Annotated in this window: 43 protein-coding genes, 2 tRNA genes and 1 other RNA gene; 18 read left to right on the top strand and 28 right to left on the bottom strand. The window is 57.8% G+C overall.

The window, feature by feature from the left end:
• Positions 1-228 precede the first annotated feature (228 nt).
• From KL786_RS24195 to rlmE, 16 genes are all read right to left on the bottom strand, one after another.
• A complete protein-coding gene (locus KL786_RS24195; protein WP_032862919.1) occupies positions 229-576 on the bottom strand; it encodes a BON domain-containing protein in 348 nt (115 codons plus the stop codon).
• A gap of 297 nt (positions 577-873) precedes the next feature.
• Positions 874-2,979, bottom strand: coding sequence for a polyribonucleotide nucleotidyltransferase (pnp, locus tag KL786_RS24190; RefSeq protein ID WP_032862917.1), 2,106 nt, complete (start codon positions 2,977-2,979; stop codon positions 874-876).
• Between the two features lie 195 nt (positions 2,980-3,174).
• Positions 3,175-3,444, bottom strand: coding sequence for a 30S ribosomal protein S15 (gene rpsO / locus KL786_RS24185; RefSeq protein WP_003177875.1), 270 nt, complete (start codon positions 3,442-3,444; stop codon positions 3,175-3,177).
• Positions 3,445-3,559: 115 nt separating this feature from the next.
• On the bottom strand, positions 3,560-4,477 hold the full coding sequence (gene truB, locus KL786_RS24180) for a tRNA pseudouridine(55) synthase TruB (protein WP_003176136.1): 918 nt from the start codon (positions 4,475-4,477) through the stop codon (positions 3,560-3,562).
• A 3-nt stretch (positions 4,478-4,480) separates the two neighbouring features.
• Entirely contained in the window at positions 4,481-4,876 is a 396-nt protein-coding gene (gene rbfA, locus KL786_RS24175) for a 30S ribosome-binding factor RbfA (RefSeq protein WP_215519215.1), read from the bottom strand.
• A gap of 159 nt (positions 4,877-5,035) precedes the next feature.
• Complete coding sequence (infB, locus tag KL786_RS24170) at positions 5,036-7,558, bottom strand: translation initiation factor IF-2 (RefSeq protein WP_032862915.1); 2,523 nt, start codon at positions 7,556-7,558, stop codon at positions 5,036-5,038.
• 27 nt (positions 7,559-7,585) lie between these two features.
• Positions 7,586-9,067: a transcription termination factor NusA gene (nusA, locus tag KL786_RS24165; protein ID WP_029298976.1), complete on the bottom strand. Its 1,482-nt coding sequence runs from the start codon at positions 9,065-9,067 to the stop codon at positions 7,586-7,588.
• Between the two features lie 59 nt (positions 9,068-9,126).
• Positions 9,127-9,585, bottom strand: a complete 459-nt coding sequence (gene rimP / locus KL786_RS24160) for a ribosome maturation factor RimP (protein WP_032862957.1) — start codon at positions 9,583-9,585, stop codon at positions 9,127-9,129.
• A 140-nt stretch (positions 9,586-9,725) separates the two neighbouring features.
• Positions 9,726-9,802: transfer RNA gene (locus KL786_RS24155), tRNA-Met, on the bottom strand.
• A 96-nt stretch (positions 9,803-9,898) separates the two neighbouring features.
• Positions 9,899-9,984, bottom strand: a tRNA-Leu gene (locus KL786_RS24150).
• 22 nt (positions 9,985-10,006) lie between these two features.
• A complete protein-coding gene (gene secG / locus KL786_RS24145) occupies positions 10,007-10,390 on the bottom strand; it encodes a preprotein translocase subunit SecG (protein ID WP_032862914.1) in 384 nt (127 codons plus the stop codon).
• Positions 10,391-10,394: 4 nt separating this feature from the next.
• Positions 10,395-11,150 carry a triose-phosphate isomerase gene (tpiA, locus tag KL786_RS24140; protein WP_032862913.1) on the bottom strand — a complete coding sequence of 252 codons (756 nt, stop codon included), beginning with the start codon at positions 11,148-11,150 and terminating at the stop codon, positions 10,395-10,397.
• 66 nt (positions 11,151-11,216) lie between these two features.
• Positions 11,217-12,554, bottom strand: coding sequence for a phosphoglucosamine mutase (gene glmM / locus KL786_RS24135; RefSeq protein WP_090292965.1), 1,338 nt, complete (start codon positions 12,552-12,554; stop codon positions 11,217-11,219).
• 16 nt (positions 12,555-12,570) lie between these two features.
• Entirely contained in the window at positions 12,571-13,422 is an 852-nt protein-coding gene (folP, locus tag KL786_RS24130; protein WP_215519214.1) for a dihydropteroate synthase, read from the bottom strand.
• Positions 13,423-13,430: 8 nt separating this feature from the next.
• Positions 13,431-15,341: an ATP-dependent zinc metalloprotease FtsH gene (gene ftsH, locus KL786_RS24125; protein WP_032862907.1), complete on the bottom strand. Its 1,911-nt coding sequence runs from the start codon at positions 15,339-15,341 to the stop codon at positions 13,431-13,433.
• A 200-nt stretch (positions 15,342-15,541) separates the two neighbouring features.
• Complete coding sequence (rlmE, locus tag KL786_RS24120) at positions 15,542-16,192, bottom strand: 23S rRNA (uridine(2552)-2'-O)-methyltransferase RlmE (RefSeq protein WP_032862906.1); 651 nt, start codon at positions 16,190-16,192, stop codon at positions 15,542-15,544.
• Between the two features lie 105 nt (positions 16,193-16,297).
• Here rlmE and KL786_RS24115 point away from each other — a divergent pair, with 105 nt between their 5' ends.
• Complete coding sequence (locus tag KL786_RS24115; RefSeq protein ID WP_029298992.1) at positions 16,298-16,606, top strand: YhbY family RNA-binding protein; 309 nt, start codon at positions 16,298-16,300, stop codon at positions 16,604-16,606.
• 8 nt (positions 16,607-16,614) lie between these two features.
• On the opposite strand, the gene KL786_RS24110 is transcribed toward KL786_RS24115, so the two are convergent.
• The 8 genes from KL786_RS24110 to grpE all read right to left on the bottom strand — a co-directional run bounded on the left by KL786_RS24110 (position 16,615) and on the right by grpE (position 27,095).
• The gene (locus KL786_RS24110) at positions 16,615-17,019 is read right to left on the bottom strand and encodes an MFS transporter (RefSeq protein WP_215519213.1); all 405 of its coding nucleotides are present in this window, start codon (positions 17,017-17,019) and stop codon (positions 16,615-16,617) included.
• Positions 17,020-17,047: 28 nt separating this feature from the next.
• Positions 17,048-17,524 carry a transcription elongation factor GreA gene (gene greA / locus KL786_RS24105; RefSeq protein ID WP_032862903.1) on the bottom strand — a complete coding sequence of 159 codons (477 nt, stop codon included), beginning with the start codon at positions 17,522-17,524 and terminating at the stop codon, positions 17,048-17,050.
• Positions 17,521-20,742 (bottom strand): carbamoyl-phosphate synthase large subunit, encoded by a 3,222-nt coding sequence (gene carB / locus KL786_RS24100; RefSeq protein WP_099584786.1) that lies wholly within the window; start codon positions 20,740-20,742, stop codon positions 17,521-17,523. The genes greA and carB overlap by 4 nt, the downstream gene beginning before the upstream one ends.
• A gap of 105 nt (positions 20,743-20,847) precedes the next feature.
• Positions 20,848-21,984 (bottom strand): glutamine-hydrolyzing carbamoyl-phosphate synthase small subunit, encoded by a 1,137-nt coding sequence (carA, locus tag KL786_RS24095; RefSeq protein ID WP_215519212.1) that lies wholly within the window; start codon positions 21,982-21,984, stop codon positions 20,848-20,850.
• Between the two features lie 259 nt (positions 21,985-22,243).
• The gene (gene dapB, locus KL786_RS24090; RefSeq protein ID WP_215519211.1) at positions 22,244-23,050 is read right to left on the bottom strand and encodes a 4-hydroxy-tetrahydrodipicolinate reductase; all 807 of its coding nucleotides are present in this window, start codon (positions 23,048-23,050) and stop codon (positions 22,244-22,246) included.
• 10 nt (positions 23,051-23,060) lie between these two features.
• A complete protein-coding gene (dnaJ, locus tag KL786_RS24085) occupies positions 23,061-24,185 on the bottom strand; it encodes a molecular chaperone DnaJ (protein WP_032862898.1) in 1,125 nt (374 codons plus the stop codon).
• Positions 24,186-24,501: 316 nt separating this feature from the next.
• Positions 24,502-26,424: a molecular chaperone DnaK gene (dnaK, locus tag KL786_RS24080; protein ID WP_215519210.1), complete on the bottom strand. Its 1,923-nt coding sequence runs from the start codon at positions 26,422-26,424 to the stop codon at positions 24,502-24,504.
• A 101-nt stretch (positions 26,425-26,525) separates the two neighbouring features.
• The gene (grpE, locus tag KL786_RS24075) at positions 26,526-27,095 is read right to left on the bottom strand and encodes a nucleotide exchange factor GrpE (RefSeq protein WP_032862896.1); all 570 of its coding nucleotides are present in this window, start codon (positions 27,093-27,095) and stop codon (positions 26,526-26,528) included.
• 231 nt (positions 27,096-27,326) lie between these two features.
• Between grpE and recN the strand changes: the two genes are divergently transcribed.
• On the top strand, positions 27,327-29,000 hold the full coding sequence (gene recN / locus KL786_RS24070; RefSeq protein WP_215519209.1) for a DNA repair protein RecN: 1,674 nt from the start codon (positions 27,327-27,329) through the stop codon (positions 28,998-29,000).
• Between the two features lie 96 nt (positions 29,001-29,096).
• Here recN and fur read toward each other — a convergent pair whose 3' ends face one another.
• Complete coding sequence (gene fur, locus KL786_RS24065) at positions 29,097-29,501, bottom strand: ferric iron uptake transcriptional regulator (RefSeq protein WP_003194220.1); 405 nt, start codon at positions 29,499-29,501, stop codon at positions 29,097-29,099.
• A 98-nt stretch (positions 29,502-29,599) separates the two neighbouring features.
• On the opposite strand from fur, the gene KL786_RS24060 reads away from it, so the two are divergent.
• Positions 29,600-30,127, top strand: a complete 528-nt coding sequence (locus KL786_RS24060; RefSeq protein ID WP_032862893.1) for an outer membrane protein assembly factor BamE — start codon at positions 29,600-29,602, stop codon at positions 30,125-30,127.
• Positions 30,128-30,188: 61 nt separating this feature from the next.
• On the opposite strand, the gene KL786_RS24055 is transcribed toward KL786_RS24060, so the two are convergent.
• Together KL786_RS24055 and KL786_RS24050 are read right to left on the bottom strand one after the other, a co-directional pair.
• Entirely contained in the window at positions 30,189-30,503 is a 315-nt protein-coding gene (locus KL786_RS24055) for an RnfH family protein (RefSeq protein ID WP_215519208.1), read from the bottom strand.
• The gene (locus KL786_RS24050; protein WP_032862891.1) at positions 30,496-30,930 is read right to left on the bottom strand and encodes a type II toxin-antitoxin system RatA family toxin; all 435 of its coding nucleotides are present in this window, start codon (positions 30,928-30,930) and stop codon (positions 30,496-30,498) included. The genes KL786_RS24055 and KL786_RS24050 overlap by 8 nt, the downstream gene beginning before the upstream one ends.
• A gap of 168 nt (positions 30,931-31,098) precedes the next feature.
• Here KL786_RS24050 and smpB point away from each other — a divergent pair, with 168 nt between their 5' ends.
• A complete protein-coding gene (smpB, locus tag KL786_RS24045; protein WP_029299012.1) occupies positions 31,099-31,581 on the top strand; it encodes an SsrA-binding protein SmpB in 483 nt (160 codons plus the stop codon).
• Between the two features lie 65 nt (positions 31,582-31,646).
• Here smpB and KL786_RS24040 read toward each other — a convergent pair whose 3' ends face one another.
• Positions 31,647-32,414: an FCD domain-containing protein gene (locus KL786_RS24040; protein ID WP_032862889.1), complete on the bottom strand. Its 768-nt coding sequence runs from the start codon at positions 32,412-32,414 to the stop codon at positions 31,647-31,649.
• Between the two features lie 260 nt (positions 32,415-32,674).
• Between KL786_RS24040 and KL786_RS24035 the strand changes: the two genes are divergently transcribed.
• From KL786_RS24035 to KL786_RS23965, 14 genes are all read left to right on the top strand, one after another.
• The gene (locus KL786_RS24035; protein ID WP_215519207.1) at positions 32,675-34,369 is read left to right on the top strand and encodes a lactate permease LctP family transporter; all 1,695 of its coding nucleotides are present in this window, start codon (positions 32,675-32,677) and stop codon (positions 34,367-34,369) included.
• Positions 34,370-34,495: 126 nt separating this feature from the next.
• Positions 34,496-37,306, top strand: a complete 2,811-nt coding sequence (locus KL786_RS24030; protein ID WP_215519206.1) for an FAD-binding and (Fe-S)-binding domain-containing protein — start codon at positions 34,496-34,498, stop codon at positions 37,304-37,306.
• 220 nt (positions 37,307-37,526) lie between these two features.
• Positions 37,527-37,811: a PA2433 domain-containing protein gene (locus tag KL786_RS24025; RefSeq protein ID WP_032862884.1), complete on the top strand. Its 285-nt coding sequence runs from the start codon at positions 37,527-37,529 to the stop codon at positions 37,809-37,811.
• A gap of 102 nt (positions 37,812-37,913) precedes the next feature.
• Positions 37,914-38,307: a transfer-messenger RNA gene (ssrA, locus tag KL786_RS24020) on the top strand.
• Between the two features lie 187 nt (positions 38,308-38,494).
• Entirely contained in the window at positions 38,495-39,751 is a 1,257-nt protein-coding gene (locus KL786_RS24015; RefSeq protein WP_032895260.1) for an integrase domain-containing protein, read from the top strand.
• Positions 39,752-40,705: 954 nt separating this feature from the next.
• A complete protein-coding gene (locus KL786_RS24010) occupies positions 40,706-41,686 on the top strand; it encodes an integrase domain-containing protein (RefSeq protein WP_060765272.1) in 981 nt (326 codons plus the stop codon).
• On the top strand, positions 41,683-41,958 hold the full coding sequence (locus tag KL786_RS24005; protein ID WP_081095874.1) for a hypothetical protein: 276 nt from the start codon (positions 41,683-41,685) through the stop codon (positions 41,956-41,958). Before KL786_RS24010 ends, KL786_RS24005 begins: the two co-directional genes overlap by 4 nt.
• A gap of 289 nt (positions 41,959-42,247) precedes the next feature.
• Positions 42,248-45,712 carry a type I restriction-modification system endonuclease gene (gene hsdR, locus KL786_RS24000; RefSeq protein ID WP_060765271.1) on the top strand — a complete coding sequence of 1,155 codons (3,465 nt, stop codon included), beginning with the start codon at positions 42,248-42,250 and terminating at the stop codon, positions 45,710-45,712.
• A gap of 94 nt (positions 45,713-45,806) precedes the next feature.
• Positions 45,807-47,318 carry an RNA/DNA-binding domain-containing protein gene (locus KL786_RS23995; protein WP_060764090.1) on the top strand — a complete coding sequence of 504 codons (1,512 nt, stop codon included), beginning with the start codon at positions 45,807-45,809 and terminating at the stop codon, positions 47,316-47,318.
• A gap of 66 nt (positions 47,319-47,384) precedes the next feature.
• Entirely contained in the window at positions 47,385-48,941 is a 1,557-nt protein-coding gene (locus KL786_RS23985) for a class I SAM-dependent DNA methyltransferase (RefSeq protein ID WP_060764091.1), read from the top strand.
• Positions 48,938-50,302: a restriction endonuclease subunit S gene (locus tag KL786_RS29980; protein WP_081095730.1), complete on the top strand. Its 1,365-nt coding sequence runs from the start codon at positions 48,938-48,940 to the stop codon at positions 50,300-50,302. Before KL786_RS23985 ends, KL786_RS29980 begins: the two co-directional genes overlap by 4 nt.
• A 26-nt stretch (positions 50,303-50,328) precedes the next feature.
• On the top strand, positions 50,329-51,264 hold the full coding sequence (locus tag KL786_RS23975; RefSeq protein ID WP_060764093.1) for a restriction endonuclease: 936 nt from the start codon (positions 50,329-50,331) through the stop codon (positions 51,262-51,264).
• Between the two features lie 385 nt (positions 51,265-51,649).
• Positions 51,650-52,450, top strand: coding sequence for a diaminopimelate epimerase (gene dapF / locus KL786_RS23970; RefSeq protein WP_215519205.1), 801 nt, complete (start codon positions 51,650-51,652; stop codon positions 52,448-52,450).
• Between the two features lie 56 nt (positions 52,451-52,506).
• Positions 52,507-53,031: a hypothetical protein gene (locus tag KL786_RS23965; protein WP_215519204.1), complete on the top strand. Its 525-nt coding sequence runs from the start codon at positions 52,507-52,509 to the stop codon at positions 53,029-53,031.
• Positions 53,032-53,074: the final 43 nt, after the last annotated feature.

Below are 53,074 nucleotides of genomic sequence, written 5' to 3'. Positions count from 1 at the left end.
TGCTGCGCGACAGCGCTACGTCGAAGAGGTAGTGGGGACTCCCACATTTGATCTCCATAATCCGCAAATATGTATTCCATACCCACAATAAAACGGGCCCCGACACAAGTGCCGGGGCCCGTAGTGACCACATCCCTGTGGTCGGTCGCATGAACCTGTAAGGTGCATTGAGCGGATATCAGCCTCGCCCGTGGCCGCCTTGCCTAAGTCCAGTCGATCAGTTACGCGTTACTCTGCTTTCAGGCCGTCGGCCGATACAGCTTTAACGCCTTTGATTTTCTTGGTGATAGCTACTGCCATTTCCTTCTGTGCGTCAGTCACAGCAACGGTGGAGGACAGGGAAACCACGCCTTTGTTGGTTTCGACTTTGATGTCGGTGCCAGGAATGCCTTTCTCGGTGACCAGATCAGCTTTGACTTTAGTGGTGATCCAAGTGTCAGAGGTCGCTTCTTTGGCCTTGGTCACTTCACCGGCGGCTACAACCATTGGAGCCTGGGAAGTCTGGGCGAACGCAACGTTAGCCATGGTCAGGGTCAGAGCGGTGGCAGTTGCAGCAGCGATAGCGAACTTCTTCATACGAGTAACTCCTGTTTTTTCGAAGGTCTGCAGCGTTTCAACGTTAATGCTGCAGGGTTACCAGTACTATTGCAGGCGCTGTGCCAAGTCTTCACGAGCAGTAATCGCCTTTAAAATCAACAAGTTAAAATATTTGTCGGTTTTCAAAATCGTGCAACTTGCATGAAGGCTATCGTGCCTGCATGCAACTTGCGGCTTTTGCCTTGGGCTAAACAGCTGATTTACCTTCACTTTCCCACAGCTATAAAAAAAGGACCCCGAAGGGTCCTCTTTTTCAGCGTGAAGCCTGGGGAGTAATTAAACGCCCGAAGCCTTGGCTGCTGCTACGTCCTTGATGGACAGCTTGATACGGCCGCGGTTGTCCACGTCCAGTACCAGCACTTCCACTTCCTGGCCTTCTTTCAGGATGTCGGTCACTTTCTCAACGCGAGCATCGCTCAGCATGGAGATATGAACCAGACCATCCTTGCCCGGCAGGATGTTGACGAATGCGCCGAAGTCGACGATGCGCTCAACCTTACCGACGTAGATCTTGCCGATTTCAGCCTCAGCGGTGATGCCCAGGACGCGCTGGCGTGCAGCTTCAGCAGCTTCCTTGGTTTCGCCGAAGATCTTGATCGAACCGTCGTCTTCGATATCGATCGAAGCCTTGGTTTCTTCACAGATCGCACGGATGGTCGCGCCGCCTTTACCGATGACATCACGGATTTTGTCGGTGTCGATTTTCATCGCGATCATGGTCGGAGCATTTTCCGACAGCTCGGTACGCGACTGACCAATGATCTGGTTCATCTGGCCGAGGATGTTCAGGCGCGCTTCCAGGGCTTGGCCCAGGGCGATTTCCATGATCTCTTCGGTGATGCCCTTGATCTTGATGTCCATCTGCAGCGCGGTCACACCCTTGGCGGTACCGGCTACCTTGAAGTCCATGTCGCCCAGGTGGTCTTCGTCACCCAGGATGTCGGTCAGGACGGCGAACTTCTCGCCTTCCTTAACCAGGCCCATGGCGATACCGGCAACCGGCGCCTTCATCGGCACACCAGCGTCCATCAGGGCCAAGGAAGCACCGCAAACGGAAGCCATGGAGCTGGAACCGTTGGACTCGGTGATTTCCGACACAACACGGATGGTGTACGGGAACACGTCAGCGGCCGGCAGCATGGCCGAAATCGAACGACGGGCCAGGCGGCCGTGACCGATTTCGCGACGACCAGCACCACCCATGCGACCACACTCACCTACCGAGAACGGAGGGAAGTTGTAGTGCAGCATGAACGGGTCTTTTTTCTCGCCTTCCAGGGTGTCCAGCAGTTGTGCGTCACGGGCAGTACCCAGTGTTGCAACAACCAGGGCCTGGGTCTCGCCACGGGTGAACAGGGCCGAACCGTGAGTCTTCGGCAGAACGCCGACTTCGATGTTCAGCGGACGTACGGTGCGGGTGTCGCGACCGTCGATACGTGGCTTGCCGTTGACGATGTTTTCGCGAACGGTGCGGTATTCGATCTCGCCGAAAGCAGCTTTGACTTCGCTGGAAGAAGGCTGGCCTTCTTCACCGGACAGCTTGGCAACAACCTGATCCTTCAGCTCACCCAGGCGAGCGTAACGGTCGGCCTTGATGGTGATGGTGTAGGCTTCGGAGATCGCAGCGCCGAACTCGGAGCGGATAGCGCCCAGCAGTTCGGTGGCTTCTGGCTGAGGAGCCCAGGTCCAGGTTGGCTTGGCAGCTTCAGCGGCCAGTTCTTTAACGGCGTTGATCACAACCTGGAACTCGTCGTGAGCAAACAGTACGGCGCCCAGCATCTGGTCTTCGGTCAGCTCTTTGGCTTCCGATTCAACCATCAACACGGCTTCCGAAGTACCGGCAACGACCATGTCCAGGCTCGAAGCTTTCTGTTGTTCGTAAGTCGGGTTCAGCAGGTAGCCGGTGCTTTCGTGGAACGCAACACGGGCAGCGCCGATCGGGCCATCGAAAGGAATACCGGAGATGGCCAGGGCAGCCGAGGTGCCGATCATCGCAGCGATGTCCGGATCGGTCTTCTTGCTGGTGGAAACGACGGTGCAGACAACCTGCACTTCGTTCATGAAGCCTTCTGGGAACAGCGGACGGATCGGACGGTCGATCAGTCGGGAAGTCAGGGTTTCTTTCTCGGAAGGACGGCCTTCGCGCTTGAAGAAACCGCCAGGGATCTTACCGGCAGCGTAAGTCTTTTCCTGGTAGTGAACAGACAGAGGGAAGAAGCCCTTGCCTGGATCGGCTTGCTTGGCACCAACGACGGTCACCAATACGCTGACGTCATCATCAACGGTGACCAGCACTGCGCCGGAGGCCTGACGGGCGATACGGCCTGTCTCAAGGGTAACGGTCGACTGACCGAACTGGAATTTTTTGATTACCGGGTTCACGGTGTCCTACCTTCTTTGTGGCTCTTGGGGAACTGGTCTTCTTGCGAAATTCTTGGGCAATGTCGGGAATCGGCCCAACCCTTGTCCAGGGGTAAAACGTGTATCCAGATAAAACTTGAGGCTGGGAGCCTGCCATGGGCCAGCGGGAATCCCACTGACACACGACAGACAACCAACCTCTAGCGCAATCGCTGATTAGCGACGCAGACCCAGGCGACCGATCAGAGTCTGATAACGACCCAGATCCTTGCCTTTCAGGTAGTCCAGCAGCTTACGACGCTGGTTTACCATGCGGATCAGACCACGACGGGAGTGGTGATCTTTACCGTTGGCCTTGAAGTGACCTTGCAGCTTGTTGATGTTGTGGGTCAGCAGTGCAACTTGCACTTCTGGCGAACCAGTGTCACCAACAGCTTGCTGATAGTCAGCTACGATTTGTGCTTTTTCTTGAACGTCGAGAGCCATGAGGCAATCCTTTTTTCAGGAAACCACCCAAAGGGCAGTTTCAACAGGCCAGGGACAAATCCCTGTATCTAAAAATGAGTGTTGACCGTGCCTGTTAACAGCCACACTCGTCCGGTCATTCTGACCGAATCAGTCGACGCGGCGCGATGCGCCCGTCTTCGCTCACTTCACCGATACCGATAAAACGACCGTTGTGATCTTGTACCCGCACCATGCCGAATTTCGGGGCATCCGGTGCGCGTACCGGCTGGCCGTTAAGCCAGTAGAACGCGCTGTGCTCCGAGAAGTGCAGCAATGGCCAATCCAGCAAACCGCTGTCCGATGGCATCAGGAAGCGATCAACTGCTTCGTTGCCGCCCTCGGCATGCACGGCTTCCAACTCTTCCAGCGTGACCGTCTGGGCCAGGGTGAAAGGGCCAGCCTGGGTGCGTCGCAACTCAGCAACGTACGCGCCGCAACCGAGCTGTTCACCAATATCTTCCACCAGGGTACGGATATAGGTGCCTTTGCTGCAATCCACCGCCAAACGTGCGGTGTCGCCTTCGCAGGCGAGCAATTCCAAGCGCGCAATAGTAACAGAACGCGGTTCGCGCTCCACTACTTCGCCCGCACGTGCCAGCTTGTAAAGAGGCTGCCCGTCACGCTTGAGAGCCGAGTACATCGGCGGTATCTGACTGATTTGCCCACGAAAAGCGGGTAAGGCAGCCTCAATATCTGCACGACCAACGGTCACGTCGCGAACCTGCAAAACATCACCTTCGGCATCGGCCGTGGTGGTGGTCTTGCCCAGTTGCATCAGGGTTTCGTAACCCTTGTCCGAGTCGAGCAGGTATTGGGAGAACTTGGTGGCCTCGCCAAAGCACAATGGCAAGACGCCAGTGGCCAGGGGATCGAGGCTCCCCGTGTGCCCGGCCTTCTCGGCATTGAGCAGCCAGCGGACCTTCTGCAACGCGGCATTGGAGGTAAAGCCAATGGGTTTGTCGAGCAGGATGATGCCGCTGACGTTACGACGGATACGTTTGACCTGAGCCACCGCTTACTCCTTGGCGTCTTCAGGTGTGGACAGATGCTGATTGTCTTCAGCCACGGCGCGCTCGATCAGGGCCGACAGATGCGCACCACGCACGACACTTTCGTCGTAGTGGAAGTGCAACTGGGGCACGCTGCGCAGCTTCATCTCACGGGCCAACTGCATCCGCAAAAAACCTGCGGCGGAGTTGAGCACCTTGATGCTTTGCGCGATTTCTTCGCTGTTGTCCTGGCCCATCACGGTGATGAAGATCTTCGCGTGACCGACGTCACGGCTCACTTCAACAGCGGTGATGGTGACCAGGCCAACGCGCGGGTCTTTGACTTCGCGACGGATCAGTTGGGCCAGCTCGCGCTGCATCTGATCGCCGATACGTTGGGTACGGCTGTATTCTTTTGCCATGTCTTGTTACCTGTTACTGCCACACGGTGAAACCCGTGGGGTCTGAAAGCGGCAAACGCCCGGCCTGACAAAAGCCAGACCGGGCGTTGCGTTTAGAGTCCGGACACTGCGCGGGGCATTTGCATGCCCACACGCGGCGTGGCTCCTGAAGTGCGCGAGTTAGAGGCTGCGAGCAACCTGGACCTTCTCGTAGACTTCGATCTTGTCGCCAGGCTTGACGTCGTTGTAGCTCTTGACGCCGATACCGCATTCCATGCCAGCACGCACTTCGGAAGCGTCATCCTTGAAGCGGCGCAGGGATTCCAGCTCGCCTTCGAAGATAACAATGTCTTCACGCAGTACACGGATTGGACGGTTACGGTGCACAGTACCTTCGATAACCATGCAACCGGCGATCGCGCCGAACTTCGGCGAACGGAACACGTCACGCACCTCGGCCACACCCAGGATGTTCTCCCGGACGTCGCTGCCAAGCATGCCGGTGAGGGCCTTCTTGACGTCTTCGATGATGTCGTAGATGACGTTGTAGTAACGCATGTCCAGGCCTTCCTGCTCGACGATCTTGCGTGCGCCAGCATCGGCACGCACGTTGAAGCCGAACAGTACAGCGTTGGAAGCCAGTGCCAGGTTGGCGTCGGACTCGGTGATACCACCGACACCACCACCGACAACACGCACTTGCACTTCGTCGTTACCCAGGCCGTTCAAGGCGCCGTTCAACGCTTCGAGGGAACCACGGACGTCAGATTTGAGGACGATGTTAAGCGTCTTCTTCTCTGCCTGGCCCATGTTCTCGAAGATGTTTTCCAGCTTGCCGGCGTGAGCGCGAGCCAGTTTGACTTCGCGGAACTTGCCTTGACGGAACAGAGCCACTTCACGGGCTTTCTTCTCGTCCGACAGCACGCTCATCTCGTCGCCAGCGTCCGGGGTACCGTCCAGGCCGAGGATCTCGACAGGGATGGATGGACCCGCTTCCTTGATTGGCTTGCCGTTCTCGTCGAGCATGGCACGTACACGGCCATAGTTCGAACCGACCAGCACCATGTCGCCTTGGCGCAGGGTACCGTCTTGAACCAGAACGGTAGCAACCGGGCCACGACCTTTGTCGAGACGCGATTCAACCACAACACCACGACCCGGGGCCGATGGCGTTGCTTTGAGTTCCAGGACTTCGGCTTGCAGCAGAACCGCTTCGAGCAGTTCGTCTACGCCAGTACCGACTTTAGCCGAAACCGAAACGAACGGCGTATCACCGCCCCACTCTTCGGAAGTCACACCGTGAACCGACAGTTCGCTACGGATGCGATCAAGATCAGCGCCCGGCTTGTCGATTTTGTTCACGGCAACAACCAGTGGAACACCAGCGGCCTTGGCGTGCTGGACAGCTTCAATGGTCTGCGGCATTACGCCGTCGTCCGCTGCAACTACCAGGATCACGATGTCGGTCGCCTTGGCACCACGGGCACGCATTGCGGTAAACGCGGCGTGACCTGGGGTGTCAAGGAAGGTGACCATGCCGCGCTCGGTTTCAACGTGGTACGCACCGATGTGCTGGGTGATACCACCGGCTTCGCCGGCAGCTACCTTGGCACGACGGATGTAGTCGAGCAGCGAGGTCTTACCGTGGTCAACGTGGCCCATTACGGTCACGACTGGTGCACGGGAGAAGGTCTCGCCTTCAAACTTCAGGGACTCGGCCAGGGAGTCTTCCAGAGCGGTGTCGCTGACCAGGGTCACTTTGTGGCCCAGTTCTTCGGCTACCAGTTGAGCAGTTTCCTGATCAAGCACCTGGTTGATGGTCGCTGGAGTACCTAGTTTGAACATGAACTTGATGATTTCAGCCGCCTTGACCGACATCTGATTGGCGAGATCGCCAACCGTGATGGTCTCGCCGATCTGCACATCACGCACGACAGGGCCGGTTGGGCTCTGGAAACCGTGGGCGTTGCGTTTCTTCAGCTTGGCCTTGCCGCGACCACCACGACGGAAGCCATCGCTTTCTTCGTCGGTAGTGCGTGGCGCAACGCGTGGAGCAGGCGCTTTCTCTTTGACCGAGGCACGATGCGGAGCGTTTTTACGCTCGCCATCGCCACCACCACTGCGACGATTGTTATCGTCGGCACGTGGTTTGTCCGGACGACGAGGTTCGTCGCGCTTGCGAGCGTCAGCAGCAGGTGCTGGAGCAGCGGCAACCGGAGCGGCCTCACGCACAGCTTCAACAGGCGCGCTAGGTGCAGCGACTGCGTCAGTAGCGGATTGCGCAGCAGCAGGCTGGCTACGCGCTTCTTCTTCGGCGCGACGCTTGGCTTCTTCTTCAGCCTTCTGGCGTGCAGCATTTTCTACTGCGCGACGTTCGTCCATCTCGCGTTTGCGCTCGGCTTCGATTTCTTCCGGGCTGCGCTGTACGAAGACTTTCTTCTTACGCACTTCAACGCTGATGCTCTTGCTACCAGCCACCCGCAGGGTGCTGGTTGTTTTGCGCTGCAATGTAATCTTGCGCGGTTCTTCCACTTTCGCCTTGTGGCTGCTTTTCAAGTGAGTCAGCAACGATTGCTTCTCACTGTCGCTCACATGTTCCTCGGCGGCGGTGTGCGGCAGACCTGCCTCACGCATCTGCTGCAACAGGCGCTCTACCGGTGTTTTGACCTCATCGGCCAGTTGTTTCACCGTGACTTGCGTCATGCACTTCTCTCCTCAGGCCGCGCCTAATTACTCGAACCAATGGGCTCGGGCGGCCATGATCAACTTGCCGGCACGATCATCGTCAATGCCGTCGATGTCGAGCAGGTCGTCAATAGACTGCTCGGCCAGGTCTTCGCGGGTAATTACGCCGCGCACCGCCAGTTCCATCGCCAAATCCTTGTCCATACCCTCAAGCGAGAGCAGGTCTTCGGCCGGATGGGCGTCTGCCAGCTTTTCCTCAGTAGCGATGGCTTTAGTCAACAAGCGATCCTTGGCCCGAGCGCGAAGCTCGTTGACGGTGTCTTCGTCAAAGCCGTCGATGTTGAGCATTTCCTCCACCGGTACGTAGGCAATCTCTTCCAGGCTGGTAAAGCCTTCATCTACCAGCACCTGTGCCAGGTCTTCGTCGACTTCCAGCTCGTCGATGAAGTTGCGCAGGATGTCGCCGGTTTCTGCTTGCTGCTTAGCCTGGATGTCCGATTCGGTCATGACGTTCAGGGTCCAGCCAGTCAACTGGCTGGCCAAACGTACGTTCTGACCACCGCGACCGATGGCCTGGGCCAGATTGTCTGCGCCAACGGCGATGTCCATTGCATGGGCATCTTCGTCAACAATAATTGCCGCGACTTCAGCCGGGGACATGGCGTTGATCACGAACTGCGCCGGGTTATCGTCCCACAGCACGATATCCACACGCTCACCGCCCAATTCGCCCGACACTGCCTGGACGCGCGAACCACGCATACCAATGCAAGCGCCCTGCGGGTCGATGCGTTTGTCCTTGGAGCGGACCGCGATCTTGGCGCGCGAACCCGGGTCGCGGGACGCAGCCATGACTTCGATCAGGCCTTCGGCAATTTCCGGCACTTCGATACGGAACAGCTCGATCAACATTTCCGGCGCGGTACGCGACAGGATCAGTTGAGGGCCACGGTTCTCGGTGCGGATTTCCTTGAGCAGCGCACGCAAGCGCACGCCAACACGGAAGGTTTCGCGGGAAATGATGTCTTCACGGGCCAGCAACGCTTCAGCGTTGTTACCCAGGTCGACGATCACGTTGTCGCGGGTCACTTTCTTCACGGTGCCGGAGATGATTTCCCCCAGGCGCTCGCGATAGGCGTCAACGACTTGAGCACGCTCGGCTTCGCGGACCTTTTGCACGATGACTTGCTTGGCAGTCTGTGCAGCGATACGACCGAACTCGATGGACTCGATCTTTTCCTCGACGACGTCACCAACCTGGGCACCAGGATGCGTTAGCGCAACCTTGCTTGGCCAGGTTTCGATGGCCGGATCATCAAGATCGGCTTCTTCGACGACCGTCCAGCGACGGAAAGTCTCATAGGCTCCGGTGTGGCGGTTGATTTCCACACGCAGATCAACTTCGTCTTCAAAACGCTTTTTGGTAGCAGTGGCCAGGGCCAGCTCCAGCGCTTCAAAAATCACGTTTGCCGGTACGCCCTTTTCATTGGATACCGACTCAACAACCAGCAGTACTTCTTTGCTCATCGTACGCCTCGCCTTTCGCAAGCCATTGGATCCGCGGGATCCGCAGTTTCTGGCACGTCTCAGTCAAAACTGGGAATAATGTTGGCCTTGTCGATCATATCGATCGGCAACAGGAACTCGTGGTCTTCTACCTGCACCACTACATCCTGTTCTTCTACACCGCGCAGAAGGCCCTGAAAGTTGCGTCGCCCTTCAAAGGGAGATCGCAGCTTGATCTTCACTTGTTCACCGACATATTTAGCAAACTGCTCAATAGTGAACAGTGGGCGTTCCATGCCTGGCGAGGAAACTTCGAGGGTGTATTCAACGGCGATCGGATCTTCAACATCCAGGACACCGCTGATCTGACGGCTGACAATGGCACAATCGTCCACCAGCACACCGCCCTCTTTATCGATATAAACGCGCAACATTGAGTGGCGACCTTGAGCCGAAAACTCAATACCCCAGCATTCATAGCCTAGGGCCACGACCACCGGGGCCAGCAAGGCCTGCAACTCTTCTAGCTTGCTCGACACCTGAACCCCCTCGTGCATGTATGTGCATGCTGTGCAAAATAAAAAAATGGGCGAAACGCCCATCCTTGAAACGCCGTCGAACAGCGGCGTTGAAAGTGTCCAGCTAACAAAAAGCCCCTTAAAAGGGGCTCCGCTAAAACTGGTTGCGGGGGCCGGATTTGAACCGACGACCTTCGGGTTATGAGCCCGACGAGCTACCAGACTGCTCCACCCCGCGACAAAGCTGGGGCGGAAGTATACGACCGATCCCTTACAGGGTCAATGTAACCTTCCACCTACAAGAAAGCCCGCAATTGCGGGCTCTCCTGATAATTGGTACCGAGAAGGGGACTCGAACCCCTACACCCTATGGGCACAACCACCTCAAGGTTGCGTGTCTACCAATTCCACCACCTCGGCAATACAGCGCTTACAACCCTTCTTACTTTTGCTCTTGAGCTGGAGGTACGTCAGTCGCTGGAGTAGCCGACTTTTGCTCTTGAAGCACCGGGACATCATCAGAAGCCGGTTTTGCTTTTGGAACTTCCAACACCGCTGGATTTGGCAAACCTGCCTGAGTCAGCACTTGAGCTTTCTCTTTAGCAAAGTAACCTAACCCCAAGCTGGTTATGAAGAAACCTGCGGCAAGTATAGCAGTAAACTTACTAAGAAAGGTAGAGGAACCTTGGCTTCCGAACACAGTATTTGAAGCACCTGCCCCGAAAGACGCACCAGCGTCCGCACCCTTGCCCTGTTGCAGCAATACCAGGGCAACAACGCCCAGCGCACCCAACAGATGAAAAACGACTACGACTGTTTCCAGCATTTTCTCAGTTTCCCGCGGCGCGACAAATCGCACCGAACTCATCTGCATTCAGGGAAGCTCCACCAATGAGCCCCCCATCGATATCCGGCATGCCGAACAGTTCGACCGCATTGGCCGCCTTCACGCTGCCGCCGTATAGAAGCCGCACACCTTGTGCGACCTCAGAATTCTCTGCCGCCAACTGCGCGCGGATGGCTGCGTGCACATCCTGCGCCTGTTGCGGTGTAGCAGTCAGCCCGGTACCAATGGCCCAGACCGGCTCGTAAGCAATTACTGCCTTTGCAAATGCACCAACACCCAGCTCCTCGATGATGCTGCCCAACTGACGCGAGACAACTTCAAGAGTCTTGCCGGATTCACGCTGCTCAAGGGTCTCCCCTATGCACAACACGGGAATCAGGCCACAAGCCTGTGCCGCTGCGAACTTGCGATTGAGTGTCCCATCACGCTCGCCCATCATCTGACGGCGCTCGGAGTGCCCAACGAGCACATAGGAACAACCTGCATCAACCAGCTGACTCGATGCAATCTCACCGGTCAACGCACCCTGCATGGCTTCTACCGCGCAATTCTGCCCGCCGACCTGGATCGACTTGCCTTTCAAGCCATCAACCACTTGGTTGATATGCAAGCAAGGCGGGAATACCGCGATATCGACGCCGCTCGGCAGGGCCAAGTGACGAAGGCCATTGACCAGCTCAGCGACACTGGCGCGGGTACCGTGCATCTTCCAGTTACCAGCTACCATAGTGCGACGCATGCTGTACCTCGTCGGTCAAAGTGGGCGCAGATGTTACCCAACCGCATCATCACTGGCAAGCCGAATTCAGGCGCAAACTTCAGTTACCAGTTTTGCCAGCTCTTCGGCATAGCCGCGAACCTGTGTTTCGTCATCGCCTTCGACCATGACACGCACCAAAGGCTCGGTTCCCGACTTGCGCAACAGGACCCGGCCACGGCCAGCCATGGCGACGGTAACGCGCTCACAGGCTTCTTTGATCGCCGGGTGCTCGATAGGGTTTTCGCCCCCCGAGAAACGCACATTGAGCAGCACCTGAGGGCACTTGCGCAAAGCCTGGCGCGCCTGGGCCAGGCTTTCTTCACGGCGACGCAAGGCCAATAGCACTTGCAACGCGGCAATGATCGCATCGCCGGTTGTGGTGTGCTGGAAGCACACAACATGCCCCGAATTCTCGCCACCTATCACCCAGTTACGCTCCAGCAACTCGGCGATCACGTAGCGGTCGCCAACATTGGCCCGCACGAACGGAATCCCCAGGTCGGCCAGGGCCAACTCCAGCCCCAGATTGCTCATCAGGGTACCGACCACACCACCTTGCAGCTTGTTGCGCTCCTGCAGGTCGCGGGCAATGATGAACAGCAGGTCGTCACCATCAACAATGGCGCCGGTATGGTCGACCATCAATACGCGGTCGCCGTCGCCATCAAAGGCAATCCCCAGGTCCGCGTGCTCAGCCAATACTGCAGCCTGCAATTGGCCCATATGGGTCGAACCACAGTTATCGTTGATATTCAGACCGTTAGGCTGGGCCGACAACACGGTGACCTCGGCGCCCAACTCCTTGAACACGCTAGGGGCTACCTTGTAGGTCGCACCATGGGCACAATCGATGACAATCTTGAGCCCGGCAAAATTGGTGCTGGTGGGCACGCTGCTTTTACAAAACTCGATATAACGACCCGAAGCGTCGTTGATCCGCGAAACCTTGCCCAGCTTGCTCGACTCGACGACGGTCATCGGCGCATCCAGCAACTCTTCAATCATGTGCTCAATCTCGTCCGGCAGCTTGGTGCCCTGGCCCGAGAAGAACTTGATGCCGTTGTCATCATGGGGATTGTGCGAAGCGCTGATCACAATCCCGGCTTGCGCGTGAAAGGTACGCGTGAGGTAAGCGATCGCCGGCGTAGGCATCGGCCCCAGCAACATCACGTCAGCCCCGGCAGCGGACAGACCCGCTTCCAGCGCAGATTCGAACATATAGCCGGAAATCCGCGTGTCCTTGCCGACCAGGATGCGACATGCCCCCATGCTGCGGAAGGCCATCCCGGCCGCCCAGCCCAGCTTGAGCATGAAATCCGGAGTGATCGGGAACTCGCCGACCCGACCACGAATACCGTCGGTGCCAAAATATTTTTTAGTCATAAGTGCTCCATCATTCTTATTCGGCTGATTCTACCGCTTCGATCATCCGCACGACGTCAACTGTCTCGGCCACATCATGCACCCGCAGAATGCGCGCGCCCTTGGCCACGGCAAGCGCCGCCAGGGCCAGGCCGCCATGCAGGCGTTCGCCCACCGGGCGATTCAAGGCCATGCCTATCATGCTCTTGCGCGACACCCCAACCAACAGGGGGCGACCAAGGGCGTGCAGGGACTCCATATGCTTGAACAGGCTCAAGTTGTGCTGCAAGGTTTTGGCAAAACCAAACCCCGGATCGAGGATGATCCGCTCTGGCGCAATGCCCGCGACGGCGCATTGGGCAATGCGCTCGACAAGAAATTCCGTCACTTCATCAACAAGATTGTCGTAGTGAGGGGCATCCTGCATCGTCCCGGGCTCGCCGAGCATATGCATCAGGCAGACAGGCAGCCCCGTGGCAGCAGCTGCATCCAGCGCTCCGTCGCGCTGCAGTGAGCGGACGTCGTTGATCAAGCCAGCCCCGAGCCGTGCGGTTTCACGCATGACGGCGGGCGTCGAAGTGTCTACTGAAATGATTACATCCAGCTCGCGGTGGATTCGCTCAACAATCGGCGCAACACGCTCCATCTCCTCCAACGGGGAAACAGCACGTGCGCCAGGCCGGGTTGATTCACCACCGACATCGATAATGGTCGCACCCGCAGCCACCATCGCTTCCGCATGGCGCAATGCCACATCCAGCTGACTGAAGCGACCACCGTCGGAAAAGGAGTCAGGGGTTACATTGAGAATGCCCATGACATGAGTATGGGCCAAATCAAGAACCCGGCTGCCGCAAGGCAACCGGGTGGAGGACAACGCAGAAGTCATTTCAAGCCTTAAAGGTCGGCAGCCGGGCCGCCGATTGGGTTTTCCGGGCGCTCGTTCTGTACCACTGGCGGAGTGCCTGAAGTACCCGAACCACCTTCCCAATCGCGAGGCTCGCGAGGCGCACGACCGGCCATGATGTCGTCGATCTGCTCGGCATCAATGGTCTCGTACTTCATCAAGGCATCAGCCATGGCGTCGAGCTTGTCACGGTTATCGGTAAGGATCTGCTTGGCCGTGCCGTAGCACTGGTCAATGATGCTGCGCACTTCAGAGTCGATCAGCTTGGCAGTCTCGCCGGAGAAGCTGGCACCTTGACCACCGCCGCCACGACCCAGGAACACTTCGCCTTCTTCCTCGGCATACATCAGCGGGCCGAGCTTTTCCGACAGGCCCCACTTGGTAACCATGTTCCGCGCAATCTGGCTGGCACGCATGATGTCGTTGGAAGCGCCGGTGGTTACACCATCGAAGCCCAAGGTCATCTCTTCAGCAATACGACCACCGTACAGCGAGCAGATCTGGCTGATCAGGGCACGCTTGGAAAGGCTGTAGCGATCCTCTTCCGGCAGGAACATGGTGACACCCAGTGCCCGACCACGAGGAATGATCGATACCTTGTAGACCGGGTCATGCTCAGGCACAACGCGACCGACAATGGCGTGACCGGCTTCGTGATAAGCGGTGTTCTGCTTCTCTTTCTCGGACATGACCATGGATTTGCGCTCGGCGCCCATCATGATCTTGTCTTTGGCCAGCTCGAATTCTTTCATCTCGACGATGCGCTTGCCGGTACGGGCAGCGAACAGCGAGGCCTCGTTCACCAGGTTGGCCAGGTCGGCACCGGAGAAACCAGGAGTACCACGGGCAATCACACCTGGAGCCACGTCATCGCCCATTGGCACTTTGCGCATATGGACTTTGAGAATCTGCTCGCGACCACGGATATCCGGCAAGCCAACCACGACCTGACGGTCGAAACGACCCGGACGCAGCAGCGCAGGGTCAAGTACGTCAGGACGGTTGGTGGCGGCAATCACGATGATGCCATCGTTCATTTCGAAGCCGTCCATCTCCACCAGCAACTGGTTGAGGGTCTGCTCACGCTCGTCGTGACCACCGCCCATGCCAGCACCACGATGGCGACCGACAGCGTCGATTTCATCGATGAAGATGATGCATGGCGCGTGTTTCTTGGCCTGCTCGAACATGTCACGCACACGGCTGGCACCCACGCCGACGAACATCTCGACGAAGTCGGAACCGGAAATGGTGAAGAACGGTACCTTGGCTTCGCCGGCAATCGCCTTGGCAAGCAGGGTCTTACCGGTACCCGGAGGACCGACCATCAGTACACCGCGAGGAATACGACCACCCAGGCGCTGGAACTTGCCCGGATCGCGCAGGAACTCGACCAACTCGCCGACTTCTTCCTTGGCTTCGTCACAACCGGCAACGTCAGCCAGGGTAGTTTTTACCTGGTCTTCGGAAAGCAGGCGCGCCTTGCTCTTGCCGAAGCTCATCGGCCCGCCCTTGCCCCCTGCACCGCCTTGCATCTGGCGCATGAAGAACATGAACACCGCGATGATCACCAGGATCGGGAAGCTGGCGACCAAAAGCTGGGTCCAGATACTCTGCTGCTCAGGCTGCTTGCCTTCAACGATGACCTTGTTGTCCACCAGGTCGCCGATCAGGCCATTGTCCTGGATCGCCGGACGGATGGTCTTGAAGCTGTCACCGTCGTTACGTTTGCCGGTGATCACGTAGCCATCAACCGCTACGCGCTCGACCTTGCCATCCTTAACTTGCTGGATGAAGTCGGAATAGTTGAGGGTCTGCGGCTCGTTAGGGCTGGAGAAGTTGTTCATCACCGTCACCAGGACAGCCGCGATGATCAACCACAGGATAAGATTCTTTGCCATATCGTTCAATTAACTACCCTCTGAAGCAAGCTCCGCTACTGGCGCGCGCTTCGCATGATATTCACCGGCCTAACTTACTACATTACCTACAACTCTGGCAGGCGCCGTCTGTAACCCTTTGTGAAACTTTGACTACACAATATTCGTAAAGCTTCGTGACGAAAGCGATATAAAAAAACCTATCGCCTACCTCCAATTCCTCAAAAACGCTCTTCGCTTGCAGCGCCCTCGACACCGCGGAAGCCGCGGCACAACAAATACTGCTCCCTGGATCGGTCCCGGGAAGAGTCAGGCTTGCGCGTCTGCACCTTGTCGAACAACTTGCGAATGTTCTTGTGGTACTCGTCAAAACCCTCGCCCTGGAAGACCTTCACCAGGAAATCTCCACCCGGACGCAAAACCCGACCCGCCAAATCCAGCGCCAACTCACAAAGGAACATCGCGCGCGGCATATCGACGGCCGGTAATCCACTCATATTGGGGGCCATGTCGGAAATCACAAGGTCTACCTGCGAATTTCCCACAGCCTCAAGAATCTGGGCGAGGACGGCGTCCTGGGTGAAGTCACCATGAACAAAGGTCACATCCGGGATGCTGTCCATTTCCAGGATGTCGGATGCAATCAGACGCCCCTGCCCACCAATCAGACGACTGGTCACCTGGGACCAGCCACCCGGGGCGGCACCCAGGTCAATAACGCTCATGCCTGGGCGGATCAACTTGTCCTTGTCCTGGATCTCCAGCAGCTTGTAACTGGCCCGTGAACGGTAGCCGTCCTTCTGCGCCTTTTTGACGTAAGGATCGTTGAAATGCTCTTGCAGCCACTTAAGGCTAGTTTTGGAACGGGCCACGGGCCACCTCGAAAATAAAACGGGTCGTGATTAACTGGGCGGTCCCGGACTCGCTCGGGTAAACTGGCCGCCGCTTTTTACAAGATCAGACGCAGGGGTCAGATTATGCCGCTCACTCAAGAGCAGAAGAAACAGTACAAATCCATTGGCCACCATCTGAAACCAGTTCTGATTGTGGCAGACAACGGTTTGACTGAAGGTGTGTTAGCCGAACTTGAACGCGCATTAGGCGATCACGAGCTGATCAAGATCAAGGTCAACATCCTTGATCGCGAAGCACGCCTGGCCGCCATTGCAGAACTGTGCAAGGTGGGCAAAGCGGACCTGGTTCAGGTCATCGGCAAGATGGCGCTGCTGTATCGCAAGAATTTCAGCGCCAACAAGCAACTGTCGAACGTTCATCGCTTCAAATGATTCAAGGGTCACGGGCGTGCTTCGCGCGCCCTGCCGCTCCACCCCGGTGCAGGCTGTACCACCAGCACCAAGCCAGAAAACCCTAGCACAAGATAGCTGAACAGCTGCCAGCGCAACGCTTCCGGCAGCAACATACGCACCACGCAATACATTGCGCACGCATACAGCGCCATCAACAGCAGTTGCCCACGCATATCCCGCCACAAACTCCCCAAACCCTCGGCCTTGATCAGCACCAGCGCCTGGAGCGTCACGCACGCGGCTGCAAAACCTACCAGCAACGCACTCAATAATCCGCCGATCTCATCAATCAGCAACGGCGCCAGGCCAATCATGCCCAGCACCGGCAATACACCCAGATGTAACAGCCACAGGCCGCCAACCCAGAGCATCTGGGTCAACTGCCAAAGCATGGCGCCCGCTCGAAGCGGGCGCCGCCTTTCAGATGTGACGAACTTCGACAATCTCGTACTCGATCACGCCACCAGGCGTCTTGACGGCCACCACATCACCCTCTTCCTTGGCGATCAAGGCACGGGCCAGCGGCGAACCGACGGAGATCTTGCCGAGTTTGAAGTCAGCCTCATCCTCACCCACGATGTGGTAAGTCACGCTTTCATCAGTCTCGACGTTGGCGATTTCCACCGTCGTGCCGAAAATCACCTTGCCGGTCTTGGGGATGGTCGTGACATCGATGATGACCGCATTCTGCATGCGCCCCTCGATATCACGGATCCGCGCCTCGACCATACCCTGCTGCTCGCGGGCAGCATGGTATTCGGCGTTTTCCTTCAAGTCACCCAGCTCACGGGCCGTACCGATGTCCTGGCTCAGCTTTGGACGTACGACCTTGGTCAGGTGGGCGTGCTCCTCTTCCAGGGCCTTGGCGCCCTGGACAGTCATTGGATATTTGATCATGCCTTCAATCCTGCGTGTAGATCCTGCAAGCGACGTACGGTTTTTTCCGGACCGAACTTGAGCGCCTCACAGATGGCTTCGCCAGCAGCAATGGTGGTGGTGCAATAGATCTTGTGCTGCAAGGCGTTACGACGAATGGAGTAGGAGTCCGCGATCGACTGGCGACCTTCAGTGGTGTTGATGATCAGGGTGACTTCGTCATTCTTGATCATGTCGACCACGTGTGGACGGCCTTCCGTTACCTTGTTCACGCGACGCACTTTCAGGCCGGCCGCTTCAATCAGCTTGGCGGTACCTGCGGTGGCCACGACTTCGAAGCCCAAGTTGATCAGATCACGCGCCACGCCTGCAACCAGTGGCTTGTCATCATCACGCACACTGATAAACGCAGTACCGCCAGTCGGCAGCACTTCGCTGGCGCCCATCTGGGCCTTGGCAAAGGCTTCGCCGAAGGTGTCGCCCACGCCCATCACTTCACCGGTGGACTTCATCTCTGGGCCCAGGATCGGGTCCACACCAGGGAATTTGGCGAATGGGAACACCGCCTCTTTCACGCTGTAGAAGTTCGGAATGATTTCCTTGGTGAAGCCGATTTCCTTCAAGGTCTTACCGGCCATCACACGGGCGGCAATCATCGCCAGGGACACACCGATGCACTTGGAAACAAACGGCACGGTACGCGAAGCACGCGGGTTGACTTCGATGACGTAGATGTCTTCGCCTTGCAGCGCCAACTGTACGTTCATCAGGCCAACCACGCCCAATTCCAGGGCCATTTTCTTGACCTGTTCACGCATCTCGTCCTGGATGTGCAGCGGCAGCGAGTACGGCGGCAGGGAACATGCGGAGTCGCCGGAGTGAACGCCCGCCTGCTCGATGTGCTGCATGATCGCGCCAATCACCACGTCGGTGCCGTCGCAGACTGCATCCACGTCCATTTCGATGGCGCAGTTGAGGAAGTGGTCCAGCAGCACCGGGCTGTCGTTGGACACTTTCACCGCATCACGCAGGTAGCGCTTGAGTTCTTCTTCTTCGTAGACGATTTCCATCGCCCGGCCGCCCAGCACGTAGGACGGACGCACCACCAACGGGTAGCCGATCTTGCTGGCTGCACGAATGGCCTCGTCTTCGCTGCGCACGGTAGCGTTTGGCGGCTGGCGCAGGTTCAGGCGCTCGACCATTTGCTGGAAGCGCTCACGGTCTTCGGCACGGTCGATGGCGTCAGGGCTGGTACCGATGATCGGCACGCCAGCGGCTTCCAGGGCACGCGCCAGTTTCAGCGGGGTTTGCCCGCCGTACTGGACGATCACGCCTTTTGGCTTCTCAACGCGACAGATTTCCAGCACGTCTTCCAGCGTCACCGGCTCGAAGTACAGGCGGTCGGAAGTGTCGTAGTCAGTGGAAACAGTTTCCGGGTTGCAGTTGACCATGATGGTCTCGTACCCGTCTTCGCGCAGGGCGAGGGCGGCGTGTACGCAGCAGTAGTCGAACTCGATGCCCTGGCCGATACGGTTTGGACCACCGCCCAGGATTATGATCTTGTCGCGGCCCGACGGCGCGGCTTCGCACTCTTCCTCATAGGTGGAGTACAGGTACGCGGTATCGGTGGCGAACTCGGCGGCGCAGGTGTCAACGCGCTTGTAGACCGGGAAGATATCCAGCTTGTGGCGATGCGTGCGCAGGTTCTTCTCGGTCACGCCCAGCAGCTTGGCCAGACGCTGGTCAGAGAAGCCTTTGCGCTTGAGGCGGAACATCAGGTCGCGGTCGATAGAGGAAAGACCCAGGGTCTTGACCTTCTCTTCTTCCTTGATCAGATCTTCGATCTGCACCAGGAACCACGGGTCAATCATGTTCATGCCGAAGATGTCTTCGACAGTCATGCCAGCACGGAAGGCGTCAGCCACATACCAGATACGCTCGGCGCCCGGCACGGTCAGCTCGCGCTTGAGGACACTCATGCTTTCCGGGTTGCTCAGGTCGAGCTTCTCGTCCAGGCCGCAAACGCCCACTTCCAGACCACGCAGGGCTTTTTGCAGGGATTCCTGGAACGTCCGGCCGATAGCCATGACCTCACCGACCGACTTCATCTGAGTGGTCAGGCGGGCGTCGGCTTTCGGGAACTTCTCGAAGGCAAAGCGTGGCAGCTTGGTCACAACGTAGTCGATGGACGGTTCGAAGGACGCCGGCGTAGCACCGCCAGTGATTTCGTTTTGCAGCTCGTCCAAGGTGTAACCGATCGCCAGCTTGGCAGCGATGCGCGCAATCGGGAAGCCGGTAGCTTTTGATGCCAGCGCCGAAGAACGCGATACACGCGGGTTCATCTCGATCACGACCATGCGGCCTGTGTCCGGGCAGATGCCGAACTGAACGTTGGAACCGCCGGTTTCAACGCCGATCTCACGCAGTACCGCCAACGAGGCGTTACGCATGATCTGGTATTCCTTGTCCGTCAGGGTCTGTGCCGGAGCAACGGTGATCGAGTCACCGGTGTGCACACCCATCGGGTCGAAGTTTTCGATCGAGCAGACGATGATGCAGTTGTCCTTTTTGTCGCGGACAACTTCCATCTCGTACTCTTTCCAGCCGATCAGGGATTCGTCGATCAGCAGCTCTTTGGTCGGCGACAGGTCCAGGCCACGCGCGCAGATTTCTTCGAACTCTTCACGGTTGTAAGCGATACCGCCACCGGTGCCGCCCATAGTGAAGGACGGACGGATAATGCACGGGAAACCCAGCTTTTCGAGAACCGCGTTGGCCTCTTCCATGCTGTGGGCGATACCCGAGCGCGGGCAATCAAGACCGATGGACTTCATGGCCTTGTCGAAACGCGAACGGTCTTCAGCCTTGTCGATGGTGTCGGCATTGGCGCCAATCATCTCTACGCCGAACTTTTCCAGGACGCCTTCGCGCTCCAGGTCCAGGGCGCAGTTCAGTGCAGTCTGGCCGCCCATGGTCGGCAGCAGCGCGTCCGGACGCTCTTTCTCGATGATCTTGGCAACGGTCTGCCATTTGATCGGTTCGATATAGGTGGCGTCGGCCATGTCCGGGTCGGTCATGATGGTGGCCGGGTTGGAGTTCACCAGGATGACGCGGTAACCCTCTTCGCGCAGGGCCTTGCAGGCCTGGGCGCCGGAGTAGTCGAATTCGCATGCCTGGCCGATAACGATCGGGCCAGCGCCGAGAATCAGGATGCTTTTTATGTCTGTACGTTTTGGCATGGGTTTGTCACTCAAATCCGCAGGTCAGTCGGCAAGCCGTCTTGAACAATCCTTGAAGAGCCTGAGGGGGCCGCCGGTTTTCCGGGCCACCCTCAGGCCACTCATTTAGCGTCGCTTGGCCATCTCATTGATGAAACGGTCGAACAGCGGCGCTACGTCGTTCGGGCCCGGGCTTGCTTCAGGGTGGCCCTGGAAGCTGAACGCGCTCTTGTCGGTGCGCTCGATACCCTGCAGGGAACCGTCGAACAGCGACTTGTGAATGGCGCGCACGTTGGCCGGCAAGGTGGCTTCGTCCACCGCAAAACCGTGGTTCTGGCTAGTGATCATCACGACGCCAGTGTCCAGGTCTTGTACCGGGTGGTTGGCACCATGATGGCCGTGACCCATTTTCAGGGTCTTGGCACCGGAGGCCAGGGCCAGCAGTTGGTGGCCCAGGCAGATACCGAATACCGGGATTTCGGTTTCCAGCACATCCTTGATCGCCTGGATCGCGTAGTCGCAAGGCTCCGGATCACCCGGGCCGTTGGACAGGAACACACCATCCGGTTGCAGGGCCAGTACGTCGGCCGCCGGGGTTTGCGCCGGCACCACGGTCACGCGGCAACCGCGCTCGACCAGCATGCGCAGGATGTTGTACTTGACACCGTAGTCATAAGCGACCACGTGGTAAGGCAGCTCGCTAGCCTCGATGGTTGCGTGGCTGTCAGTCTTCAAGTCCCAGACAGTGGAGCGCCACTCGTACTGTTCTTTGGTGCTGACGACTTTCGCCAGATCCATGCCTTTCAGGCCAGGGAAGCCTTGCGCTGCAGCAATCGCTGCGGCTTCGGAAACATTGTCACCGACCATGATGCAGCCATTCTGCGAGCCTTTTTCACGCAGGATGCGTGTCAGGCGGCGCGTATCGATACCAGCGATCGCCACAACGTTGTTGGCTTTCAGGTAATCGGACAGCGACATCGTGTTACGCCAGTTGCTCGCAACCAGTGGCAGGTCACGAATCACCAGACCGGCCGACCAGACACGATCAGACTCGACGTCTTCCGGTGTAGTACCGGTGTTGCCGATGTGCGGATAGGTCAGGGTGACGATCTGCTGGGCGTAGGAAGGATCGGTAAGGATTTCCTGATAGCCGGTCATGGCGGTGTTGAACACCACCTCTCCAACGGTCTGACCGTCGGCTCCAATGGCTTCGCCGCGAAAAATGCTGCCATCAGCAAGGGCGAGTATGGCTGGCTTAGTCAAGAAGACCTCCCGTAAATAAAGCCTGAAAGGGCGATCGCAGGTTGTAAAAAAGCGGAGTGACGTATGGACACGTCACCCCGCTTCTTCACTGAATTATTCTGCGCGCTTTTAGTGGACACACTAAAGCTGTAGCTTACAGAAAAAGGCTTTTTTGGTCCACCGCTAAAGAGCCTAAAAGGCAGGAGAATGCGACAGGACGTCGCTTAGCGGGTAAAAACGGGGCCCTAGAGTAATACCCGGGGCCCGTTTTTGCTACTGATTAACGCAAATCCAGCACGTCTTGCATGTCATAGAGGCCCGCTTCGCGCCCTTCCAGCCACAATGCCGCACGCACCGCACCCTTGGCGAAGGTCATGCGGCTGGAGGCCTTGTGAGTGATTTCCAGGCGCTCGCCTTCGGCAGCAAACAGCACCGTGTGATCACCCACCACGTCACCACCGCGCACCGTGGCAAAGCCAATGGTTTCACGCTCACGCGCACCGGTATGACCTTCGCGGCCATATACCGCGACTTTCGACAGGTCGCGCCCCAAGGCATCGGCAATCACTTCGCCCATGCGCATGGCAGTACCCGATGGCGCATCCACCTTGTGGCGGTGATGCGCCTCGATGATCTCGATATCCGCATCATCACCCAGTACCCGTGCAGCCATGTCGAGCAACTTCAGCGACAGGTTGACGCCCACACTGAAGTTGGCGGCAAACACGATCGGGATATCCTCGCCCGCCGCGACAAGCAATTGCTTTTGCTCGGCATTCAGGCCAGTGGTACCAATAACCATGGCCTTGCCCGCCTTGCGGCAAAAAGCCAGGTTTTTCAGCATCACTTCAGGCAGGGTGAAATCGATCAACACATCGAATTCATCAGCCACTTGCTCCAGGCTGCCGGACAACGAAACACCGATCCGCCCCAGCGAAGCCAGCTCACCGGCATCGGCACCGATCAGCGTACTGCCCGGACGCACGATTGCCGCCGTCAACCCCGACAGAGGCGAGCGTTGCTGCACCGCCTCCACCAGGTTCTTGCCCATGCGCCCAGCGGCGCCCATCACTGCTATACGTCGCATATCCACGTCCTTACAGGTCGCCGAAGAAGCGCTTCACGCCTTCAAACCAGCCAGCGGTCTTGGGCGAATGGGAGCCATCACCGTCCAGGGAGCTGCGGAACTCTTCGAGCAACTCACGCTGACGACGATCCAGGTTGACCGGAGTCTCGACAGCCACACGGCACATCAAGTCGCCCGCCCCACCGCCACGCACTGGCGCAACGCCTTTGCCACGGATGCGGAACTGCTTACCGGTCTGCGTCCCCTCAGGGATCTTCAGCTTGACGCGACCATCGAGGGTCGGAATCTCCAGCTCGCCACCCAGGGCAGCATCGACAAAGCTGATCGGCACTTCACAGAACAGGTGCTTGCCGTCGCGCTGGAAGATCGAGTGCTCGCGCACATTGATCACCACGTACAGATCGCCTGTCGGACCGCCCTGCGTACCTGCCTCACCTTCACCCGACAAACGGATACGGTCGCCGGTATCGACACCCGCCGGCACTTTCACCGACAGGGTCTTGTACTCTTCGACACGCCCTTCGCCGTGACAGGAGTCGCACGGATCGGAAATGATCTTGCCCTGGCCATGGCAGCGCGGGCAGGTTTGCTGCACAGAGAAAAACCCCTGCTGCATGCGTACCTGGCCAATACCACCACAGGTTGGGCACGTAATCGGCGAAGAGCCTTTCTTGGCACCCGAGCCGTCGCACGGCTTGCAATTGACCAGCGTCGGTACGCGGATGTTGACGCTGGTGCCGCGCACGGCCTCTTCCAGGTTCAGCTCCAGGGTGTAGCGCAAGTCGCTACCACGCTGGGCACCGCCACGCTGACCACCACGACCGCCACCGAAGAAGTCGCTGAACACATCGCCGAAGATATCGGAGAAGTTCTGGCCGCCAAAACCGGCACCGCCGCCGCCCATGCTCGGATCGACACCGGCGTGGCCGTACTGGTCGTAGGCTGCGCGCTTGTTCGGATCACACAGGCATTCGTAGGCCTCATTGGCCTCTTTGAACATTTCTTCGGATTCTTTGTTATCCGGATTACGGTCCGGGTGGTGCTTCATCGCCAGGCGACGGTAGGCCTTCTTCAGGTCCGCCTCGCTGGAGCCGCGCTCCACACCCAACACTTCGTAATAGTCACGCTTTGCCATAAGTCTTTGCACTCTTAAGGACGTTCGGCAAAACCCTCCTGAGCTTGCCAAACTCGTTGAGCCCCAATACAGGCCCGGACCCAACTCACGTCAAATTCAACGATCCTGGTCTTTACTGCTCTCAGCCGAGACCCAGCTAAAAACGCGGTGACTGTCGATCGCAAAGCAGGAGCATTCCCGATCACACCGCCAGCATCCGAACCTTGTCGCATGCTGTAAAAATTCGCGTACCCCAGACACGCCAACGCGGGAGCAAGCTCCCGCGCGGCGACATCCTACCAGTCACCGCTTGATAGCGGTCAACCGGGCGACCAAGTTACTTCTTCTGGTCTTCTTTGACTTCTTCGAACTCGGCATCGACAACGTCGTCGTGCTTGGCTTCTGGCTCTGCCTGTTGCGCAGCACCTTCACCTTGCGGAGCCTGCTCGGCGTACATCTTCTGAGCGACCGGCGCGGAGACTTTCGACAACTCCTCAACCTTGGCTTCGATGGTGGCCTTGTCGTCGCCTTTGACGGCGGCTTCCAGGGCAACCACGGCGGCTTCGATTGCGGTCTTCTCTTCAGCAGTCACTTTGTCGCCAGCATCAACGATCATTTTGCGCGTCGAGTGAACCAGTGCATCACCCTGGTTGCGGGCAGCGGCCAGCTCTTCGAACTTCTTGTCAGCCTCGGCATTGGTTTCAGCATCACGAATCATCTGTTGAATTTCTTCATCAGACAGACCGGAGTTGGCCTTGATCGTGATTTTCTGCTCTTTGCCGGTGGCCTTGTCTTTCGCGCCGACGTGCAAGATGCCGTTGGCATCGATATCGAAGGTCACTTCGATTTGTGGCACGCCACGTGGCGCTGGTGGAATATCCGCCAGGTCGAACTTGCCCAGGGACTTGTTCTGAGCAGCCTGCTTACGCTCACCTTGCAGCACGTGAATGGTCACAGCGCCTTGGTTGTCATCGGCAGTCGAGAACACTTGCGATTTCTTGGTAGGAATCGTGGTGTTTTTCTCGATCAGCGCAGTCATCACGCCACCCATGGTTTCGATACCCAGGGTCAGCGGGCTGACGTCCAGCAGCAACACGTCTTTCACGTCGCCGGCCAGTACAGCACCCTGGATAGCAGCACCCATGGCAACCGCTTCGTCCGGGTTCACGTCTTTACGTGCTTCTTTACCGAAGAACTCGGTCACTTTCTGCTGTACCAACGGCATACGAGTCTGACCACCGACCAGAATCACGTCGTTGATCGCACCCACGTCGATACCGGCATCTTTCAAAGCGGTACGGCAAGGTTCGATGGTGCGCTGAACCAGGTCTTCAACCAGGGATTCAAGCTTGGCGCGCGAGATCTTCACGTTCAAGTGCTTAGGACCGGTGGCATCTGCTGTAATGTACGGCAGGTTCACGTCGGTCGACATGCTCGACGACAGCTCGATCTTCGCTTTTTCAGCCGCTTCTTTCAGGCGCTGCATGGCCAGCGGATCACCCTTGAGGTTCATGCCGCTTTCTTTCTTGAATTCGTCGACGAGGTAGTCGATCAGACGAATGTCAAAGTCTTCACCGCCCAGGAACGTGTCACCGTTGGTGGCCAACACTTCGAACTGGTGCTCACCGTCGACTTCAGCGATTTCGATCACAGAAACGTCGAAGGTACCGCCACCCAGGTCATAAACGATCACAGTGTGATCGCCCTTGGCCTTGTCCATACCGTAGGCCAGAGCGGCTGCGGTTGGTTCGTTGATGATACGTTTTACGTCCAGGCCCGCAATGCGGCCGGCGTCTTTGGTCGCTTGACGCTGGCTGTCGTTGAAGTAGGCAGGAACGGTGATCACCGCTTCAGTCACTGCTTCACCGAGGTAGTCTTCGGCAGTTTTCTTCATCTTTTTCAAGACTTCAGCCGAGATCTGCGGTGCAGACATCTTGTTGCCGTTTACTTCAACCCAGGCGTCACCGTTGTCAGCCTTGGCGATTTTGTAAGGCACCATCTTGATGTCTTTTTGTACGACTTCTTCGTCGAACTTACGACCGATCAGACGTTTCACCGCGTACAGGGTGTTGTGCGGGTTGGTTACAGCCTGACGCTTGGCCGACTGACCAACGAGGATTTCACCGTCGTTGGCGTATGCAATGATCGACGGCGTGGTACGCGCGCCTTCGGCGTTTTCGATAACTTTGGCTTTGCCGTTTTCCATGACGGAGACGCAGGAGTTGGTGGTCCCCAGGTCGATACCGATAATTTTGCCCATGATTTACTCTCCCGAAACTTGAATTTGGTTGCCGCAGCAGTGGTGGCTGACTGCGGCAGACTTAAACACTTGACTTATAAATGGGGTCGTTACGAAGGATTTCAAGCCTGCTCGTCAATCGACGGTGCAACAGGTGCAGGAGCCTTGCTCACCACGACCATCGCAGGGCGCAACAAGCGACCATTGAGCAAGTAACCCTTCTGGAACACTTTCAACACACTATTGGGCTCAAGATCTGCACTTTCCTGCATCGCCATGGCCTGGTGATGTTCAGCGTTGAACGGCTCACCGCCTTGCGGATCGATGGCTTCCAACTGATAACGCTTCAGGGTGTCCTGGAACATTTTCAGGGTCAGTTCGATCCCCTCGCGCATGGCGCGGATGTTTTCGTCGTCCGGGTTGGACAACTCAAGGCCACGCTCCAGGCTGTCGATGATCGGCAACAGATCACCGGCAAACTTTTCCAGTGCGAACTTGTGGGCTTTCTCTACATCCTGCTCAGCGCGGCGGCGGACGTTCTGCAGATCGGCAGCAACACGCAAAGCCTGATCCTGAGCGCCTACCAACTGCTCTTCGAGCACTTGCACACGAGCCGCCAGGTCTTCACCCGCTGCCTGCGAGGCCTGGTTGGCGTCTGGGTTTTGCGTATCCAGCGTCTGTTCGTCAGCCATAGTTCTCTCCTTTCTAAATCCTGCGCGAACTCGACTCGCGCTTCTGTTCCGGTATATGGGGCCACAATTTCCAGGTTCAAGGGCCGACACGCCCTGACTCATACTTTCCACTCATTCCTCATCGCACTAAAAAAAACTACCACCCAAGCAAATTGAGCTAAGCCGCAGGATTGTCAGCTCAGAACAAAACACTGTATAAATAACCAGACCTAAAGCCTGGGAGCAGCCGTCATGCTGGTTCACCTGTCCGTACACAACTACGCCATCGTCGAGCATCTGGATCTTGAACTGGATCGCGGGATGAGCGTAATCACAGGCGAAACCGGCGCCGGCAAGTCGATCATGCTCGACGCACTGGGCCTGACCCTGGGCGATCGCGCCGACAGTGGCGTGGTTCGCCCCGGCGCAGACAAGGCCGATATCCTGGCAACCTTTGATCTGGCCGACATCCCGGAGGCCGGCGCCTGGCTCGCCGAACGCGACCTTGACAGCGATGGCCCGTGCATCCTGCGCCGGGTAATTACCGCCGAAGGCCGCTCCCGCGGCTACATCAATGGCACGCCCTGCCCACTCGGTGACTTGAAAGCCCTTGGCGAACTGCTGATAGATATCCACAGCCAGCACGAACACCAGTCCCTGCTCAAAACCGACACCCATCGGCGGCTGCTGGATGAATACGCCGGCGCAACCGACCTGGCGCGCCAGGTACAACTGGCCGCACAACGCTGGCGCCAGACCCGCCAGGAGCTGGAACGGCTGTCCAATTCCGGCGATGAACAACGTGCTCGCCACCAGCTCCTGAGCTATCAGTTGGAAGAACTGGAAAGCCTGGGCCTGGGCGAAACCGAGCTGGAACAACTGGAGCAGGAGCACAAAAACCTGACCAATGCCGAGACACTGCTGGGCATTTGCCGCCAAGTTGTCGAGCAATGCAGCGAAAGTGACTCCGGCAATGTGCTGAATGCACTGACAGCAAGCCTTAACCGGCTATCGAGCGTGAACAGCGCCTCTGGATCATTGAGTGAAGCCACCACCCTGCTGACCAGCGCACAAATCCAGGTAGAAGAAGCCGTTGGCGAGCTGAACCGCTTCCTCGACCACTTCGATGCCGACCCGGCACGCCTGCAAGAGATCGAAGAACGCCTCGACACTATTTATACCCTGGCACGCAAACATCGAATCCAGCCGACCGAAGTCGCAGCCATGCAGCAAAAACTGCTGGATGAGATCGAAACCCTGAATGCCAATGATGAGTCCATCGAGCGTCTGGGCGACGAACTGGCCTCCTTCGCCCGCCACTATCAGGAAAAGGCCCGGGAGTTGAGCGACCTGCGACATCATGCGGCAACCGGACTGGCCTGCGCCGTGGAACAGGAAATCCAACGCCTGGGCATGCCCGGCGGGCGCTTCACCATCGAGCTGCACGCCAATAGTGGCAATGAGCTGCTACCCAACGGCCTGGAGCAGGTCGAACTGCTGGTGAGCGCCAACCCCGGTCAACCCCTCAAGGCGCTGGCCAAGGTGGCGTCCGGCGGCGAACTGTCACGGATCAGCCTGGCGATTCAGGTCATTACCGCCCAGACCTCACGCGTACCGACATTGGTATTCGACGAAGTAGACGTGGGAATCGGCGGGCCGACCGCAGAAATTGTCGGCCAATTGCTACGCCGCCTCGGCGAGCGCGGGCAAGTCTTGACTGTTACCCACTTGCCACAGGTGGCAGCCCAGGGGCATCAGCATCTGTTCGTGCATAAGGTGCGGGGCAGCGATGCGACGCATACCGCTGTGTCCAAGCTGAACAAGACCGAGCGAGTGGAAGAAGTCGCGCGCATGCTCGGCGGCATCGACCTGACCAAGGAGTCCCTGGCCCATGCGAAGAAAATGGTGGTGACGGCGAAGGCCTGAGCCCTATTTCACCCTGAGTTTCCCCCCGATAGAAAACACGAAGGCGACCCTAGGGTCGCCTTCGATCGTTTCGCAGAGTGAATCTGCGTAGCTTTCTTACTTTTTCTTACGTATGTACAGAACCAGATTGTGGTCAACCAAATCGAATCCGTGCTCCTCAGCAATCTTGTGCTGCAGCGCCTCGATCTCGGGGCTGGTGAACTCGATAACCTCATTGGTATCCAGGTCAACCATGTGGTCGTGATGACCACCGTCAGCCAGTTCAAACACTGCATGACCGCCGTCGAAATTATGACGAACCACCAGCCCTGCGGCTTCAAACTGGGTCAGTACACGGTAAACCGTGGCCAGGCCGACGTCCTCGTTAGACTCCATCAGCGCCTTGTAGACATCCTCGGCACTCATGTGGCGCTGCTCGGCGGAATCGAGCATTTGTAGAATCTTGACTCGTGGCAGAGTCACTTTAAGACCGGCTTTGCGTAGTTCGCTATTTTCAACCATGGTTAGCTTTCTCGCGGATGCTGCTTCGCAGCTTCTCTTAATACGGGTATGATCGGCGTTTACGTTGTCCCAGCCAAGATAGTGGAAGTCGCCCACCGATGCAAAACACCAAGCTCTTGCTAACCAGTTTCACCCTTGTGGGACTGCTCGCACTCGCCGGTTGTTCATTCCCCGGGGTTTACAAAATCGACATCCAGCAGGGCAATGTCGTCACGCAGGACATGATAGACCAGTTACGTCCGGGAATGACCCGACGGCAAGTACGGTTTATCATGGGCAATCCCCTGCTGACCGACACATTCCATGCCGATCGCTGGGATTATCTCTATAGCCTGCAGCCTGGAGGCGGGGAACGCCAACAGGAGCGCGTCAGCGTCATCTTCAATGGCAACGACCAGCTCGTCAGCCTTTCCGGTGACTTCATGCCTGGCGTAAGCCGCGATGAAGCCCTGCTAGGCAAGGATAACGGCACCAACGTCACTGCTCCTGTGCAGAACGGCGAGAAGCCCAAGTCCGAAGTGCCGGCCAAGCCAGGTTCTTTGCTGGATACGATCCAGAAAGACATCGACAGCGTGGAAACCGTTCCGGTGCCAACACCAGAGCCGCTGGATACTGGCCCGCAATAATTTTCATTGCTCAACAAAAAGCCCGGCATGCCGGGCTTTTTGTTGCCTGCTATTTCACAGGTCATGGATTTTGCCGCCGAGCCTCGGCCGCCTTGGCCGCTCGCAAGCGCCTCACCTCTTTGGGATCCGCCAGCAAAGGGCGATAAATTTCGATGCGATCACCGACCTGCACGCTGCGGGTTTGCGCATCCGCCACGACCTTGCCGAAAATCCCCAAAGGGCAATTAGCCACATCCACCTCGGGAAACTGTGTCGCAATGCCTGAGGCCAACACCGCCGCCCGCAGGCTCGTACCCGGCGCAACGGCCAGGTTCAACAACCGTTGGCGGTCTACAGCGGCGTAGACCACTTCAATCTCGATCAGCGGCTCAGCCATGCAGTTGCTTGGCTCGCTGGCAAAACGCATCCACCAGGGTATTCGCCGCCTGGTTGAACAGCGGGCCCAAAGTAGCCCGCACAATGGAGCCTGCATAATCAAACGTCAGGTCCAGGCTGATCTTGCACGCCTTCTCCCCCAATGGCTTGAATACCCAGACACCGTGCAGTTGAGTGAATGGCCCTTCTTCCAGATTCATCTCGATGGACCGGCCAGGAACCAGCACATTGCTGGTCACAAATTTTTGGCCAAGCCCGCCCTTGGACACTTCCAGACTCGCACGCATATGCTCATCGCTGCTCTCCAACACCGTGGACGAGGAGCACCAGGGCAGGAAATCCGGGTAGCTCGCCACGTCGTTGACCAGGTCATAGAGCGCTTGCGCCGGGTAAGGCAACAGGGCCGAGCGTTGAATATGCGTCGTCATGGGAGCGTTATTTCCGAAGCTGAGCGGCAAACATCGCGAAAAGACTGCCCGATTCGCGAGAGAAAGAAATCAGAGAACAGCCTGTATTGTCCGGGATTCATCCAACACGCTCAAGCACGCAGGTTGACCGTAGCCGACACGCTCGCAACTCCCTATAATGCCGCCCCTATGGCTAAACAAAAGAAACACCCAACAGGGACCATCGCGCAGAACAAAAAGGCGCGACACGATTACTTCATCGAACATCGATTCGAGGCTGGTCTGGTCCTGGCCGGCTGGGAAGTAAAAAGTCTGCGCGCCAGCAAGTTGCAACTGGTCGACAGTTACGTGCTGCTCAAGGATGGCGAGGCCTGGCTGCTCGGCAGTCATATCACGCCGCTGATGACCGCCAGTACCCACGTGATTGCCGACCCGGTGCGTACGCGCAAGCTGCTGCTCAATGCCCGCGAACTGGAAAAGCTTGCCGCTGCCGTGCAGCAGAAGGGTTATGCCTGCGTTTGCCTGTCGTGGTACTGGAGCAAGCACCTGGTCAAGTGCGAGATCGCACTGGGCAAGGGCAAGAAGGAATACGACAAGCGCGATACCGAGCGCGAGCGCGACTCCAATCGGGAATTGCAGCGCGCCGTACGCAACAAGGGCAAGGAAGACTGATCTTCCCCGCCCCTTGATGCGAGCCCGCGCGGCGTAGGGACGGCTCCCTGCGCCGCAATGGCCGGCTACATGCCCTTGCGCCGCTCCGCCCGAGCCATGCGCTGCACTTCCTGACGCACCTCCTCCAACACCTCCTGCACATACAGCAGGTGACGTGTTGAAACTTCCCGTGCCTGTTCCGCCCGCCCTTCAATAATCGCCAGGTACAAATCCCGGTGCTGGTTGATCAGCATGTCGCGGGTTTCGGTGCGTTGCTGGTACATGCCGCCGATATTGGTCACCACGTTGCGCTTGAGCAAATCAAACAAGCCACGAATGGTGTGCAGCAATACCGCGTTGTGGCTGGCCTCAGCGATAGCCAAGTGAAACCTGGCATCGGCCGCCCCCTCTTCAATGCGACTCACTTCATCATCACGCGTGTAGCAATCCTGCAACGCGTCAAAAGCTGCGGTCAGCCGTTCCCGGTCCACCTCGGTGGCGCGCAAGGCGGCGTAATACGCACAAGAGGCTTCGAGCGTCTGGCGAAACTCCAACAGATCGCGCTGGGCCTCGGGATTGCTTTCCAACAAATGCAGCAATGGATCGCTGAAGGTTGAACCCAGCGTCTCCACCACATAATTGCCGCCGCCCTGACGACTGACCAGCAACCCCTTGGCCGCCAGCTTCTGGATCGCCTCGCGCAGCGACGGGCGCGACACACCGAACTGTTCAGCCAGTGCGCGCTCGGCTGGCAATCGCTCGCCCGACTTCAACGTGCCCTCAAGGATCATTCCCTCAAGCTGCTCGACAATATCGTCGGACAAACGGCGCTGACGCACCTGATCAAACGCCATAACTGACTCTCCACGATCCCGGCCACTCGCCGGGCCCTCTATTCTGGCCTATTGCCGCGCCGGCGGCACCTATCAGAACCCCTTTGATTACACCGATCAGACCCAGCGCCCGCCGACATGCGACCAAAGTTTCTCAGGCGGCAAATTGACACATCACCCCGAAGGCTCTTACCCTAGCCATCAGCGATTGTAAATTGGTATTACCAATTATCCAAATCAGCTGAGCATGCATGACCAACAACAATTAGGGGCCACCCCATATGCAAACCTGGCAACAGCTCTACAGCCCACTCGGCAGCCTTGGCCTGTCCGCACTGGCCGCCGTCATTCCTATCGTATTTTTCTTCCTGGCCTTGGCGGTATTTCGCCTTAAAGGCCATGTTGCCGGGAGCATCACCCTGGCGCTGTCGATCCTGGTGGCGATCTTCGCCTTCCAGATGCCGGTCGATATGGCACTCGCCGCTGCCGGCTATGGCTTTGCCTACGGCCTGTGGCCAATCGCCTGGATCATCGTCGCCGCGGTATTTCTCTACAAACTGACGGTCAAAAGTGGCCAGTTCGAAGTGATCCGCAGCTCCGTGCTGTCGATTACCGATGACCAGCGCCTGCAAGTGCTGCTGATCGGCTTCTGCTTCGGCGCATTTCTGGAAGGTGCCGCCGGTTTCGGTGCCCCCGTGGCGATTACTGCCGCGTTGCTGGTAGGACTGGGCTTCAACCCACTGTACGCCGCCGGCCTGTGCTTGATTGCCAACACCGCACCCGTGGCGTTCGGCGCCCTGGGGATCCCGATCATCGTAGCCGGCCAGGTCACCGGCATCGACGCCTTCAAGATCGGCGCCATGACCGGTCGCCAGCTGCCACTGCTGTCACTGTTCGTGCCGTTCTGGCTGGTGTTCATGATGGACGGTGTGCGCGGCGTCAAGGAAACCTGGCCTGCTGCACTGGTGGCCGGCTTGAGCTTTGCCATCACTCAGTACTTCACCTCCAACTTCATCGGCCCGGAACTGCCGGATATCACCTCGGCCCTGGCCAGCCTGATTTCCCTGACCCTGTTCCTGAAAGTCTGGCAGCCCAAGCGCACTGCGGGTGCCCAGATTGCTGGCGCCACGTCCAGCGTTTCGGTCACCGGCAGCGTCGGTGGTTTCGGCCAACCACGCACTTCCGTGGCTTCGCCTTACAGCCTGATGGAAATTTTCAAAGCCTGGTCACCGTTCCTGATCCTGACCGTGCTGGTCACCATCTGGACCCTCAAGCCGTTCAAGGCCATGTTCGCCGCCGGCGGATCGATGTACAGCTGGGTGTTCAACTTTGCGATTCCGCACCTGGACCAGATGGTGGTCAAGGTTGCGCCCATCGTCACCAACCCGACGGCCATCCCGGCGGTGTTCAAGCTGGACCCGATTTCCGCCACGGGCACGGCGATTTTCTTCTCCGCATTGCTCTCCATGCTGGTGCTGAAAATCAACGTCAGAACTGGTCTGACCACTTTTAAAGAGACGTTCTACGAGTTGCGCTGGCCGATCCTGTCCATCGGCATGGTGCTGGCGTTCGCATTCGTCACCAACTACTCCGGCATGTCGTCGACCATGGCGCTGGTATTGGCCGGCACCGGCGCGGCATTCCCGTTCTTCTCGCCGTTCCTTGGCTGGCTGGGCGTGTTCCTCACCGGTTCCGATACCTCGTCCAATGCCCTGTTTAGCTCCCTGCAAGCCACCACCGCGCACCAGATCGGCGTCAGCGATACCCTGCTGGTAGCGGCGAACACCAGTGGCGGCGTGACCGGCAAGATGATTTCCCCGCAATCGATCGCCGTGGCCTGCGCCGCGACCGGCCTGGTGGGCAAGGAATCCGACCTGTTCCGCTTTACCCTCAAGCACAGCCTGTTTTTCGCTACGATTGTCGGCCTGATCACCTACGCCCAGGCGTACTGGTTCACCGGCATGCTGGTGCATTAAGACCACAGGCAATACCGTAAGAACCGACGCCGCAGCCGCCTTGCGGCGTCAGCTATTCACAACCCAGTCTGCTGAGCCGTGGCGCCTAGGCTCCTCAGACTGGGTGCTGCTGATCCTGGAGGCACCATGAGCCTGCCCATCGCGTTCCTTGATGCTGTCGCACGACTGATCCCGAAAGATCGGTGCTTCGACGACCCTCTTTCCACCCTGGCCTTCGGTACCGATGCCAGTTTTTACCGACTGATCCCACAACTGGTGATCCGCGTCGAATCGGAAGATGAGGTAGTCGAACTGCTGCAACTGGCGCAACGCGACCGCGTGCCAGTGACCTTTCGCGCAGCCGGTACCAGCCTCTCCGGCCAGGCGATCAGCGATTCAGTGCTGATCGTGCTCGGTGATAACTGGAACGGGCGCGAGATTCGCGGCCAAGGTACGCAGATCCGCCTGCAACCCGGCGTGATCGGGGCCCAGGCCAACGCCTGGCTTGCGCCGTTCGGACGTAAGATCGGTCCGGACCCTGCGTCAATCAACGCCTGCAAAATTGGCGGAATTGTCGCCAACAATGCCAGCGGCATGTGCTGCGGCACCGCGCAAAACACCTATCACACCCTGGCGGGGATTCGCCTGGTACTGACCGACGGTAGTCGCCTGGATACTGAAGATGCCGCCAGCGTCGCAGCGTTTCGCCAGCAACACGGCGCACTGCTTGAACGTTTGGCCACCCTGGGCCGCGAGACCCGGGCCAATGCTGAACTGGCTGCAAAAATCCGCCACAAATACCGTCTGAAAAACACCACCGGCCTGTCACTCAACGCCCTAGTGGATTTCGACGAGCCGCTGGATATCCTCAGCCACTTGCTCGTGGGTTCCGAAGGCACCCTGGGATTCATCAGCGCAGTCACCTACGACACGGTGATCGATCACCCGAACAAGGCTTCGGCCCTGATCGTGTTCCCCGATGTAGAAACCTGCTGCAACGCGGTGACGGTGCTGAAAACCCAGCCCGTCTCAGCGGTCGAGCTGCTGGACCGACGCAGTATGCGTTCGGTGCAGGACAAACCCGGCATGCCCGCTTTCGTACAGCAGCTATCGGAAGGTGCCTGCGCGCTATTGATCGAATCCCGCGCGGCTTCGCCCTCATTGCTGCATGAACAACTGGCGCTGATCATGGCATCGCTGGCCAGTTTCCCAGTCGAGAAGCAAGTCGACTTCACCGAAGACCCGGTGGAAAACGCGCGCCTATGGGCGATCCGCAAGGACACTTTCCCTGCCGTCGGCGCCGTACGCAAAACCGGCACCACGGTGATCATCGAAGACGTGACCTTCCCGGTGGAGCAACTGGCCATTGGTGTGAACCGCTTGATCGAGCTGTTCGACAAACATCACTACGACGAAGCCATCCTTTTCGGACACGCTCTGGAAGGCAATCTGCACTTTGTCTTCACCCAAGGCTTCAACAGCGCGCAAGAAGTCACACGCTACCAGGCGTTCATGGATGACGTAGCACAACTGGTGGCCGTGGAATTCGGCGGTTCGCTGAAGGCCGAGCACGGCACCGGTCGCAATATGGCGCCTTTTGTCGAACTGGAATGGGGCAGCGATGCCTACCAGTTGATGTGGCAGCTCAAGCGCCTGCTCGACCCCAACGGTATTCTCAACCCGGACGTGGTGTTGAGCGAAGACCCGCAAATCCACCTCAAGCACCTCAAGCCACTGCCGGCGGCCGACGAAATTGTGGATAAGTGCATCGAGTGCGGCTTCTGCGAGCCGGTATGCCCATCCAAGGGCCTGACCCTGAGCCCGCGCCAGCGCATCGTGATCTGGCGTGATATCCAGGCGCGCAAACGCGCCGGTATCGATACCACTGAACTGGAAGCGGCCTATCACTACCAAGGCATCGACACCTGTGCCGCAACAGGGTTGTGCGCCCAGCGCTGCCCGGTAGGCATCAATACCGGCGACCTGGTGAAAAAACTGCGCAGCCGCGAAGCGAGTAGTACGAAAACCGCCGAGTGGCTGGCCGGCCATTTCTCCACCGCGCTGCAAGGTGCACGCTTTACCCTGCATGTAGCCAACGGCGCCCGCATGCTGCTCGGCGCGCCCCGCCTGGCGAAACTCTCGGCCACGGTAACCCGCCTGTCCAAGGGGCAAATCCCGCAGTGGAACACCGCCATGCCCCAGCCGGAAAAAGCCATCCGCTTCAGCCCGGCCGTCAATGACGAGCGCCCACGAGTGGTCTACCTCGCGGCCTGTGTATCGCGGGCAATGGGCCCGGCGGCTGGGGATAAAGAGCAGATGTCGCTGTACGACAAAACCCGTGGCCTGCTGGAAAAAGCCGGTTATCAGGTCGTCATCCCGGACAATCCCGACAGCCTGTGCTGCGGCCAGCCCTTCGCCTCCAAAGGCTACGCAGAGCAGGCCGAGCACAAACGCCAGGAACTGATCGGCGCCCTACTCCACGCCAGCCGTGGCGGCCTCGACCCCATCTACTGCGACACCAGCCCATGTACCCTGCGCCTGGTCCAGGACCTTGGGCAAACGCGCCTGGACCTCTACGACCCGGTACGTTTTATTCGCACCCACCTGATGGACCGCCTGGACTTCACCCCCCAGGATGCACCGATTGCAGTACATGTCACCTGTAGCACCCAGCACCTGGGCGAAAGCCAGGCCCTGATCGACCTGGCCCGGCGCTGTAGCAATAACGTAGTGATCCCCGAAGGCATTCACTGTTGTGGGTTTGCTGGCGACAAAGGCTTCACCACCCCGGAACTCAACGCTCACTCACTGCGCTCCCTCAAGGACGCCGTGCAGTACTGTAGCGAAGGCATCTCCACCAGCCGTACCTGTGAAATCGGCCTGACCCAACACGGCGGCATCGATTACCACGGGCTGGTCTACCTGGTGGACCGCGTCACCGAAGCCCGGGCCCACTAACCCCACAAAAGGGCTTGCTCGCGATAGCGGCGTATCAGACAGCACACCAGTCAACGGATACGCCCCATCGCGCTCAAGCCCGTCCATCAATAAAACCGAACCCAAGCCCCCCAGCACAGTCCTCTGCATAAGCCCCGACCCACGAGGCTGATCCACGACCTCGCTGGCTGCCCACAACTACCGCGCAGCATCGAGGCCTCTTTGCACAAGGAGATCTCCCATGAAGCGTTCCGCTCTTGCAGGTTTGCTCATCACCGCTGCAATGCTGGCCCCGCCCGCGTTTGCCGCTGGCAACGACGCAGACCTGTGCCAGATCAACCTGGATAAAATCAACAACGGCAAGGCGCTGCTCGCCACGGATACCAGCGGCAAAAGCGGCGAGATCGACACCGCCGTCTCCCAAGCCAAAGCGGCCCACGCGGCGGGTGATGAGAAGAAGTGTATCGAGATCACATCCAAGGCCCTGCAAGACCTGCAGAACCTGGACAAGGGCGGCAACCCATAACCCGTCAACCGCTCAAGGCCAACCTTTCGGGTTGGCCTTCTGTGACCGTTTGACGTACACTGCACAGGCTTGTCGCTCACGATCACATCGAGCAACAAGCACGGGGCCGTTTAGGATTCGACGCCGGTTGCGAACCTTTAGGTGCATGCCGAGTTGGTAACAGAACTCGTAAATCCACTGTTGCAACTTTCTATAGTTGCCAATGACGAAACCTACGGGGAATACGCTCTCGCTGCGTAAGCAGCCTTAGCCCTTCCCTCCTGGTACCTTCGGGTCCAGCAATCATCAGGGGATGTCTGTAAACCCAAAGTGATTGTCATATAGAACAGAATCGCCGTGCAGTACGTTGTGGACGAAGCGGCTAAAACTTACACAACTCGCCCAAAGCACCCTGCCCTTCGGGTCGCTGAGGGTTAACTTAATAGAAACGGCTACGCATGTAGTACCGACAGCAGAGTACTGGCGGACGGGGGTTCAAATCCCCCCGGCTCCACCATTTCATCATCTAAAGACGTCCACGGACGTCTTTTTTTGTGCCTGGAATCCAGTAAATACGAGGCATCCAGCGCTTTTTCGGTCTTTTGAGAGTTTTTGAGTTCCAGCCATTCGGGTATTCCAGACGGTATTCCAGTCCGTCCGGTGCTAATCTTTGGAATACCGAATTAGTGCCTGAGGACAATCTCATGCCAGCTCAAAACCTCCGCCTCTCCGATCGACAGCTCAAGGGAGTCAAACCGGCGTCCAAGGATTACGTCCTCACAGACGGTGACGGTTTGCAGCTCCGCGTACGCAGCAACGGCTCGTTGCTGTGGAATTTTAACTACCGCGAACCAGTGACCAAAAAGCGCATCAACATCGGCTTCGGGACCTACCCCGAACTGTCGTTGGCGAACGCACGAAAGATGGCAGTCGATGCGCGGGAGCTGCTCGCCCAGGGCATCGATCCGAAGGTGCAGCGTAATACGCTGAATGAAGCCAAGCGCGCAGAAACGGAACACACCTTCGAGAACGTGGCCACCGCTTGGTTCGAACTCAAGAAGGACTCGGTCACCCCTGCCTACGCCGAGGACATTTGGCGGTCGCTCACGCTGCACGTGTTCCCCGATTTGAAGACGACACCACTCACGAAAATCACGGCGCCGATGGTGATCGCATTGCTTCGTCCAATCGAAGCGAAAGGCAGCCTGGAGACTGTCAAACGTCTTAGCCAACGGCTAAACGAGATCATGACCTACGGCGTCAACTCCGGCCTGATCTTCGCAAACCCTCTCACCGGTATAAGGGCGGTGTTCAAAAAGCCCAAGAAAGAAAACATGGCAGCGCTACCGCCCGAAGAGCTCCCCGAGCTCATGCTGGAGATCGCTAACGCCAGCATCAAACGCACAACCCGTTGCCTCATCGAATGGCAGTTGCACACGATGACTCGCCCCGCCGAGGCGGCGACTACTCGCTGGGCAGACATCGACTTTGAAAGGCGTGTCTGGACTATCCCACCGGAGCGGATGAAAAAGCGCCGCCCTCACAGCATTCCGTTGAGTGATCACGCTGTCGCTCTGTTGGAGTCACTGAAAACTCACAGCGGCCATCGCGAATTCGTATTCCCGGCAGACAGAAATCCACGTACCCACGCCAATAGCCAAACCGCCAACATGGCGTTGAAGCGCATGGGGTTCCAGGATCGGTTGGTCAGCCACGGCATGCGCTCGATGGCCAGCACCATCTTAAATGAGCATGGCTGGGACCCGGAGCTGATTGAGGTTGCACTGGCGCATGTCGACAAGGATGAGGTGCGGAGCGCCTACAACCGAGCCGACTACATTGAGCGCCGACGCCCGATGATGGCCTGGTGGAGCGAGTACATCCAAAACGCCGCCACCGGCAGCCTGCTCGCCTCAGCATATGGCCAAGCCAGAGACAGGAACGTGGTGCCGATCCGCTAGCGCTGTACAGGCGCGGTAACGGTGGCGACAGCAACTGAGCGCTCAGGAATCAGGGAAAGCAGCCTCGTTTATCCGCTTGTCAGCGCGGGTCCATCCAAACAGGGCTGCAAAGCCGCCCTGTTTGGATGGACCTTACTTTGAAGAGCTAAAAGCCACGACGTTGTCCAGGATTTACCACGGAATTCCACCGGTGGATAACTGCTCTTGAAGTCCAAAGTGGCGCTGAATTTCGAACCTTGACCAGATTTTTCCACAGGCGTAGAACTGGCCGTGCAACCGCTGTCGATGACAGCAACCCAGGTGGTCCGAACCTTGAAGGCCACGCCGCTCCTGCGGTGGTTCTCCCCCCAAATGGCGATTCGCGTCCGGCAGCTCGCCCGGTCACCTCCCCGGTGATGGATGCCTACTTCAGATCATGGCCCTCGTGCGCCAGACGACACTTCCTACTTCGCTGCCCTGCAGCAACCTATCCGCTTGGCCGAATCTTGCGCCAACCTGTGCCCGTCTCTTTCTTCTGGAAAGAGACGGGCACTTCCACCACTGCTGCAGCCCTGATCGCACATGGCTTTGCGGCATTCCTCCTCGTGACAATCGGCGTGACAAACGCCGATGTCACCAGCAACAGCGATGTAGATGATGGTGCCGCAGACCAAGGAATGGACTGCACCTGACTGACAGTCAGGCATGCCCCGGTCATCGCATTGCTGCTTGCACCTGGCTCAGGATCTCGCGGCACTGGTCTCGTTAGCCAATGCAGCCTCCACCCGCCCACCGGTAACGGTGCTCAGGAGGCCAGATCATGAGATGCCCTTGCTCCTGGTCGTAAGGAGCCGCCAGTCCCGCGTTAGAGGACATCCCCACAGGTCGCAGGGGCCTTGATCCCTGATAACACTCAGCATTCTTGGCGGGATGACGTGGGGCGAGGGTTGGAGATCGGATGATGAGGTGACTGACATGGCATTGGTAGGTAGACGCGATGGCCGCAATTTCGGTTACGGCAGGCAGTTGAGCTATGCGGGTCAGCAGGCGCTGAAAGATATGTTCGGTGGTGGCCATTACGGCACGGTCAAGGCGCACAGCGATCGGTGGCGGGCATTCGTGAAGTGGTGCCGGTCTGAAGCGGGACCCGGGGTCAACGATGCGCGGCAGATTGACCGCGAGGTGTTGTCGAACTATGCCGCATACCTTCGCGGCCTCGTTGAGCACAGCGACCTAGCAATCAGCACTGCCCAAAACCGGCTATCCAGCGTTAACCGAACCATGGCAGCGCTTCGCGGTGATCAATATGTAAAATTGCCAAGTCCGAGCAAGGCCTTGGGTATGCAGCGCACCGGGGTACGTCAATCGGCGCCGCAAGGCCAAGACCGCGAACAGGTACAGCAGATCGTCGAGATGCTTTGTAGCCGTGGTCAGATGCGAGCAGCAGCGATAGTTCAGTTGACGCGAGCCACGGGGATGCGTTTGCGCGAGGCCATCCTGGCTGACCTGCCACGGCTGAGCCGTGAAGCCGCGCTCTACGGCAAAATCAATATTCAGGATGGCACAAAAGGCGGCCGCGCCGGTGCATCTGCCCCCCGCTGGATTAAGGTGGATGACCATATTCGTGGCGCACTTAGATTTGCATTGCAAGTATCCCCCACGGATAGCCGCAACCTGATTGCTCCAAACGAGAGCTATCTGAACGTTCTGCAGGAAATAGCACAGCCAGCGAGAGAGGTCCTGAAAGCACACGACCTCAAAGGCTTTCACGAACTTCGGGCGGCGTTTGCATGTGAGCGCTATGAACAGATCACACATCACCGTGCGCCTGTAAATGGTGGTCAGTGCTACGCCATAGACCGGCGCCTAGATCTTGAGGCTCGCATGCAGATCAGCGATGAGCTGGGGCATGGACGGATTGAAGTGGTCGCTGCCTACATAGGGGGGAGGGTATGACTAAGGCGTTTGATATGGAGTTGTTCTTGAGTGCCGTGCTGACAGGGTCGCATGCGACGCGGCACCGGCATTTGCGGCAGGCGAGAATCATCCAATCTGAAATCGCAAAACGCTGGCAGCGATCAACTCCTTGGGCCTGGCAGCGAAAGCATTTGGTTTGGTTTCTTGAACACTTCCTCACCGGCCGCAGTGAAGCAACACAGTATTACTATTTGCTTACTGTCCAACTGCTCGCACGACGCCTGGAAAGGCCATGGGTTTTTAAGCGTTGAGTGGAGCTCCCGTTCCTACCCATCGGTAATCGCCACCGCCTCGGAAAATCATGGCGTCGACGCGCCTATAAGCAATCTCCTCAGTGCTGAGGAAATCATGACTTTTAAAGGTCAGCCCGATTATGCGCAAGTCGCGCCGCATACAAGCGTAACATCTCGCCCTCGACCAGAAGCTGGTCACGCTGGACCGACGGCATACGATTATACACGCACCCCGCTTCGTCTGGCATTATGCCTTTATAGCGCCACCACTCTCGGGATGGCTGGTGACGAACTCAAGGGATGGAACATGGCAGAGAACAGCAACTTCGCCTTTTTCAAAGAACACGATCCGGTTTTTTTCCAACTTGCCAATGCGGCCGAGCGAGTATTTTCCAGCGACCCCAACACGACGCTGATCAAACTGCGCCAGTTGGGCGAAGCGCTCGCCCAGGATCTGGCGGTAAGAGCAGGCATTGAGTTCGACGCCACTACTTCCCAAGCTGATCTGCTGTTCCGCCTGAGTCGTGAAATCCAGCTCGACGGTAACATCCGTAACCTATTCCATACGCTGCGCATCGAAGGCAATAAGGCTACCCATGAATTCCGCACCCAGCATCGTGAGGCACTGGACGGGCTGAGGGTCGCCCGCGCCTTGGCGATCTGGTATCACCAGTCATTTGGCACGGGCGGCAACACCTTTAAGCCTGGGCCTTTCATGGTTCCGGTCGATCCGAGTGAGCCTCTACGTGAGCTGCAGGGGCAGATCGAAAAACTTCGCGCAGAGCTGGGCGACAGTCGCCAGCAATTGGAGAACAACCACCAATTAGCCGAGCTACTGGCGCAAGAAAAGCATGAGCAAGCCAGTCTTGTTGGGCAGATGAACGAGGAAGCCCGCGTCTACGAGCAGATTGCCCTTGAACGCGAGGCAGAACTATCGAAGGCCCGAGTCGATTTCGAGGCGCGGCTGAAAGTGCTGCAACAACAGCTTGAAGATCAGCCGCAAGCTGCCCAGCAGGTCACGCGTAAAACTCAGCAGGCAAGCAGCCAGTTCGACCTCAATGAAGACCTCACCCGTATTCTCATCGATCAACAGTTGAACGATGCCGGCTGGGAAGCCGATTCGCTCGATCTTACCTACAGCAAGGGCGCTCGGCCCGAAAAGGGCAAGAACAAGGCCATCGCCGAATGGCCAACCAGCAAGCCGAAAGAAAACGCTGATTACGTGCTGTTCGCCGGCCTAATCCCAGTCGCCATCGTCGAAGCTAAGCGCAAGCGTGTCAACATAGCGGACCGCATTCCCCAAGCCGAGCGCTATTCACGCCAACTGATCGTTACTGACAATCTGCAACCGGCCGGGCAGAACACGGGCTGGGCGGATGGCCAGGGCGGCCACTTCAAAGTCCCGTTTGCCTTTGCCTGCAATGGCCGGCCCTTCATTAAGCAGCTCGCTGAGCTGTCTGGCATCTGGTTTCGTGACTTGCGCAGTCCGGCCAACCTGCGCCGGCCGCTGCAGGACTTCCACACGCCGGGCGGTCTACTCGACCTACTCAAACGCAGCCGTGAGGACGCCGAGGCGAAACTACAGCAGGAAGGCTTCGCCTACCTCAAGCTGCGCGACTATCAGGAAAACGCCATCCGCGCCGTCGAGCAGGCGCTGGCCGCCAATCGCCGCCAATGCCTGCTGGCCATGGCCACAGGGACAGGCAAAACGCGTACGATCATTGGCTTGATGTACCGCCTGCTGAAGGCAGAGCGCTTTCGCCGTATTCTTTTCCTGGTTGATCGCAGCGCACTGGGGGAACAAGCCATTGAAGCCTTCAACGAGGCGACGCTGGAACAGAACCACACACTGTCGCAAATTTACGACGTCAAAGAACTCGGTGACATGGCTGCCGAAGCAGAAACACGAGTTCAGGTCGCTACCGTACAGGCCATGGTCAAGCGCATCTTCCAGTCGGATACTCCGCCGCCCATCGATGCCTTCGATTGCATCATCGTCGACGAAGCCCACCGCGGTTACACCCTCGACCAGGAAATGACTGAAGGCGAACTGGCGGTGCGCGACTTCAACCAGTACCTGTCGCAGTATCGGCGCGTCCTTGATTACTTTGACGCCTGCCGCATCGGCCTCACAGCCACGCCAGCCAAGCACACCAGCGAGGTCTTCGGTGCCCCGATATTCACCTATAGCTACCGTGAGGCCGTAGCTGACGACTGGCTGATCGATCATGAACCGCCAATCCGCTACAAGACCCTGCTGAGCGATAATGGCATCCACTTTGGCAAGGGCGAGAGCGTCAGCGTCATCGATACGAGCACCGGCGAGGTGGATGTCGCCGAACTCGAGGACGAACTCGACTTCGAAATCGAGTCTTTCAATCGCCGCGTGATTACGCCCGGTTTCGACAAGGTCATCTGCGAGCAACTGGCACAAGAGCTCGACCCGTTGGGCGACGAAAAAACAATGATCTTCTGCGTCAATCAGGCCCATGCCGAGCGGGTGAAAAACCTCTTGGACGAAGCGTTCAAAGACGTTCACGACGAGGATTACAACCAAGCGGCGGTACAAATCATCACTGGGCAGAGTGACAAGGTTAAACAACTGATCCGCCAGTACAAGAACGAGCGCTACCCCAGCATCGCCATCACGGTCGACCTGCTGACTACTGGTATCGACGTGCCGCGCATCTGCCACTTGGTGTTCATGCGCCGGGTGCGTTCGCGCATCCTCTACGAACAGATGAAGGGCCGCGCGACTCGTCGCTGCGATGATATTGGCAAGACAGTCTTCAAGATCTACGATCCCGTTGATCTGTACGCCGCCCTCGAACCAGTAGATACAATGAAGCCGCTGGTGAAGGATCCGAGCATCAGCCTCGAACAACTGGTCAGCGAGCTAAGCAACCCAGCCAGCCTCGATGCTCCTGGTAACCAGCCAGACACTAGTCATGCCCACGACGTCCTGGACCAGCTCAGCCAGCGGATCATGCGTATTCTGCGCAAGGCCAGCCATAAGGCCGAGCAAAAGCCAACCCTAAAGGCCAAGCTCGCCGAACTGGAGAACACCTGGGGCATAGCCCCGGACAAACTGCATCAGCACCTGCACCAGCTCGGTCCACAGCAAGCTGCGCAGTTCATCCAACAGCATGTCCAACTGCTCAATCAGCTCGCCACGGTTAATGCTTTGCTGGGATCGCTGAATTATCCAGTGATCTCCACCCATTCGGACGAATTGATGGTCCGTGAACAAAGCTACGGAGATTACCACAGGCCTGCCGACTATCTGGAAAGCTTCAACGACTTCATCAAGAACCAGTTGAACCAGTCGGTGGCCCTAGGCGTAGTGGTCAACCGTCCGCAAGACCTGACCCGTGAGCAATTGCGCGAGGTGCGCTTGCTGCTTGATGGTCATGGCTACAGCGAGGTGAACCTGCAAAGCGCCTGGCGCAATCAAACCAACCAGGAGATCGCTGCCAGCATCGTCGGATTCATCCGCCGCGCCGCCCTCGGCGAGGCCCTGCTGCCATTCGAGCAACGCGTAACCAAGGCAATGGAAACGATTTACACCTTGCAGTCTTGGACCCAAGTCCAGCGCAAGTGGCTGGATCGCTTGGCCAAGCAGTTAGTACATGAGGTTGTAATCGACGAGAAGCAGATTGGCGAAGCGTTCCAGAATGATGGCGGCAGCACGCGGCTGAATAAAATGCTCGGCGGCAACTTGACCGTGGTGCTGGATGCCCTGAATGACAATCTGTGGGCACAGACCGGATAAGTCCGCTCACAAACGCTGGGGTTAGCCACCTACTCGTTCATGAGGGATAATGCCCGGCCACTCGACTTATCGACCGCACAGCTAGAGAAGCTTAATGACCCTTGCAGAGCTTCACCAGATCCTTGCCTGTGGTGAGGACAGCCGCCATCAATTCAAGCGAGATTTCAACAATATCGATGCCTTGGCAGCCGAGTTGGTGGCGTTCGCCAATACGTCTGGTGGCCATCTGCTGATTGGCGTAGACGATGGCGGTACCGTAAGCGGGTTGAGTAGTGCCGACGTGGCGCGGCTCAATCAGCTCCTCTCCAATGCGGCTTCGCAGAACGTCCGCCCGGCGATTAATCCGCGGTCCAGCAACATTCAGACCGAACACGGGCTGGTCATGGTGGTGACAGTCGAACAAGGGCTGAATAAACCCTATGTCGACAACCAGGGTCGCATCTGGGTAAAGAACGGCGCCGACAAGCGTCGGGTCACGGCTCGTGAAGAACTGCAGCGTTTGTTCCAGCAGGCCGGGCTGGTGTGTGCTGATGCAGTACCGGTCGCGGGCAGCAGCGTAGCGGATATAGATGCCAAGGCGCTCGGCGAGTACTTTCAAAGACGCTTTCGGCAGAGCCCCGAACAGACAGGTTTGGAAACCATCCGCATCCTGGAAAATCTTGGCCTCGCCAGTGGCGACACACCCAATTTGGCCGGTTTGCTGCTCTTCGGCCAGGCGCCACAACGTCTGTGCCCGGCGTTCGATGTCAAGGCCGTGGCGTTTCCGGGCACGGTTCTGCATGACCGCCACTATCTAGACAGCGAAGATATCGACGGTAATCTGCAGGAACAGTACCGACGCAGCCTTGCCTTCATAAAGCGCAACCTACACCACGTGCAGCGCCAGCAGGGCTTCAATACCCTCGGCCAACTGGAAGTGCCGGAGGAGGTATTTGAAGAACTGCTGGTCAATGCCCTGATCCACCGCGACTACTTTGTCAGCGCCTCCATTCGGATCATGATCTTCGCCGATCGCATCGAACTGATCAGCCCCGGGCACCTGCCTGACGTGCTCGATACCGAGAAAATTCGATTTGGCCTGTCCAACCGTCGTAACCCGACGCTCACCTCCCATGCTGTGCACATTCTCCCCTATCGCGGTTTGGGAACCGGCATCCCGCGCGCTATCGATGCTTGGCCAATGATCCGGCTGGAGGACGACCGGCAGAGTAATCAGTTCAAGGTGGTGATTCAGCGCGCCGTTGAAAAAGGGCCTCTTTCGGGCCCAAGTGGGGACCAAGTAGGGACTAAGTCGGGACCAAGTAGGGACCAAGTAGGGACTGAGTCCGCTGTCGAAGAAGAACAAGCCGAAACTCGCCTGTCTTTGCAGCAAGAGCAGATAACGCTGCTGTGCAAGATGACGGGCGATCACACTGCGCCAGAGCTAATGACCTTCGTCGGGCGCAGCAACCGTAGCAAGTTCCGCGAGCAGGTTTTGGCCCCACTACTGGCGCTTGGCGTGGTCGAGATGACCATTCCAGACAAGCCCAACAGCAGCAAGCAACGCTATCGCCTGACTGCGGCCGGCCGAGCGCTAAAGGCCGAACAACGCTCCTCAGACGACTGAGCCCAGACAACCATTTCTTTGCGCCAGCGCGATCTGGCGCTTTACACACTTCGCCACAGGTACCCCATGACCAACTCCGATATTGTCCAGAAACTCTGGAACCTCTGCGACGTTCTGCGCGACGATGGCATCAACTACAGCGACTACGTCACCGAGCTCGTGCTGCTGCTGTTCATCAAGATGGAATTCGAACAGGTGCAGAACAACGACAGCTTCGGCCATAAGCTGCCCGAAGGCGCGCGCTGGCCAGACCTGGCTGGCAAGTCCGGCGTTAACCTGCTCGATCACTACCGGCAGATGCTGCTGGACCTTGGCAAAAACCCTGACCCTCTGATCGCCGCCATCTATGCCGACGCTCAGACTCGCCTCAAGGAACCGCGCCACCTCGAGCAGTTGATCAAGAGCCTCGACGGCATCGACTGGTTCAGCGCCCGCCAAGACGGCCTCGGCGATCTTTATGAAGGTCTGCTGGAAAAGAACGCCAGCGAGACCAAGTCCGGCGCCGGCCAGTACTTCACCCCGCGCCCGCTGATCGACAGCATCATCCGCTGCATCAAGCCGCAGCCAGGCGAGACCATACAAGACCCGGCCGCCGGTACTGCGGGATTTTTGATCGCTGCTGACGCCTATATCAAAAGTCAAACCGACGATTACTACGACCTCGATGCCAAAGCCCAGGCATTCCAGCGCAATCGCGCCTTTGTTGGCGTAGAACTGGTGCCCGGCACTCGCCGTCTGGCACTAATGAACACACTGCTGCATGGCATGGAAGGCGACGAAGAAGGCGTGGTGCACCTGGGCAACGCCCTAGGTCAGACCGGGGCCAACTTACCCAAGGTCGACCTCATCCTCTCCAACCCACCGTTCGGCACTGCCAAGGGTGGCGGTGGCCCGACTCGTGATGACCTCACCTACCGCACCAGTAACAAGCAGTTGGCCTTTCTCCAACACATCTACCGTGGCCTCAAGCCGGGCGGCCGCGCCGCCGTGGTGCTGCCGGACAACGTGCTGTTCGAAGCCGGCGTCGGCACCGATGTACGCCGCGATCTGATGGACAAGTGCAACCTGCACACCATTCTGCGCCTGCCGACGGGGATCTTTTATGCTCAAGGCGTGAAGACCAATGTGCTGTTTTTCCAGAAAGGCACGATTGAGAACCCACGTCAGGAGCAAGGCTGTACGCAGCGTGTGTGGGTTTACGATTTGCGCAGCAACATGCCAAATTTTGGTAAGCGTACGCCTTTTGGAGCGGCGCATCTCAAGCCTTTCGAAGAAGCGTATGGGGCGGATGCCAATGGCAATACCCCGCGTGCGGAGAATATCGAGGGGATTGGTGAGCTGAGTCGCTTTCGGGTGTTTACGCGCGATTTCATTGAGCAGCGTGGAGATTCGCTGGATATCAGCTGGTTGAAGGATAGAGACAGTCTGGATGCAAATGACTTGCCGGCGCCGGAGGTGTTGGCGGGTGAGGCCATGGCTGAGCTGACTGAGGCGCTGCATGAGTTGGAGGAGCTGATGAGGGCGATGGGTGCTGGGGATGAAGTGGCGGTGCAGAAGCAGTTGATGGCCGAGGTGATGGGATTGGTGGTGGCTGAGGAAACTAGCGCGGAGTTCAAATCGTGAGCTGGCAATCTCCGCAAACTTGGAAAACAGCAACACTTGCAGATATTTGCTATAGGATTGTTGACGGCTCTCATAACCCGCCTACCGGTCAGCCATCGGGAAAGCCGATGTTAAGCGCTAAGAATATTCAGAATGGAAAAATACATTTTGATGGATTGCGCTTATTGAGCACTGACGACTTTGAACTTGAAAACAATAGGACCAATATTTCTGCAGGGGATGTCTTGCTTACTATTGTTGGAGCCATTGGCCGCACCGCTGTAGTTCCAGCGACGGCACCTGAGTTCACACTGCAACGTAGCGTTGCAGTGTTAAAATCAAACCTTATGAACCCGAACTACCTCCGTTACCTTTTGGATTCCCCCGCAGCGCAGTCTTTCTTCTTGAATAATGCAAAAGGGACGGCGCAGAAGGGAATTTATCTGAAAGCCCTAGGCGGAATGCAAATACCCATTGCACCACCCGCGGAACAAGCACGCATCGCCCAAAAACTCGACGAACTACTGGCCCAGGTCGATACCCTTAAATGCCGTGTCGACAGCATCCCCGCGCTGCTCAAGCGCTTCCGCCAATCCGTCCTCGCCGCCGCAGTTTCCGGGCGGTTGACGGAGGATTGGCGTCATGCTCAAGCCGTGGATCCAGAATGGAAAAAAACTGCAATAAAATCAGTATGCAGCGTCGCATTTGACGGCCCGTTTGGCTCCAAGCTCAAGTCGGATGACTATACAAGCGAGGGAGTACGAGTAGTGCGCTTGGAAAACATCGGCCATATGGGGTTCATTTCCGAAAAAGAAACCTTCATAAGCCCTGCAAAGTTTAAAGAGCTTGCTAAGAACAAGCTTGAGCCAGGGGATATTTTGTTTTCGTCATTTGTCGATGAGGAGATCAGGGTTTGCCAATTACCAAAAAGCGAGGAGACTTTCATCAATAAGGCAGATTGCTTCTGTCTTCGAATCGATCAAACAGTTGCGAAACCTAAATTTTTACTATATTCACTGGCAGCTAGGCAAACCTACCGCCAGATCAGAGAAGCAGTCCATGGTGCAACACGGCCTAGGATTAATCTCGGGTTTCTGAAAGTCTTCGAGATCAGTCTTCCTTCCACAACTGAACAAATCGAAATCATTCAGCGTGTCGAACAGCTTTTCGCCTTCGTCAGCCAACTGGAAGTCCGCGTCAAAGTAGCTCAGGCGCGCATTGACGGCCTGACCCAAAGCATCCTTGCGAAGGCATTCCGCGGTGAGCTGGTACCGCAGGACCCGAACGACGAACCGGCCAGCGTACTGCTTGATCGCATCAAAGCCCAACACGCCGCTGCACCCAAGGGCAAACGCGGTCGCAGATCCGCCACGGCGGACTAAGCCTTACTTCTGGAAGAAAACCAACGATGTCAGTCCCGACCTACGACCAGTTCATCGAGCCCATCCTGCGTTTTCTCGCCGCCCACCCGGAGGGTGCCATGGCGGGCGAGGCCCACGAAGCGGCCGCCATGACACTTGGCCTAAGCGAAGCACAGCGGCAGGAGACCATCGCCAGTGGCCAGGCCACCTACAAGAACCGTTCAGGCTGGGCGCATGATCGGCTGAAGCGCGCCGGCTATTCCAGCAGCGCAAAGCGTGGCTACTGGCAGCTGACCGACACCGGCCGCGCCTTCGCCAAGGCCAACCCGGCTCCGTTGAGCCCAGAACAGGTCGAGCACCTAGCTGTGAACTTCATGAGCGTGAAGCTGAAGACAGCGCCGGACGCCGCCTCGCTGGATGAGAGCAACGACACTTCAACGCCGATTGCCCAGACCGACCTCGCCACTAGCAGCCCGCAGGAGCGCTTGAACCAAGCCATCCTCGAGCTGCGTACCAGCGTCGCGGGCGACCTGCTGGACAGCCTGCTGCAAGCGAGCCCGACGCGCTTCGAGCACATCGTACTCGATGTGCTGCATAGCCTGGGCTACGGCGCGAACCGTCAGGCGCTGCAACAAGTCGGCGGCAGTGGCGACGGCGGCATTGACGGAGTGATCTCGCTGGACGCGTTGGGGCTGGAGAAAGTCTACGTGCAGGCCAAACGCTGGCAGAGCACCGTCGGCCGGCCCGACCTGCAAGCGTTCTATGGCGCATTGGCCGGGCAGAAAGCCAAACGCGGTGTATTCATCACCACTTCCGGCTTCACCGCCCAGGCCGTTGACTTCGCGCGCTCGGTCGAGGGGCTGGTGCTGGTCGACGGCAAACGCCTGGTCAATCTGATGTTGGATCACGAGGTTGGTGTCAGCTCGCAGCTTTATAAGGTGCCGAGACTCGACAGCGATTACTTTGATGAGTCGCTTGGCTGAGTTCAAAAAGCACCATTCCATCGAAAGCCAGATCAACCAGCATTCCATCTGGTATTCCAAGCTATTTATTAGATTGATTATTAGCCAATAAAAACAGATAGATACCGACTTGTTTCAGATTACCCCGGCACATCTAAAGACGTCCACAGACGTCTTTAGATGTGCCTGAAACCCAGTAAATACGGGCGCGCGGGCAGTCCAGAATTGCTAGTGGCGCGTGCGCTGAATATTCTTGTAGTTCCAACCAATACCCCACCTTCCCTATAGGAACGAGCATGTTCACGAAGTCCCCAAAGTGATCGCGATTATCCACCCCAAGACGCGTTATCGTTAACTCTCATCGCTGGCACGCCAGCGCCTCTTCGTCATTCATCAGGACCGTGCCATGCCGTTGAGTTTTCACAAAATGCACGCCAACGGCGATGACTTTGTCATTGTCGACGCACGTACCACCATCAACCCCATCACCAGCGCCCTGGCCAAGCGCATGGGCGATCGTCACCGTGGGATTGGTTTCAACCAACTGGCGGTGATGCTCGATTGCGAGGATGCGGCGGCGTGGGTGATGTTCTGGAATGCCGATGGGACTGCGCTGGATGCGTGCGGCAGTGCCACGCGGGGGGTTGCCAGTCGTTTGATGAGCGAATTGAACAGTACGTCGGTGGTGCTGCGGACCAATCGCGGCTTGCTTACCTGTGAGCGCAGCGCAGCCAACAAAATCACCGTGGGCATGGGTGAGCCGCTGTTCGATTGGCAGCAGATTCCCCTGGCCCATGAGTTGGATACGGCGTATCTGCCGCTGGCCGGTGAGCCTGCCGCGTGCAGCATGGGCAATCCGCACTGCACTTTTTTTGTCGATGATCTGGGCACTCTTGATATCGCGGCAATCGGGCCGACGATTGAGACCAATCCATTGTTTCCCGAGAAGACGAATGTGCACTTCGTGCAGGTAATCAATCGCCGGCATATCCGGCTGCGGATCTGGGAGCTCGGCGGCGGTGTTGCGTTGGGTTCGGGCACGTGTTCATGCGGTGCGGCCGTCAACGGTATGCGGCGTGGGTTGCTGGACGATTGCGTCGAGGTTGAATGCGACGGCGGGAGCGTCACGGTGCAATGGCGAGGCACCGGCCCGGTGTTGCTCACTGGGCCGGTTGAGGTGGTTTTTTCAGGAGCGTTTGCGCTCTAGAAATCCCAGCGTGTGGTGACCATCGCGTTGCTTTATCCAACCAAAAGACATGGGCGATGATAGGCCCCCTCATTGTTCATGCATGGAAGCCCGTTGAATTGAAAAAAAAGCTTACCTCCAGGCGCCTCGTCGTCGGCTCGGCCATTTGGCTTTTCCTGGCGTTGATTGGGATATGGCTGTTCTGGATTTTTCCCAGCACGTTCTTTAACGCACTGACCACTAAAATCTATCTGGTGACGTCAACTGTGCTGGCTGCGGCAGGCTTTACAGTGAGTGTGCGACGTCATCATCCGCGCCTCAAATATTCAAAGCGCGATCTCCTATATGGCGCAGCCGGCATCTGGTGCGTTGCCCTTGCAGCAGAGTTCGTGCTGTTTTCAGTGCTTATCTACTTTTCAAGTTCAATTCCTGGCAGCTACAACGCTACCTACGAATATCACTCAAACCACAGATACTGCACTGGGGGACGGGTTTATGACCGGGAATTGGATAGAAGAATAAAGATCTGCCAGGCAAATGCTCTGAGAGAGGGCGGAAAAATACGTGTGGAAAAGCTCAGCGGCCCTTTAGGGATGGTCTGAAGTAGCCATGTATTTCCCCGGCATACCACCTAGCGCAACTTTT

Source organism: Pseudomonas sp. TAE6080 (assembly GCF_018732265.1).
Taxonomy (GTDB): Bacteria; Pseudomonadota; Gammaproteobacteria; order Pseudomonadales; family Pseudomonadaceae; genus Aquipseudomonas; species Aquipseudomonas brenneri.
The sequence above is the reverse complement of the archived record's forward strand: the minus strand, read 5'-3'. Positions and strand labels throughout refer to the sequence as shown.

Bases quoted from the DNA above. Each gene is read 5' to 3' on its own strand.
- smpB (WP_029299012.1), top strand. From the start codon at position 31,099: ATGGCTAAACAAAAGAAACACCCAACAGGGACCATCGCGCAGAACAAA.
- grpE (WP_032862896.1), bottom strand. From the start codon at position 27,095: ATGGCTGACGAACAGACGCTGGATACGCAAAACCCAGACGCCAACCAG.
- KL786_RS24115 (WP_029298992.1), top strand. From the start codon at position 16,298: ATGCCGCTCACTCAAGAGCAGAAGAAACAGTACAAATCCATTGGCCAC.
- KL786_RS24055 (WP_215519208.1), bottom strand. From the start codon at position 30,503: ATGGCTGAGCCGCTGATCGAGATTGAAGTGGTCTACGCCGCTGTAGAC.
- KL786_RS23995 (WP_060764090.1), top strand. From the start codon at position 45,807: ATGACCCTTGCAGAGCTTCACCAGATCCTTGCCTGTGGTGAGGACAGC.
- KL786_RS24040 (WP_032862889.1), bottom strand. From the start codon at position 32,414: ATGGCGTTTGATCAGGTGCGTCAGCGCCGTTTGTCCGACGATATTGTC.
- KL786_RS24025 (WP_032862884.1), top strand. From the start codon at position 37,527: ATGAAGCGTTCCGCTCTTGCAGGTTTGCTCATCACCGCTGCAATGCTG.
- rpsO (WP_003177875.1), bottom strand. From the start codon at position 3,444: ATGGCTCTCGACGTTCAAGAAAAAGCACAAATCGTAGCTGACTATCAG.
- carB (WP_099584786.1), bottom strand. From the start codon at position 20,742: ATGCCAAAACGTACAGACATAAAAAGCATCCTGATTCTCGGCGCTGGC.
- KL786_RS24060 (WP_032862893.1), top strand. From the start codon at position 29,600: ATGCAAAACACCAAGCTCTTGCTAACCAGTTTCACCCTTGTGGGACTG.
- KL786_RS24195 (WP_032862919.1), bottom strand. From the start codon at position 576: ATGAAGAAGTTCGCTATCGCTGCTGCAACTGCCACCGCTCTGACCCTG.
- tpiA (WP_032862913.1), bottom strand. From the start codon at position 11,150: ATGCGTCGCACTATGGTAGCTGGTAACTGGAAGATGCACGGTACCCGC.
- dnaJ (WP_032862898.1), bottom strand. From the start codon at position 24,185: ATGGCAAAGCGTGACTATTACGAAGTGTTGGGTGTGGAGCGCGGCTCC.
- dapF (WP_215519205.1), top strand. From the start codon at position 51,650: ATGCCGTTGAGTTTTCACAAAATGCACGCCAACGGCGATGACTTTGTC.
- KL786_RS24015 (WP_032895260.1), top strand. From the start codon at position 38,495: ATGCCAGCTCAAAACCTCCGCCTCTCCGATCGACAGCTCAAGGGAGTC.
- folP (WP_215519214.1), bottom strand. From the start codon at position 13,422: ATGACTTCTGCGTTGTCCTCCACCCGGTTGCCTTGCGGCAGCCGGGTT.
- KL786_RS24010 (WP_060765272.1), top strand. From the start codon at position 40,706: ATGGCATTGGTAGGTAGACGCGATGGCCGCAATTTCGGTTACGGCAGG.
- KL786_RS23985 (WP_060764091.1), top strand. From the start codon at position 47,385: ATGACCAACTCCGATATTGTCCAGAAACTCTGGAACCTCTGCGACGTT.
- KL786_RS24110 (WP_215519213.1), bottom strand. From the start codon at position 17,019: ATGCTTTGGCAGTTGACCCAGATGCTCTGGGTTGGCGGCCTGTGGCTG.
- greA (WP_032862903.1), bottom strand. From the start codon at position 17,524: ATGATCAAATATCCAATGACTGTCCAGGGCGCCAAGGCCCTGGAAGAG.
- KL786_RS23965 (WP_215519204.1), top strand. From the start codon at position 52,507: ATGATAGGCCCCCTCATTGTTCATGCATGGAAGCCCGTTGAATTGAAA.
- ftsH (WP_032862907.1), bottom strand. From the start codon at position 15,341: ATGGCAAAGAATCTTATCCTGTGGTTGATCATCGCGGCTGTCCTGGTG.
- KL786_RS24050 (WP_032862891.1), bottom strand. From the start codon at position 30,930: ATGACGACGCATATTCAACGCTCGGCCCTGTTGCCTTACCCGGCGCAA.
- KL786_RS23975 (WP_060764093.1), top strand. From the start codon at position 50,329: ATGTCAGTCCCGACCTACGACCAGTTCATCGAGCCCATCCTGCGTTTT.
- dapB (WP_215519211.1), bottom strand. From the start codon at position 23,050: ATGCGACGTATAGCAGTGATGGGCGCCGCTGGGCGCATGGGCAAGAAC.
- secG (WP_032862914.1), bottom strand. From the start codon at position 10,390: ATGCTGGAAACAGTCGTAGTCGTTTTTCATCTGTTGGGTGCGCTGGGC.
- infB (WP_032862915.1), bottom strand. From the start codon at position 7,558: ATGACGCAAGTCACGGTGAAACAACTGGCCGATGAGGTCAAAACACCG.
- fur (WP_003194220.1), bottom strand. From the start codon at position 29,501: ATGGTTGAAAATAGCGAACTACGCAAAGCCGGTCTTAAAGTGACTCTG.
- dnaK (WP_215519210.1), bottom strand. From the start codon at position 26,424: ATGGGCAAAATTATCGGTATCGACCTGGGGACCACCAACTCCTGCGTC.
- rbfA (WP_215519215.1), bottom strand. From the start codon at position 4,876: ATGGCAAAAGAATACAGCCGTACCCAACGTATCGGCGATCAGATGCAG.
- KL786_RS24030 (WP_215519206.1), top strand. From the start codon at position 34,496: ATGAGCCTGCCCATCGCGTTCCTTGATGCTGTCGCACGACTGATCCCG.
- nusA (WP_029298976.1), bottom strand. From the start codon at position 9,067: ATGAGCAAAGAAGTACTGCTGGTTGTTGAGTCGGTATCCAATGAAAAG.
- glmM (WP_090292965.1), bottom strand. From the start codon at position 12,554: ATGACTAAAAAATATTTTGGCACCGACGGTATTCGTGGTCGGGTCGGC.
- KL786_RS24005 (WP_081095874.1), top strand. From the start codon at position 41,683: ATGACTAAGGCGTTTGATATGGAGTTGTTCTTGAGTGCCGTGCTGACA.
- hsdR (WP_060765271.1), top strand. From the start codon at position 42,248: ATGGCAGAGAACAGCAACTTCGCCTTTTTCAAAGAACACGATCCGGTT.
- KL786_RS24035 (WP_215519207.1), top strand. From the start codon at position 32,675: ATGCAAACCTGGCAACAGCTCTACAGCCCACTCGGCAGCCTTGGCCTG.
- recN (WP_215519209.1), top strand. From the start codon at position 27,327: ATGCTGGTTCACCTGTCCGTACACAACTACGCCATCGTCGAGCATCTG.